Annotated in this window: 51 protein-coding genes and 2 pseudogenes (1 of these 53 running past the window's edge); 24 read left to right on the top strand and 29 right to left on the bottom strand. The window is 74.3% G+C overall.

Annotated features, from left to right (window positions below):
• The 5 genes from IEY37_RS20790 to IEY37_RS20770 all read left to right on the top strand — a co-directional run.
• Positions 1 to 283 carry the 3' portion of a low molecular weight protein-tyrosine-phosphatase gene (locus IEY37_RS20790; RefSeq protein WP_229674728.1) on the top strand. 239 nt of this gene lie to the left of the window's left edge, so 283 of the gene's 522 nt are visible here — the last part of the coding sequence; its start codon lies off the left edge, out of view; its stop codon occupies positions 281 to 283.
• Positions 280 to 1,335 (top strand): SURF1 family cytochrome oxidase biogenesis protein, encoded by a 1,056-nt coding sequence (locus tag IEY37_RS20785; RefSeq protein WP_188944847.1) that lies wholly within the window; start codon positions 280 to 282, stop codon positions 1,333 to 1,335. Before IEY37_RS20790 ends, IEY37_RS20785 begins: the two co-directional genes overlap by 4 nt.
• Before the next feature lies 1 nt (position 1,336).
• Positions 1,337 to 2,524, top strand: a complete 1,188-nt coding sequence (locus tag IEY37_RS20780) for a glycoside hydrolase family 76 protein (protein ID WP_229674727.1) — start codon at positions 1,337 to 1,339, stop codon at positions 2,522 to 2,524.
• An 80-nt stretch (positions 2,525 to 2,604) separates the two neighbouring features.
• On the top strand, positions 2,605 to 3,612 hold the full coding sequence (locus IEY37_RS20775) for a hypothetical protein (RefSeq protein WP_188944846.1): 1,008 nt from the start codon (positions 2,605 to 2,607) through the stop codon (positions 3,610 to 3,612).
• Positions 3,613 to 3,670: 58 nt separating this feature from the next.
• The gene (locus IEY37_RS20770; RefSeq protein ID WP_188944845.1) at positions 3,671 to 4,210 is read left to right on the top strand and encodes a hypothetical protein; all 540 of its coding nucleotides are present in this window, start codon (positions 3,671 to 3,673) and stop codon (positions 4,208 to 4,210) included.
• Between the two features lie 96 nt (positions 4,211 to 4,306).
• Here IEY37_RS20770 and IEY37_RS20765 read toward each other — a convergent pair whose 3' ends face one another.
• A complete protein-coding gene (locus IEY37_RS20765) occupies positions 4,307 to 4,891 on the bottom strand; it encodes a hypothetical protein (protein WP_229674726.1) in 585 nt (194 codons plus the stop codon).
• Positions 4,892 to 5,204: 313 nt separating this feature from the next.
• On the opposite strand from IEY37_RS20765, the gene IEY37_RS22390 reads away from it, so the two are divergent.
• Together IEY37_RS22390 and IEY37_RS20755 are read left to right on the top strand one after the other, a co-directional pair.
• Positions 5,205 to 5,828 carry a peptide deformylase gene (locus IEY37_RS22390; protein ID WP_229674725.1) on the top strand — a complete coding sequence of 208 codons (624 nt, stop codon included), beginning with the start codon at positions 5,205 to 5,207 and terminating at the stop codon, positions 5,826 to 5,828.
• 39 nt (positions 5,829 to 5,867) lie between these two features.
• Positions 5,868 to 6,746, top strand: a complete 879-nt coding sequence (locus IEY37_RS20755) for an LLM class flavin-dependent oxidoreductase (RefSeq protein WP_188944842.1) — start codon at positions 5,868 to 5,870, stop codon at positions 6,744 to 6,746.
• Positions 6,747 to 6,812: 66 nt separating this feature from the next.
• Here the strand turns inward: IEY37_RS20755 and IEY37_RS20750 are convergent, their stop codons facing one another.
• From IEY37_RS20750 to IEY37_RS20735, 5 genes and pseudogenes are all read right to left on the bottom strand, one after another.
• A complete protein-coding gene (locus tag IEY37_RS20750) occupies positions 6,813 to 7,712 on the bottom strand; it encodes an ABC transporter substrate-binding protein (RefSeq protein ID WP_188944858.1) in 900 nt (299 codons plus the stop codon).
• A 384-nt stretch (positions 7,713 to 8,096) separates the two neighbouring features.
• On the bottom strand, positions 8,097 to 9,083 hold the full coding sequence (locus IEY37_RS20745; protein ID WP_188944841.1) for an ABC transporter permease: 987 nt from the start codon (positions 9,081 to 9,083) through the stop codon (positions 8,097 to 8,099).
• Positions 9,083 to 9,820 (bottom strand): annotated as a pseudogene (locus tag IEY37_RS22960) (ATP-binding cassette domain-containing protein); the annotation flags it as partial. The pseudogene IEY37_RS22960 and the gene IEY37_RS20745, both read right to left, overlap by 1 nt.
• A 321-nt stretch (positions 9,821 to 10,141) precedes the next feature.
• A pseudogene (locus IEY37_RS22955) lies at positions 10,142 to 10,693 on the bottom strand (ATP-binding cassette domain-containing protein); the annotation flags it as partial.
• Complete coding sequence (locus IEY37_RS20735; protein ID WP_188944840.1) at positions 10,690 to 11,118, bottom strand: RbsD/FucU family protein; 429 nt, start codon at positions 11,116 to 11,118, stop codon at positions 10,690 to 10,692. The gene IEY37_RS20735 and the pseudogene IEY37_RS22955, both read right to left, overlap by 4 nt.
• A 230-nt stretch (positions 11,119 to 11,348) precedes the next feature.
• Here IEY37_RS20735 and IEY37_RS20730 point away from each other — a divergent pair, with 230 nt between their 5' ends.
• Both IEY37_RS20730 and IEY37_RS20725 read left to right on the top strand, forming a co-directional pair.
• Positions 11,349 to 12,335, top strand: a complete 987-nt coding sequence (locus IEY37_RS20730) for a LacI family DNA-binding transcriptional regulator (RefSeq protein ID WP_188944839.1) — start codon at positions 11,349 to 11,351, stop codon at positions 12,333 to 12,335.
• Positions 12,336 to 12,644: 309 nt separating this feature from the next.
• The gene (locus tag IEY37_RS20725; RefSeq protein ID WP_188944838.1) at positions 12,645 to 14,279 is read left to right on the top strand and encodes a fucose isomerase; all 1,635 of its coding nucleotides are present in this window, start codon (positions 12,645 to 12,647) and stop codon (positions 14,277 to 14,279) included.
• Positions 14,280 to 14,363: 84 nt separating this feature from the next.
• Here IEY37_RS20725 and IEY37_RS20720 read toward each other — a convergent pair whose 3' ends face one another.
• Positions 14,364 to 14,915: a hypothetical protein gene (locus IEY37_RS20720; protein WP_188944837.1), complete on the bottom strand. Its 552-nt coding sequence runs from the start codon at positions 14,913 to 14,915 to the stop codon at positions 14,364 to 14,366.
• A gap of 100 nt (positions 14,916 to 15,015) precedes the next feature.
• Here IEY37_RS20720 and IEY37_RS20715 point away from each other — a divergent pair, with 100 nt between their 5' ends.
• Together IEY37_RS20715 and IEY37_RS20710 are read left to right on the top strand one after the other, a co-directional pair.
• Complete coding sequence (locus IEY37_RS20715) at positions 15,016 to 15,783, top strand: HAD family hydrolase (RefSeq protein ID WP_188944836.1); 768 nt, start codon at positions 15,016 to 15,018, stop codon at positions 15,781 to 15,783.
• Positions 15,780 to 16,706: a metallophosphoesterase family protein gene (locus IEY37_RS20710; RefSeq protein WP_229674722.1), complete on the top strand. Its 927-nt coding sequence runs from the start codon at positions 15,780 to 15,782 to the stop codon at positions 16,704 to 16,706. The genes IEY37_RS20715 and IEY37_RS20710 overlap by 4 nt, the downstream gene beginning before the upstream one ends.
• Here IEY37_RS20710 and IEY37_RS20705 read toward each other — a convergent pair.
• The 6 genes from IEY37_RS20705 to IEY37_RS20680 form a co-directional block, all read right to left on the bottom strand.
• Complete coding sequence (locus tag IEY37_RS20705) at positions 16,663 to 17,310, bottom strand: prepilin peptidase (protein ID WP_188944834.1); 648 nt, start codon at positions 17,308 to 17,310, stop codon at positions 16,663 to 16,665. The genes IEY37_RS20710 and IEY37_RS20705 overlap by 44 nt on opposite strands.
• Positions 17,311 to 17,423: 113 nt before the next feature.
• On the bottom strand, positions 17,424 to 18,257 hold the full coding sequence (locus IEY37_RS20700; RefSeq protein WP_229674721.1) for a shikimate dehydrogenase: 834 nt from the start codon (positions 18,255 to 18,257) through the stop codon (positions 17,424 to 17,426).
• Positions 18,258 to 18,291: 34 nt separating this feature from the next.
• A complete protein-coding gene (gene mltG, locus IEY37_RS20695) occupies positions 18,292 to 19,761 on the bottom strand; it encodes an endolytic transglycosylase MltG (protein ID WP_188944833.1) in 1,470 nt (489 codons plus the stop codon).
• A complete protein-coding gene (ruvX, locus tag IEY37_RS20690; protein ID WP_229674720.1) occupies positions 19,758 to 20,195 on the bottom strand; it encodes a Holliday junction resolvase RuvX in 438 nt (145 codons plus the stop codon). The genes mltG and ruvX overlap by 4 nt, the downstream gene beginning before the upstream one ends.
• A 186-nt stretch (positions 20,196 to 20,381) precedes the next feature.
• Positions 20,382 to 23,063, bottom strand: a complete 2,682-nt coding sequence (gene alaS, locus IEY37_RS20685) for an alanine--tRNA ligase (protein WP_188944831.1) — start codon at positions 23,061 to 23,063, stop codon at positions 20,382 to 20,384.
• A 345-nt stretch (positions 23,064 to 23,408) separates the two neighbouring features.
• Positions 23,409 to 23,816, bottom strand: coding sequence for a hypothetical protein (locus tag IEY37_RS20680; protein WP_188944830.1), 408 nt, complete (start codon positions 23,814 to 23,816; stop codon positions 23,409 to 23,411).
• 272 nt (positions 23,817 to 24,088) lie between these two features.
• On the opposite strand from IEY37_RS20680, the gene IEY37_RS20675 reads away from it, so the two are divergent.
• Positions 24,089 to 24,736 (top strand): hypothetical protein, encoded by a 648-nt coding sequence (locus tag IEY37_RS20675; RefSeq protein ID WP_188944829.1) that lies wholly within the window; start codon positions 24,089 to 24,091, stop codon positions 24,734 to 24,736.
• 197 nt (positions 24,737 to 24,933) lie between these two features.
• Here IEY37_RS20675 and IEY37_RS20670 read toward each other — a convergent pair whose 3' ends face one another.
• From IEY37_RS20670 to IEY37_RS20660, 3 genes are all read right to left on the bottom strand, one after another.
• On the bottom strand, positions 24,934 to 25,902 hold the full coding sequence (locus tag IEY37_RS20670) for a quinone oxidoreductase family protein (protein ID WP_188944828.1): 969 nt from the start codon (positions 25,900 to 25,902) through the stop codon (positions 24,934 to 24,936).
• A gap of 61 nt (positions 25,903 to 25,963) precedes the next feature.
• Complete coding sequence (locus IEY37_RS20665; RefSeq protein WP_373298406.1) at positions 25,964 to 27,358, bottom strand: replication-associated recombination protein A; 1,395 nt, start codon at positions 27,356 to 27,358, stop codon at positions 25,964 to 25,966.
• 245 nt (positions 27,359 to 27,603) lie between these two features.
• Complete coding sequence (locus IEY37_RS20660; protein ID WP_188944827.1) at positions 27,604 to 28,941, bottom strand: dicarboxylate/amino acid:cation symporter; 1,338 nt, start codon at positions 28,939 to 28,941, stop codon at positions 27,604 to 27,606.
• A gap of 220 nt (positions 28,942 to 29,161) precedes the next feature.
• Here IEY37_RS20660 and IEY37_RS20655 point away from each other — a divergent pair, with 220 nt between their 5' ends.
• Positions 29,162 to 29,797, top strand: a complete 636-nt coding sequence (locus tag IEY37_RS20655; RefSeq protein ID WP_188944826.1) for a maleylpyruvate isomerase N-terminal domain-containing protein — start codon at positions 29,162 to 29,164, stop codon at positions 29,795 to 29,797.
• Positions 29,798 to 29,867: 70 nt separating this feature from the next.
• Positions 29,868 to 30,803, top strand: coding sequence for a cyclase family protein (locus tag IEY37_RS20650; protein WP_188944825.1), 936 nt, complete (start codon positions 29,868 to 29,870; stop codon positions 30,801 to 30,803).
• Positions 30,804 to 30,837: 34 nt separating this feature from the next.
• Here the strand turns inward: IEY37_RS20650 and IEY37_RS20645 are convergent, their stop codons facing one another.
• Positions 30,838 to 31,584, bottom strand: a complete 747-nt coding sequence (locus tag IEY37_RS20645) for a GntR family transcriptional regulator (RefSeq protein WP_229674718.1) — start codon at positions 31,582 to 31,584, stop codon at positions 30,838 to 30,840.
• A 210-nt stretch (positions 31,585 to 31,794) separates the two neighbouring features.
• Between IEY37_RS20645 and IEY37_RS20640 the strand changes: the two genes are divergently transcribed.
• From IEY37_RS20640 to solA, 6 genes are read left to right on the top strand one after another with little or no spacing between them, the layout of a single operon-like run.
• The gene (locus IEY37_RS20640; RefSeq protein ID WP_188944824.1) at positions 31,795 to 33,006 is read left to right on the top strand and encodes a sugar ABC transporter substrate-binding protein; all 1,212 of its coding nucleotides are present in this window, start codon (positions 31,795 to 31,797) and stop codon (positions 33,004 to 33,006) included.
• A complete protein-coding gene (locus IEY37_RS20635; RefSeq protein ID WP_188944823.1) occupies positions 33,003 to 34,055 on the top strand; it encodes an ABC transporter permease in 1,053 nt (350 codons plus the stop codon). The genes IEY37_RS20640 and IEY37_RS20635 overlap by 4 nt, the downstream gene beginning before the upstream one ends.
• A complete protein-coding gene (locus IEY37_RS20630; protein ID WP_188944822.1) occupies positions 34,052 to 35,629 on the top strand; it encodes a sugar ABC transporter ATP-binding protein in 1,578 nt (525 codons plus the stop codon). Before IEY37_RS20635 ends, IEY37_RS20630 begins: the two co-directional genes overlap by 4 nt.
• A complete protein-coding gene (locus tag IEY37_RS20625; RefSeq protein ID WP_188944821.1) occupies positions 35,626 to 36,765 on the top strand; it encodes an SIS domain-containing protein in 1,140 nt (379 codons plus the stop codon). The genes IEY37_RS20630 and IEY37_RS20625 overlap by 4 nt, the downstream gene beginning before the upstream one ends.
• Positions 36,758 to 37,750 (top strand): ROK family protein, encoded by a 993-nt coding sequence (locus IEY37_RS20620; protein WP_188944820.1) that lies wholly within the window; start codon positions 36,758 to 36,760, stop codon positions 37,748 to 37,750. The genes IEY37_RS20625 and IEY37_RS20620 overlap by 8 nt, the downstream gene beginning before the upstream one ends.
• Positions 37,747 to 38,904 carry an N-methyl-L-tryptophan oxidase gene (solA, locus tag IEY37_RS20615; RefSeq protein WP_188944819.1) on the top strand — a complete coding sequence of 386 codons (1,158 nt, stop codon included), beginning with the start codon at positions 37,747 to 37,749 and terminating at the stop codon, positions 38,902 to 38,904. Before IEY37_RS20620 ends, solA begins: the two co-directional genes overlap by 4 nt.
• A 108-nt stretch (positions 38,905 to 39,012) precedes the next feature.
• On the opposite strand, the gene IEY37_RS20610 is transcribed toward solA, so the two are convergent.
• Genes IEY37_RS20610 through IEY37_RS20600 form a run of 3 tightly spaced genes read right to left on the bottom strand, consistent with a single transcriptional unit; the run spans position 39,013 to position 41,680 of the window.
• A complete protein-coding gene (locus tag IEY37_RS20610) occupies positions 39,013 to 39,762 on the bottom strand; it encodes an ATP-binding cassette domain-containing protein (RefSeq protein WP_188944818.1) in 750 nt (249 codons plus the stop codon).
• On the bottom strand, positions 39,759 to 40,787 hold the full coding sequence (locus IEY37_RS20605; protein ID WP_188944817.1) for an ABC transporter permease: 1,029 nt from the start codon (positions 40,785 to 40,787) through the stop codon (positions 39,759 to 39,761). The genes IEY37_RS20610 and IEY37_RS20605 overlap by 4 nt, the downstream gene beginning before the upstream one ends.
• Positions 40,784 to 41,680, bottom strand: a complete 897-nt coding sequence (locus IEY37_RS20600) for a substrate-binding domain-containing protein (protein WP_188944816.1) — start codon at positions 41,678 to 41,680, stop codon at positions 40,784 to 40,786. Before IEY37_RS20600 ends, IEY37_RS20605 begins: the two co-directional genes overlap by 4 nt.
• 10 nt (positions 41,681 to 41,690) lie before the next feature.
• Between IEY37_RS20600 and IEY37_RS20595 the strand changes: the two genes are divergently transcribed.
• On the top strand, positions 41,691 to 41,996 hold the full coding sequence (locus tag IEY37_RS20595) for a hypothetical protein (RefSeq protein WP_229674717.1): 306 nt from the start codon (positions 41,691 to 41,693) through the stop codon (positions 41,994 to 41,996).
• A 116-nt stretch (positions 41,997 to 42,112) separates the two neighbouring features.
• Here IEY37_RS20595 and IEY37_RS20590 read toward each other — a convergent pair whose 3' ends face one another.
• Complete coding sequence (locus IEY37_RS20590) at positions 42,113 to 43,177, bottom strand: LacI family DNA-binding transcriptional regulator (protein WP_188944814.1); 1,065 nt, start codon at positions 43,175 to 43,177, stop codon at positions 42,113 to 42,115.
• A 2-nt stretch (positions 43,178 to 43,179) separates the two neighbouring features.
• Positions 43,180 to 44,562 carry an FGGY family carbohydrate kinase gene (locus IEY37_RS20585; RefSeq protein WP_188944813.1) on the bottom strand — a complete coding sequence of 461 codons (1,383 nt, stop codon included), beginning with the start codon at positions 44,560 to 44,562 and terminating at the stop codon, positions 43,180 to 43,182.
• Positions 44,563 to 44,704: 142 nt separating this feature from the next.
• Here IEY37_RS20585 and IEY37_RS20580 point away from each other — a divergent pair, with 142 nt between their 5' ends.
• Entirely contained in the window at positions 44,705 to 45,703 is a 999-nt protein-coding gene (locus IEY37_RS20580) for a ketose-bisphosphate aldolase (protein ID WP_188944812.1), read from the top strand.
• A gap of 400 nt (positions 45,704 to 46,103) precedes the next feature.
• On the opposite strand, the gene IEY37_RS20575 is transcribed toward IEY37_RS20580, so the two are convergent.
• The 3 genes from IEY37_RS20575 to IEY37_RS20565 all read right to left on the bottom strand — a co-directional run bounded on the left by IEY37_RS20575 (position 46,104) and on the right by IEY37_RS20565 (position 48,783).
• Positions 46,104 to 47,234: a hypothetical protein gene (locus tag IEY37_RS20575; protein WP_229674716.1), complete on the bottom strand. Its 1,131-nt coding sequence runs from the start codon at positions 47,232 to 47,234 to the stop codon at positions 46,104 to 46,106.
• A gap of 210 nt (positions 47,235 to 47,444) precedes the next feature.
• Complete coding sequence (locus IEY37_RS20570; RefSeq protein ID WP_188944811.1) at positions 47,445 to 47,834, bottom strand: YybH family protein; 390 nt, start codon at positions 47,832 to 47,834, stop codon at positions 47,445 to 47,447.
• Between the two features lie 133 nt (positions 47,835 to 47,967).
• Positions 47,968 to 48,783 carry a hemerythrin domain-containing protein gene (locus tag IEY37_RS20565; protein ID WP_188944810.1) on the bottom strand — a complete coding sequence of 272 codons (816 nt, stop codon included), beginning with the start codon at positions 48,781 to 48,783 and terminating at the stop codon, positions 47,968 to 47,970.
• A 115-nt stretch (positions 48,784 to 48,898) separates the two neighbouring features.
• On the opposite strand from IEY37_RS20565, the gene IEY37_RS20560 reads away from it, so the two are divergent.
• Both IEY37_RS20560 and IEY37_RS20555 read left to right on the top strand, forming a co-directional pair.
• Positions 48,899 to 49,951, top strand: coding sequence for a helix-turn-helix domain-containing protein (locus IEY37_RS20560; RefSeq protein ID WP_188944809.1), 1,053 nt, complete (start codon positions 48,899 to 48,901; stop codon positions 49,949 to 49,951).
• 245 nt (positions 49,952 to 50,196) lie between these two features.
• Positions 50,197 to 51,261 (top strand): hypothetical protein, encoded by a 1,065-nt coding sequence (locus IEY37_RS20555; RefSeq protein WP_188944808.1) that lies wholly within the window; start codon positions 50,197 to 50,199, stop codon positions 51,259 to 51,261.
• A 126-nt stretch (positions 51,262 to 51,387) separates the two neighbouring features.
• Here the strand turns inward: IEY37_RS20555 and IEY37_RS20550 are convergent, their stop codons facing one another.
• The 4 genes from IEY37_RS20550 to IEY37_RS20535 form a co-directional block, all read right to left on the bottom strand.
• On the bottom strand, positions 51,388 to 52,335 hold the full coding sequence (locus IEY37_RS20550) for an aldo/keto reductase (RefSeq protein WP_188944807.1): 948 nt from the start codon (positions 52,333 to 52,335) through the stop codon (positions 51,388 to 51,390).
• A gap of 81 nt (positions 52,336 to 52,416) precedes the next feature.
• On the bottom strand, positions 52,417 to 53,418 hold the full coding sequence (locus IEY37_RS20545) for a zinc-binding metallopeptidase family protein (RefSeq protein WP_188944806.1): 1,002 nt from the start codon (positions 53,416 to 53,418) through the stop codon (positions 52,417 to 52,419).
• Between the two features lie 140 nt (positions 53,419 to 53,558).
• Positions 53,559 to 54,563: a transglutaminase family protein gene (locus IEY37_RS20540; RefSeq protein WP_188944852.1), complete on the bottom strand. Its 1,005-nt coding sequence runs from the start codon at positions 54,561 to 54,563 to the stop codon at positions 53,559 to 53,561.
• 86 nt (positions 54,564 to 54,649) lie between these two features.
• Complete coding sequence (locus tag IEY37_RS20535; protein ID WP_188944805.1) at positions 54,650 to 57,313, bottom strand: circularly permuted type 2 ATP-grasp protein; 2,664 nt, start codon at positions 57,311 to 57,313, stop codon at positions 54,650 to 54,652.
• Between the last annotated feature and the right edge of the window lie 358 nt (positions 57,314 to 57,671).

Below are 57,671 nucleotides of genomic sequence, written 5' to 3'. Positions count from 1 at the left end.
CGCCCGGCAGGTGGACGAGGCACTGCTGGACGGCATCGACCTGGCGCTGGCGGCCGACCGGGGCCACCAACGGAAGCTGCGGCGGATGACGACCGATCCGGACAAGGTCCGTCTGCTGCGCAGCTTCGACCCGGCCGCCGACCACGACGACGTCCCGGACCCCTACTACGGCACCGACGCGGCCTTCGACGAGGTGGTCGCCATGACCGCCGCGGCCCTGCCCGGCATCCTGGCCGAGATCGAGCGCCGGCTGGCGCCGGCCGCCAGCGGGGGGCGCCGGTGACCGGCACGGCCGAGCTCGCCGGACCGGCGCGACCCGTCCGCACCGGCAGTCGCTGGGCGTTCCTGCGGCGACCGGGCTGGATCGGGGCGATCGTCGGAGCGCTGCTGTTCGCCGCCGCCTGCTGGCTGGTGCTGGCGCCGTGGCAGTTCGGCCGGCACACCGAACGCAGCGCCCAGAACAGCGACATCACGTCGGCGATGAGCGCCCCCGCGGAGCCGGTCGGCCGGTATCTGACCACCACGGCCGAGCCGGATCCGCGGATGACCTGGCACCAGGTCACCGCCACCGGCAGCTTCGACCCCGCCGGCCAGGCGCTGGTCCGCCTGCGGCAGGACCAGCAGGGCACCCCGGCGTCCGAGGTCGTCGTCCCGTTCCGGCTGACCGACGGCACGACCGTGATCGTCGACCGCGGGTACGTCGGGCAGAACGCGACCGACATCCCGCCCCCGCCGCAGGGAGAGGTCACCCTGACCGGCAGGGTGCAGCCCGACCAGCCGGACCCGCTGCACCGCCGGCCGATCACCGTCGACGGATCGCTCCAGGTCACCGGCATCGACGGCGCGGAACTGCAGCCCGCCGCGGCGGCCGCCGGCACCCTGCGGCAGGGCTTCGTCCAGCTGGTGCAGTCCTCCCCGGGCGCGCTCCGGGAGATCGGCGTGCCGCAGATCGACGACGGGCCCTACCTGTCCTACGCGCTGCAGTGGTGCGCGTTCGGCGGGATGGCCCTGCTGGCGATCGCCTACTTCGTCTGGCGGGAGGCGTTCGACCCGCGGGAGGCGGACGACCGGGACGCGGAGCCCGCCGGAGGGGCGGACGCCGGCCGGGAGGGTCCGACCGTTGCCGCCGGCGGTACGGGTGACCGGGCGGGCGCCGTCCCGGTGGGTGTGCCGGCCGACCCGGGCGATCCGGCCGGACGGGACACGGGCGGCGGGACGCGCGCGGCCGCGACCGCCACCTCGACCGCGGGACGGTCGCCGGACGGCGCGGGGGCCGGCCGGACGGGCGGACCGCGGGGGCGCCGCCGGTTCGACAAGTCCCAGCTGTACGACTGAGGTGACCGGCACCGGCCCGGCGATCGACTGGTCGGCGCGGGCCGACGACGCCGAGGCGGCCGTCGTCGGCCGGTCCGTGCGTCGGTTGTGGGCGCTGCCGGCGACCCGGCTCGGCGTCCCGCACCACCCAGCGCGGCCGGCCGACCGGCTGTTCCTGCGGTGGAACCTGTGGTGGCAGGCGCACCTGCTGGACGCCGCCGTCGAGGCCTGGCACCGCGCTCCGACGCGGCCCCGCGCCGCACGGATCCGCTGCCTGGTGCGCGGCGCCCGGCTGCGCAACGGCGGCGGGTGGGCGAACAGCTACCTCGACGACACCGCCTGGTGGGCGCTGGCACTCGAGCGGGCGTCGCGGCGGGCAGGCCCCACCGCGGGGTCGGCGACGCCCGCCGACCCCGCCCCGCTCGACCGGCAGACCGGTCGGCGCCGGTGGCGGACGGCCGGCGCCGCGGTCACCCGCGCGGCGGAGCGGTTCGACCGCGGCTGGCCGGACGACGAGCTCGGCGGGCTGCCGTGGCGGGACGGCGACGAGTTCCGCAACGCGCCGGCCAACGGACCCGCGGCGGTCCTGCTGGCCCGCACCGGACACCCGGCCGCCGCCCGACGGGTGGCCGACTGGATCCACCGCGAGCTCGTACGCCCGGACGGCCTCGTCGCGGACGGCATCCGGGCCGGCGAGCGGCGGGTCGAGACCACCGCCTACTCGTACGTGCAGGGAGTCGTGCTCGGCGCGGAGCTGGAACTGGTCCTGCGTGGGGACGCACCGGACCGGCTGCACCGGCTCGTCACCGCCGTCGACCGGCACCTCGCCCCGGACGGGGTGATCCCGGGACACGGCGGCGCGGACGCGGGACTGTTCGGCGGCATCCTGGCCCGCTACCTGGCCGACGTGACGCTCCGCCTGCCCGGCGACGCCCCGGCGGACCGCACCGCCCGCGCCACCGCCGGAGCACTGGTGCTCGGGTCGGCGGACGCCGCCTGGCGGCACCGCGGCACCGACCGCCATGGGCCGGTGTTCGGCGCGGACTGGACCCGGCCCGCCGGTACGGACCCCACGGCCGACGGTGACCTGTCCACGCAGCTGTCGGGCTGGCTGCTGACCGAGGCCGCCGCCGCCGTGACGGCCGGTGGTCCCGGGAGCCGTTGGGCCGGCGGTCCGCCGGTCGGCCCGGCGGACGTGGCCGCGCGCTGACGGCGCCGGTATCAGCCACCACCCCTCGGGCTCCTGCACGCACCGGCAGCCCGCCGGCTCGGTCCGTCCCGGAGGTGCCCGTGTCCCGATGGAACCGCCGGTGGGCCGTCGCCCTGCTCGCCGGGTGCTCGCTCGCCGTCACCGGGTGCGGCGGGAGCGGCGGCCCCGCGCTGCCCGCCGCCGCCGACGCGGGCCCCGGCGCGGACCTCGGCGCCGGCCCGGCCGGCGACGGCGACGGGTTCACCGAGTTCGGCGGCGACCCCACCGGGACGTCGTCGCTGCGGACGGTGCCGCTGGACATGCAGATCCGACTGGTCAACCTGTGGACCCCGGCCGGTGGCCACACCGGCCGGGCGGTCGACGTCTGGGTCGGCTCGCCCCGGTACGGCGGCAAGCGGCTGGCCACGGTGCCGTACGGCACTGCCGGCGCTTTCTTCGCGCCCGAGGTCCTCGATCCGCAGGGGCAGGGCGGCTCGGGTCCGCACGTGCCGTGGACCGTGGCCTTCTACGCCTCGGGCGGCACGTCGGACGACGACCTGCTGATGACCCAGGGCGAGACGTCGGCGCCAGGCCAGCGGTTGACGTTCCTGGCGCTGCCTCCCGATCCCGGTGGCCGCGGCATGAGCCTGCAGGTGTTCGCCGACCGCATCGGGTCCGACCCGAGCGGCGGCGGGTGGGACCGGCCGGACGTCCCGACCCCACCGGCGGGCGCGGCCGTTCTGGTGTTGAACGCCGCGGCGACGCAGCACTCCGGACCCGGCTCCGGCACCGGCCCGACCTACCGGCCCGGCGTCGACGGGCGGTGCCTGCCGGCCCTGGATCCCGACACCGGAGAGCCGGCCGACCTGGACGGCGGTGCGGCGCTGCTCGGCGGTACCAGCAGCCTGGCCTACGCCGTGCCGGCCGGTGCCACCGTGCGGCTGCACCGCACCGACGACCGGCCGGACACCGGGCCGGACGAGCAGTGCGGCGGCGGCGCGGTCGGCGCACCGGTCGACCCCGGCCCGGCGGCCGGCAGCCGCGCCTACGGCTTCGTCCACGGCGACGACCCGGCGGCTCCGCACGTGCTGCTCGTCCCGGCCGGCTGAGCCGCGGCGGTCGTCCGCCGGACGACGCACCGCACGGCGGTGGAGGACAGTGGTCGGCATGGGCATCTCTGCGGAGCGCAGGCGGCGGTACGACCGCGCCGGCCGAGACGAGAGCGCCGCCAGGCGCGACAGCGAGGCCGCCGAGCGCGATGGCCGCGCGCTCGCCCGGGATGCCGCCGCCACGGACCGCGACACTGCTGCGGACCGCCGGGACGAGCGGCGGCTGGACCGCATCGATCACCTGCGGGAGATGCTGACCGCCGCACTGGCCCACCGCACCGCTGACGTCGACTCGGCGGAACTCGCAGCGCCGGCCGGAGCGGCCGGCGAGGCGGACGAGGAACAGGCCGAGATCGACCGGCAGACCCGGCGCAGCGAACGCGAGCTGGCCGACGCGGTGGTCCGCGATGTCGGTGCGCTACGGGCCGAACTGGATCGACTGCACGAGGTGCAGCGACGCGACGCCGGGCGGGACCGGGCGGCCGCCGCGGCCGACCGCGCCCACAGCCAGGCCGACCGGGCCGCTGCCGGCCGGGATCGGATCGCTGCCGACGCCGACCGCCAGCAGTCCGCCGTCGACGAGGCCCGGTATCTCTAGCCGCCACGCCTCCGCAGGACGGCGCGGACTCCACGAGACGCCCCAGGACGAGCGCGACCCGGGAGGCCCGACGGCAGCCAAGCGCGCCCGGTCGGGCTACTCGCGGTCCGCGGCGCGCTGCAACACGCCGCGCTGACGCGCGTTGCGCCCGTGCTGCCGGTCCCGGTCGGCGGCCTGGCGGTCGTTCGCGGCGTCCGTGCGATCCTGGCCGGCCGCCAGCCGATCCCGCACGCCGGCGTCGAGATGTGCAGCGATGTGCCGCAGATCGCTCCGCTCGTGCCCGCGCTCGAACGCCATGGCCAGCGTGGACACGTACGCGCTGTCCATGAGCAGCTCGACGTCGCGCTGCAGCCGATCGACCGCAGGACCCGGGACACCGGGCAGCGACCGGACGTCGTCGAACAGCCGCCGCAGCTCGGCCTGCTGCTGCACGTGGGTGACCTGGGCGTCGACGCTGTCGGCGTCGTAGCCGTCGAGCCGGTCGTGCGCGGCGAGAGCGACGGCCACCGCCATGCGCTCTCGCTCCACGGCGATCACGTCACGGGTCGCCGCAGCAGCGTCACGCGCGGCAGCCAGCTCGTCCCTCCGGCGGCCGGCATCGTCACGACGCTCGGCCTGCGCGTCCTGCTGCTGGGCGTCGAGCCACCACGACGGCCGGGCGGCCGCCCGCTGTTCGAGCACGGAGTCCCCTCGACCCGGGGCCGATCCAGATTCCTCACCCATCGAATTCCTCCACCGGTTCTCGGACACGGCCACTGCCGCGCCCGGCACTCGGCCCGGTACCGAGAGACGCGGCGCTCGCGTGTCCGCCACTTCCGGCCGGCCGCGCGTGCGCTCGACCTACCGATTCCCGGGCAGCGGCACGAGCACACGTCAACGGGCACGACGGGCCGCCGGACCGGCCGCCGCGTCACCGATCCCCGGACGACCCTGCCCCGGGTCGGGCCGAGAACCGTTCGAACCGCGACCGTGCGGCACCACTACCCTCGCCCCGGTGAATGCCCTCGAAACCCGCGTGCGGGAGCTGCTGTCCGGCCCGCGACCGCTGCCCATCGTCCGCGCCGGCGACCCGGTGCTGCGGCGCCCGGCCGACCGCTACGACGGCGGCCTGCCCGACGAGGTCTGGGCAGAGCTGCTGGCGGCCATGCGAGAGAGCATGCTGGCAGCGCCCGGTGTCGGCCTGGCCGCGCCGCAGATCGGGCTCGGCATCGCGGTCGCCGTCGTCGAGGACGCCGCCGGCGTGCCGGCCGAGGTGGCGTCGGTCCGCGAGCGGGTGCCGGTGCCGTACCGGGTGATCGTCAATCCTCGCTACGAGGCGGTGGATCCTGGTGACACCGCGACCTTCTACGAGGGGTGCCTGTCGGTTCCCGGCTACCAGGCGGCGGTGACCCGGCCGCGCCGCGTCCGGCTGCGGGCCACCGACGAGCACGGCCGGGCGGTCGACGAGGAGGTCACCGGCTGGGCCGCCCGGATCGTCGCCCACGAGACCGACCACCTGGGCGGTGTGCTGTACCTGGACCGGGCCGAGACCCGCTCGCTGGCCGCCACCGAGCAGTACCTGGCCCGCTGGGCCGGCGAGCCGGCACCCGACCGGTCCCGCGCCGCCCTCGGCTGGTGACCGCTCGCGCGGTTCCGGGCGGCCGGTAGCGTCCACCCCGTGCGCGTCGGTGTCGTCATCCTCCCGCAGTTCCCCGTCGGCGAACTGCGGCGCCGCTGGGCCTCGCTCGAGGAGCGCGGCTTCGCCCACGGCTGGACCTACGACCACCTGGCCTGGCGGATGCTGGCGGACGAACCGTGGTACTCCACCACCATCACGCTGGCCGCGGCCGCGCAGGCGACGTCCCGGCTGCGGCTGGGCACCTGGGTGGCCTCGCCGAACTTCCGGCACCCGGTGACCTTCGCCAAGGACCTGCTGTCGCTGGACGACGTCTCCGGCGGGCGCATCGTCGCCGCGATCGGCGCCGGCGGGCTCGGCTGGGACTCGGCCGTGCTCGGCCGTCCCGACCTGCCGCCGCGGCAGCGGGTCGACCGGCTCGCCGAGTTCGTGGAGCTCACCGACCTGCTGCTGCGCCAGGGCGAGACAACCTGGCACGGCGAGTACTGGACCGCCGAGCGGGCCCGCATGCACCCGGCGGGGTCCCGGGAACGGATCGGGCTGGTCGTGGCCGGGAACGGCACCCGGTCGGTGCGGCTCGCCGCCCGTTACGACGGCTGGGCGACGATCGGGCCGCAGGGCCACGACGACACCGACAGCTGGTGGGCGGCCGTCGGCGAGCTCGTCGCCACGCACCGCACGGCTCGCGAGGCACAGGGTCTCGATCCGGACGGCGCGGACCGCTACGTCGACGCGGACTCGGTGCCGGGCTTCTCGATCGACCACCCCGGCGCCTTCGACGAGGTCGTCGACCAGGCACGGGGTCTGGGGTTCACCGACGTGATCGTGCACTGGCCGCGGCCGGCCGACGTCTACGTCGGCCGTGAGGAGTCGCTGGACCGCATCGCCGCCCGGCTCCACGACGGGATCTGGCAGGGCTGAGCCCGGGAACGCCGACGGGCGGCGGTCACCGTGGTGACCACCGCCCGTCGGGACCGTCCGGGTGCGCTACTTGTAGAGCACCGCCTGGATCTTCGGGTCGTTGATGTTGCTCTTGTCGTACCAGTAGAACCCGGTGTCGATGACCTTCGGCAGGGTCTGGCCCTCCAGGGCCGCCACGGCGGCGGCGACCGTCTGCTCACCGATCCCGACCGGGTTCTGGGTGATCGCGCCGAGCATCACACCGCTGTTGATGGCGTCGATCTGCGCCTGGCCGGAGTCGAAGCCGATCACCGTGATGCCCTTGACGCCGCTCTCCGTCACGCCCTTGACGACGCCGATCGCCGAGCCCTCGTTCGAGCCGTAGATGCCCTTGATGTCGGGGTTCGCCGCGATGATCGACTTGGCGATGTCGGCGGACTTGGCCTGGTCACCGCCGCCGTACTGCGGCTCCAGCAGCTGGATGCCGGGGGCGTTGGCCTTCATCCACTCGACGAAGCCGTCCCGCCGCTGGGTGCCGGACGCGCTGGTCTGGTCGTGGACGACCAGGGCCACCTTGCCCTTGCCGCCGAGGGCCTCCGACATGTGCTTGGCGGCCTCGGCCGCCGCCGCCTTGTTGTCGGTGGCCGCGGTGGTCAGCGGGATGTCGCTGTCGACGCCGGAGTCGAACGCGATGACCGGGATGTTCTGGTCCTTGGCCTGCTGCATCAGCGGGGCGGCGGCCTTGGAGTCCAGTGCCGCGAATCCGATGGCGGCCGGCTTCTTGGCGATGGCCTGGGTGAGCTCGTCGATCTGGATCTCGACGTCGGCCTCCGTGGGTGGGCCCTCGAAGGTGATGGTCACGCCGAGCTTGGCGGCCTCGGAGTCCGCACCGGCCTTGACGGCCTGCCAGAACTGGTGCTGGAAGCCCTTGGACACGATGGCGATCAACGGCTTGGTGCCGCCGGACATCGGCGTCGGGCTCGGCATGCCGGCCGCGGCGGACGAGCCGCTGCTGGACGACCCGGCGGACGCGCTGCCGGAGCCGGAGGACGCGCTGCCGGAGCCGGCCGAGGCGGTCTCGGAGCCGGCGGACGAGCCGACGCTGGACACGGCCGGCGCCGACGACGAGCTGGACGCGCTGCTGGAGGACGAGCTGCTGGCCGAGTCGCTGGCCTGGGCGCAGGCCCCGAGCAACAGGCCGGTGGCGGCCAGTGCGGCGACCGCACCGACCCTGGACGTGCGACTGCGCATGGGTGGTTCCCTTCTGGCGGTTGGTGGACTGCGTGGGGGTGGCCGTGGGCCCGGGCGCTGGTGGGCCCGGGCGGCGGTGGCCGCGGACGCGGCCGGGCGGGGTGCCGGTGACCGGCGGGGTCAGGCGGTTCGCTTGCGCGCCATGTCGGCGTACACGGCGCCGAGGATCACCAGGCCGAGGATGACGTTCTGCCACTCCTGCGGGATGGACATGATGCGCAGCCCGTTGTTGAGCACCGAGATGATCAGCGCGCCGATGATGGTGCCGACGATCGAGCCCTTGCCGCCGGTCAGCGACGTCCCGCCGATGACCACGGCGGCGATCGCCTGGAGCTCGTAGCCCTGCCCGGTGGCCGGCTGGGCACTGCCCAGCCGGGCGGAGATCATGATGCCGGCGATGCCGGTGAACAGGCCCGCGACCGTGTAGATGAGCACCTTCCACTTGCGGACGTTGATGCCGGAGAGGGCCGTGGCCTCCTCGTTGCTGCCGATCGAGAAGGTGTACCGGCCGAACAGCGTCCGGTTCAGCAGGATGGCGGCGAGCACGGCCAGCACGACGAGCACCAGCACCGCGTTCGGCACCCGCGGGATGATCTCCCCGGTGGAGATCTTCGAGAAGACCGGCAGCGCGCTGAAGTAGATGGGCGCGCTGCCCGAGATCACCAGGGCCAGGCCCTGCGCGATCAGCATCATGGCCAGGGTGGCGATGAACGGCGGCAGCTTGAGGAACGCGACGCTGCACCCGTTGACGAACCCGATCAGGCCGCCCACCAGCACGGTGAGCACCAGCCCGAGGCCCAGCGGCAGGTTCCAGTTGATCAGGAACGTGCCGGACATGACCGCGCAGAGCGTCATGCCGGTGCCGATGGACAGGTCGATGCCGCCGGTGATGATGACGAACGTGGTGCCGACGGCGAGCACGCCGATCACCACGGTGGAGAACAGGATCGCGGTGAAGTTCGAGAAGGTGCGGAAGTTCTCGTTCGCGACCGCGAAGAAGACGACGATGACGATCAGGCCCCCGAAGGCCAGCAGCTGCTGCAGCCGCCCGCGGATGTCCGTCCGCTTCTCGGCGGTGGTGGCGACCGGTGCCGTTGCTGTGCTCATCAGGCGTGGTCCTTCTCGACGGGCAGCTGGATACCCAGTTCAGCTGCGTCCTCTGGGTTCTCGTCCGGCCGCAGGGTGGCCAGATGCATGACGCTCTCCTGGTCGGCCTCGGCCGCGGACAGCTCCCCGGTCACCCGGCCCTCGCTCATCACCACGATCCGGTGCGACATGCGGAGCACCTCGGGCAGTTCCGAGGAGATCATGATGATCGACTTGCCCTCCTCGGCGAGCCGGTTGAGGAGCCGGTAGATCTCCTCCTTGGCGCCCACGTCGATGCCGCGGGTCGGCTCGTCGAAGATCAGGATGTCGCAGTCCTTGAGCAGCCACTTGGAGATGACGACCTTCTGCTGGTTGCCACCGGAGAGGTTCTTGGCCGTCTGGTTGATCGACGGCGTCCGGATCCGCAGCGACTCCACGTACTCCCGCGAGGCCGCCCGCATGGGGCGGTCCTTGACGAACCCGGCGGACGAGAACCGGTCGCCCAGCGAGCTGAGCCCGATGTTGGCGTTGACGGTCTGCGACAGCAGCAGGCCGAACTGCTTCCGGTCCTCGGACAGGTAGCCGATGCCCAGCGCGGCGGCGTCCGCCGGTGTGCGCACCGAGACCGGCTCGCCGCGCAACCGGACGGTCCCGGCGGTGACCGCGTCCGCGCCGACCAGCGCCCGGGCCACCTCCGTGCGTCCGGCGCCCATGAGGCCTGCCAGCCCGAGGATCTCGCCCTCGCGCAGCTCGAAGCTGACGTCCTTGAGCAGCGTGCGGGTGGACAGGCCCTCCACGGACAGCAGCACCGGCCGGTCCGGCCGGACGTTCTCCGGCCGCGCGTCGGTGTCGATCTCCCGGCCGACCATCCGCGAGATGACGTCGCCCATCGTGGACGTGGCCGTGTCCAGGGTGTCGACGTAGCGGCCGTCGCGGATCACGGTGATCCGGTCGCTGATCGCCTTGAGCTCGTCCATCTTGTGCGAGATGTAGATGACCCCGGTCTGCGGGGTGACGAAGCGACGGATCAGCGAGTGCAGCGTGGCGACCTCGGCGTCGTTGAGCGCCGCGGTCGGCTCGTCCATGATCAGGACGCGCGCGTCGTAGGACAGCGCCTTGGCGATCTCCACCATCTGCTGCTTGGCCACCGTCAGGGTGCCGACCAGCTGCCGCGGATCGAGCGGCAGCTCCAGCCGGCGCAACAGCTCGCCGGCCTTGCGGTTCAGGGCGCGGTCGGACAGGAAGAAGCCACCGCTGCGGGGCTCCCGGCCGATGAAGATGTTCTGCGCCACGGTCAGGTCCGGCATCAGGTTGAACTCCTGATGGATGATCGAGATGCCGGATTCCTGGGCGTGCTTGGGATCGGTCGGGGTGAACGGCCCACCCTCGAAGAAGAACTCGCCGCCGTCCGGCTGGTAGATCCCGGACAGCAGCTTCATCAGCGTCGACTTGCCGGCGCCGTTCTCGCCCACCAGGGCCAGCACCTCACCCGGCCGGAGCGTCAGGTGCATGTCCTGCAGCGCCTTGACACCCGGGAAGCCCTTCGAGACCCCGACGACCTCGAGCAGGTTCGTCGCCGTCGCCGCACCCGCCGCCGACCGTCCGGTCGGCGCGTCCAGCGGGACGCTCACCGCGAGCCACCACCCACCGGCGTGACCACTCCCTTGCGCAGCAACACGTTCCCGTACACGCGCGTCTCCCCCGTCCGCACCACCACAAAGGCCTCGGCGGCCGTCTCGTAGAACCTGAACCGGTCCAGGAACCGGGCGCCGTCGGCGTCGACCCCGGCCGCCGCCAGCAGCTCCTGCTGGACCTCGCCCACCGACCCGTCCGCCGTGGCCATCAGGTCCACCGCCGGCGCGCTGTCCAACGGCAGCACCGTGCACACCGCCTGCAGCAGCCGCGGGGTGCCGACGAGGGGGAGGTCGATCCACCGCCGACCGACCCGCGCCGCCGGGAAGTGCGCGTCGGCCAGCACGACGGCGTCGGAGTGGCCCATCGCATCGAGGTGGTGCAGCAGCTCACCACTCAACGCCGGGTCTATGCCGGTCAGCATCGTCGCCTCCGTAGAAATCGGTTTCAGCACCATAGAGCCGCGCCCGGTCGCCGTCAACAGATCCGGCGGCGACCACTTCGCACGGCGAAACGTGCAGTGCAGCAGCGGAAGCGGCCGTCCGCAGCGACGCGGACCGGCACGTGCCGCTTCCCGTGCGGCCGCCCCGGGGGTACCGGTCGGAAATCGATATCAAGCTGTCACCGGACCCCGCCGGCCCGTACGCTGGCGCGATGCCGACGATCTACGAGGTGGCGTCGCTGGCCGGCGTGTCGCCGGCGACCGTCTCCCGCGTCATCAACGGCCTCCCGGTCAGCGGCGCCTACGCCGAGCGGGTGCGGGCCGCCGCGACCAAGCTGAACTTCACCCCGAACCCGACGGCCCGCCGGTTGCGCCGCCGCTCGTCCCAGGTCCTCGCGCTGATCATCCCCACGATCGAGAACCCGTTCTTCACCTCGCTCGCCCGCGGCGTCGAGGACGTCGCGCAGGGGGCCGGGTACAGTTTGGTGCTGTGCGACTCCGACGAGCGCCACGACAAGGAGTCCACCTACCTGGACGTCGCGCTCGCCGAGCACATGGCGGGCGTCGTGCTGGTGCCGGCGACCAACCATCCGAGGCTGGCCCGGCTGCTGGAGCGCCGGACCCCGGTGGTGTCGGTGGACCGCTCGATCCGCGGCACCGAGGTCGACTCCGTGCTGCTGGACAACCGCGAGGTCGCCCGGTCGGCCACCGAGCGGCTCTACGCCCGGGGCTTCCGCCGCGTCGGCTGCATCACCGGGCCCCGCGAGACCGAGACGGCACAGCAGCGCGCCGACGGCTGGCGGGAGGTGTTCTCCCGGCACCATCCCCGCACGGATCCCGAGCGGTACCTGCGGCACGCCGACTTCCGGGTGGCCGGCGGCCGGGACGCCATGGCGTCGCTGCTGACGACGCGGCGCCGCCCGGACGCCGTGGTGGTCACCAACAACTCGATGACCGTCGGCGCGCTGGAGACCCTGCAGCGGGAGCGGATCTCGCCCGCCGAGATGGGCCTGGCATGCCTGGGCGACCTGCCCTACTCGGTGCTGCAGCGCGCCGGCGTCGAGGTGCTGCCGCTGCCGGCACGCAGCCTCGGTGCCGCGGCCGCCCGGCTGCTGCTGGACCGGATCGGCGGCGCCGAGGGTCCGGCGCAGCGCATCGTGCTGCCCATCGGAGGCGGCCCGGCGATACCGGACAGGTGAGCCCGCGCGGCTGGGAAGCGGTGCCCCGGTACCGACCTCGCCGGCGGGCGGCGAGGCGTCCAGCGCCCCGCGCGACGCGACACCGGAGGGCGCCAGCGCGGCCGGCGACTCGCGCCGCCGCCGTCTTGACCGAGAAATCGATTCCTGCGAAGCTGCGGCGACGCATCCGCAGCGGCGGCCGGCACCGGCCGGACCCGCTCCCGGCCGCGCCGCCGCGCTCCCCGGGCCCGGCGTCCCGGCGCCGTCCTGCGGTGGACGAGGGCGCCCGGCCGCGGTCGGAGCCCGCAGCCGCCCCGAAAGAGGAGAGACATGTCCGGCTACGCACTCCCCGCCGTCCTGGACCGGCCCGCGCCGGAGGACGGTGTCGTCTACACCGTGGCCAGCGGCGACCTGCGCGCGTCGGCGAACGTCACCTGCTGGCCGACCCAGGCCCAGCTCGAGGCGGACCTGACGGCCGCGCTGGCGGACCTGGGCGCGACGGTGCGGCGCGGACACGACGTCGACCCGGCCGCCGGGCACGGGTTCATCGACAGCCAGCGGGCCGGCATCGAGGTTTTCAAGAAGATCCCGCGGGACGCGCCGCTGATCGTCGTCGAGGCCGTCTGGCAGTACAGCCACCACGTCCTCGCCGGCCTGCGCAGCCACCGCGGGCCGATCCTGCTGGTCGCCAACTTCAGCGGCGAGTTCCCCGGCCTGGTGGGCCTGCTCAACCTGGCCGGCAGCCTGACCAAGGCCGGCGTCCGGTACTCGACCCTGTGGAGCCCGGACTTCACCGACGAGTGGGCGAGGGAGAAGCTGCGCACCTGGCTGGACACCGGCGAGATCGTCCACGACACGTCCCACGTCCGCGACCTGCCCGAGCTGCCGGACACCGCGGAGACCGAGCTCGGCCGGGCGCTGGCCCGTCAGCTCGTCGACGAGAAGGCGATCATCGGCGTCTTCGACGAGGGCTGCATGGGCATGTACAACGCGATCATCGACGACGAGCTGCTGAACCCGATCGGCATCTACAAGGAGCGGCTGTCGCAGAGCGCGCTGGTCGTCGAGATGCAGAAGGTCACCGACGCGGAGGCGCAGGCCGTCCGGGACTGGCTCGACGAGCGCGGGATGACCTTCCACACCGGGACCGACGAGGCCACCGAGCTGACCGACGCGCAGCTGCTGAGCCAGTTCCGGATGTACATCGCGGCGCTGCGGATCGCCGACACGTTCGGCCTGGACGCCGTCGGCATCCAGTACCAGCAGGGACTCAAGGACGTCGTGCCGGCGAGCGACCTGGCGGAGGGGCTGCTGAACAACGTCGAGCGGCCGCCGGTCACCGAGCGCGGCGGCAACCGCGAGCTGTACGCGGGTGCGCCGCTCCCGCACTTCAACGAGGTGGACGAAGGCGTCGCCGTCGACCTGATGGTCACCAACCGGATCTGGACCGCGATGGGGCTGGACCCGGCCAGCACGCTGCACGACGTGCGCTGGGGCGACACCTGGGGCTCGGACTTCGTCTGGGTGTTCGAGATCTCCGGCTCCGCCCCGGCCGCGCACCACGGCGGCTACGACAGGTCGTACAGCATGCGGCAGCCGCCGATGTTCTTCCCGCTCGGCGGCGGCACGCTCTCCGGCGTCGCGCGGCCCGGGGAGATCGTCTGGTCGCGGGTGTTCGTGATGGACGGCGCGCTGCACGTCGACCTGGGCCGGGCGACGGTCGTCGAGCTCCCGGAGGAGGAGACCCGGCGCCGGCTCGAGGCGACCAACCCGCAGTGGCCGATCATGCACGCCGTCCTGCACGGCGTCGGCCGGGACGCCTTGATGGCCCGGCACAAGGCCAATCACGCCACCGTGGTGTACGCCCCGGACGCCGAGACCGCCGACAAGGCGCTCCAGGCCAAGGCTGCCATGTTCGCCGAGCTGGGCGTCGCCGTGCACCTGTGCGGGGACGTCCGGCTCTGACACAGGTGGCCGGTCCCCGGGGCGTCGGGGACCGGCCACCGCCCCGCCGCGCGGGACGGCGCACCCCGATCGGGTCGGGCCGGGTCAGCGGCCGGGTTGGATCCCGCGGTGCCGCACCGGCGGCGGCGCGTCGACCAGGCCGAGCAGCACGGACAGCGCCACGGCGACCAGCACCAGGCCGCACGCCCCGGTGACCCACGGCCCCGGGCCCGGCGAGCCCTCCCCCGACTGCAGGATCCCGACCGGGTCCGGTGACAGCACCCGCAGCACCGCGACCCCGAGGGCGACCAGTCCGCACAGCGCCAGCAGCGCCGCCGTCACCCGGTGCGGGTGGCGGCCGCCGGGAGCCAGCGCCAGCACGATCCCGGCGACGGCGGCGACCGCTCCGGCGAGGACCGGCAGCAGTCCGGGGCGGTAGCTGGCGTACCCGGCGAGGAAGTCGTTGATGTTCTGGCCGCTCAGCTGCGCCCCGCCGGTCACCGCACCCCAGCCCGCCACCGACGTCGTCCCGCCGGCACCGTCCGGGAGCGTCAGCCACGCCAGGAACGACGCCGACACGCACGCCACCCCGGCGACCACGGCGACCGCGCCGAGCAGCCGGCGCCGGCGCAGGTGCGGCGGCGGTCGTCGGGTCATCGCCACGTCGACTCCTCCCCGCTCGCGTCCCCGGCCGGCACCGGTCGGACACCCGCCGCCACCGGCCGGCACCGACGGTACCGGCGGCTACCCTCGCGCCATGTCCGCGATCCCCGGCCGGTCCGGCGGCCGCCCGGCACCCCCGGCGGTCGCGCTGCTGCTCGACCTCGACGGGACGCTGTACGACTCCGACCTGCCCGTGCTGGCGTACGCCCGGCACGTCACCGAGCACCTGGCACCCGATGCGGCGACGGCCGTGGTGGACGGCATCCGGGGTTTCCTGGAAGGCCGGTCGCTGGGCCTGTCCACGGCCGACCTGTCCGGCGCCGAGGACGGGTACCAGGCCGTCGAGCTGCTGGCGGCGGCAGCGGGCGTGCTGCCCGAGTCGGTGTCCCGCGCCTACCACGCCTCGCGGGCCGACCTGGCGTCGTCGGCGTGGGCGGTCCAGGCCCCGGCCGGCCTGGTGGAGCTGCTGGCCGAGCTGGGCGACCGGGCCCACGTCGCGGTCGTCACGAACGCACCGGCGACGGGCGTCGACGAGGTGCTGGAGGCCGTCCGGTTGCGACCGTGGGTGGACGAGGTGGTGACCGACGCCGGGAAGCCGGTCGCCATGCCGGCCCTGGTCGCCGGCCTGCTCGAGCGGCTGGGCGGCGACGCGGCGGCGGACCGGCTGCTCGCCGCGGGCGACCGGTGGTACTCCGACCTGGAACCCACCGCCCGGGCCGGCGGCGTCACGGCCTACGTCGACCGCTTCGGCCGCGGCGACGGCCGGCCGACCTGGCGGGCCGGCGACCTCACGGCCCTGGTCCCGGACATCGCCCGCTGGTGCCGGCAGCGCGCGGCCGCGCCGGCCGGGGGCCTCCGGTGATCGGCCCGGGACCGGTCACGCCGGACGGCATGCCGGCCGAGGAGCCGGTGCTCACGCTGGCACATCTGTCGGACACCCACCTCACCCCGCGCGGCGTGCCCTTCAACGGCCTGGACCCGGAGGCGGCGCTGGACCGGGCGCTCGCCGTCCTGCGCCGCGCCGGCGACGTGGGTCGCGGCCCGGACGTCGTGGTGGTGTCCGGGGACCTGACCGACACCGGCGATCCGGACGCCTACCGGCGGCTCGACGACCGGATCCGGCCGCTGGCGCCGCGGGTGGTCTACGCGACCGGCAACCACGACCTGCGGACCGTGTTCCACCGGGAGCTGCTCGGCGGAGCGGCCGCCGAGCGCACCGGGCCGGTGCTGCAGGTGCACCGGTTGCCGTGGTCCCGGATCGTCGTGCTCGACTCGACGGTGCCCGGCGGCGGCCACGGCCGGCTGGATCCCACCCACCTGGCGGAGCTGTCCGACGAGCTCGCCGCACCCTGGCCGGGCGGGACGGTGGTGGTCCTGCACCACGCCCCGCTCCCGCCGCCGTCGCCGCTGCAGACGTTCTTCGCGCTGGAGCGGGCATCGCGGTCCGCGCTGGCCCGGGTGCTCGCCGGCACCGACACCCGGATCGTGCTGGCCGGGCACCAGCACCTGGCCGCGTCCGGCACGCTGGCCGGCATCCCGGTCGCCGTCGCCGGGTCCACCGCCGTCCGCACGGACCCGCTTGCCGCCCCGGGTCACGAACGCAGCCACGCCGCGAGCAGCGTCAACCTGGTCCGGCTCTACGCCGACACGGTGACGGTGTCGGTGCTGCCCGTGGACGACGCCCCGGAGGTCTTCGACCTCGACCCCGCGGAGTGCGCGGCGGTGATCGCCCGGTACCCCGTCACACCCGGGCCAGCTGGGCCACCACCGGGAACGTCAGGCTGAGCCAGCACCCGGCGAGCAGGAACGGGCCGAACGGGATGGTCGAGCGGAGGGTGAGCCGGCGGGTGGCCAGCCCGGCCACCGCGACCACCGCCCCCAGGACGAAGGCCAGCACGACGCCCGCCGCCGCCTCGGCGACGCCGAGGTAGCCGGTCAGCAGACCGAGCGTCGGCACCAGCTTGACGTCGCCGCGACCCATGGACCGCGGCGAGATCCAGGCGATGCCGGCGAACACCGCCCACAGCGCCGCCGCCACGGCGGCGGCCCGCGGCAGCGAGCCCGAGCCCGGCGCCAGCACGTCGGTGAGCACCACCAGGGCGGCGGCGACGCCGATCGCGGGCAGCGTGATCGCGTCGGGCAGCCGGTGGTGCACGGCGTCGACCGGCGTCAGCGCCACCGCCAGCAGCCCGGCGAAGACGACCAGGCCGATCCGCGGCTGGCCGACCGCCACGGACACGCCGACCGCGGTGACCGCCGCTCCGGCCAGCTCGACCGGTCCCGGCCGCAACGCCATCCCGCGCGGGATGCTGCCGAGGACCATGCGCACGGCGGCGCCGCCGGCCGCTCCCCCGGCGGCGACCACGATCGCCAGGAGCACGGCCAGCACGCGGCCAGCGTCTCACGGCCGCCCGCGCCGGCCCGCCGTTGCGCACAGGCGCCGGATCCCGCGGGCCGCCGCGCCTGCGTCGAGGCGGTGCCACCCGGGGTCGGACCGGGTCGTCAGGCCAGCGGCAGCGGCAGGTCGGCGCCGGTCGCCGCGAGCAGGCCGTCCCGCATCGCCGCGGCGGGCGCCGGCATCCCGGTGAACAGCTCGAACTGGCGCAGCGCCTGGTGCAGCAGCATGTCCAGGCCGGTCACGGTCACCCGGTCCGGCGGGCCGGCGGCGGCCAGCGGGGTCGGCCACGGGTGGTAGACGGCGTCGAGCAGCGCCGGCACGGCGGCCGCGGTCGACGCCAGGTGGTCGGCGACCCCGGCAGGCAGGGTGGAGACCAGCAGCCCGGCGCCGTCGACGGCGGCGGCCACCGCGGCCGGGGACAGCCCGGTCTCGGCGACCGGCAGCCCGCAGCGCCGGGCCAGGTCCGCGCACGCGGCGGTGCTCTCCGGCCGCCGGCCGGCCAGCACGACCGCACCGGTGCCGCGTTCGGCGAGGGCGGCGACGACCGCCCTGGCGGTGTGGCCGCCGCCGAGCACGACCGCCCGGTCGACCGGCGGCACACCGGCCGCCCGCAAGGCTCCCAGCACCCCGTCCACGTCGGTGTTCTCGGCGGCCCAGCCGCCGGCGGCGCGCACCAGCGTGTTGGCCACGCCGAGGCCGGTGACCCGGGCCGAGCGGTGGTCGGCGACGGCCGCGGCCGCCGCCTTGCCCGGCATGGTCACCGAGTAGCCGACCCACTCGGGACCGGCCGACCGGACCAGCCCCGGCAGGCGCTCGGCGTCGCAGTCGACCGCGGTGTAGACCCACCCGGCCAGACCGGCGGCGCGGTAGCCGGCGGTGTGCAGGGCCGGGGACAGCGAGTGGGCGACGGGCGACCCGAGCACCGCGGCCCGGTGCACGGCCGGGCCGGTACCGTCCGGACCCGGCGCCCCGCTACTCGTCGAAGACACCGTTCCTGCGGGCCTGGGCCACGCACGCCGAGTGCTCGGCGTAGGTCACGGAGAAGCAGACGTCGCCCTTGCGGTCGACCAGGACGAAGTACAGCCAGTCCCCGTCGCCGGGATCGAGCGTGCCGTCGACGGCCTGCTGGCCCGGTGACGAGATGGGCGTCGGCGGCAGGCCGCTGTGCAGGTACGTGTTGTACGGGCTCGGGTTGCGCCGCTCTGCGGCGGTGGTCGCGATGCGGGCCTTGTCCAGGGCGTAGACCACCGTCGAGTCCAGCTGCAGCGGCATCCGCACCTGGATGCGGTTGTAGAGGACCCGGGCGACGTCGGCCATCGTCGCGGCGGTGCCCTCCCGCTCCACCAGCGACGCGATCGTCACCGCCTGGTACGGCGTCACGCCGATCGACTTGGCCTTGGCCACCAGGGACGAGGTGTTCCAGTTGGCGGCCGACCCGCCGATCACCGCCTGCAGCGCCTGCTGCGGCGTGGACCCCGGAGGGACGTCGTAGTCGCCCGGGACGATCAGCCCCTCCAGCCGCCGGCTCGGGTCCGGTGCTGCCTGCACCGCCGCCACCGCCCAGTCCGGGACCCCGAGCGCCACCGGGTCGGCGGTCCGTTCGACCTGCCACAGGTCCTGGGCGGTCCAGCACCGGGACGACCCGTTCAGCGGCACGCACGCGGCCTGGGTGATCGCGCTGATGTAGCCCTCGACGGTGCCCGCGGTACCGCCGGTGCCGGCTGCACCTCCGGTGCCGCTCGGGGTCGCACCGCCCGACGGTGCGGTCCCGCCCGTCGTGCCGCCGGCCGGTGTCGAGGCGGTGGCGCCGCCCGAGGAGGTGGTGGACGCTGCGGCGGCTCCCGTGCGGATGTCGGCCAGCTGCCGTCCTGGCACGATGCGCAGCTGCCCGACCCGGTTCTGCGGGTCGACGAGGGCGTCCGCCGCGGCGGACGCGGGCAGCGCCGTGGGCAGCCGGTAGTAGCCCGGCTTGACCTTCTGCACGTCCCCGTCGTTGGTGGTCGCGTCCAGGAAGGCCTCGGTGGAGGCGACGACCCCGGCCTGCTGCAGTGCTGCGGCGACGTCCTCCCGGGTGTCACCGCTCTGCACGCGGACGAAGACCTGCGGTCCCGGCGCCCCGGAGAAGTCGGCGACCCGGCCGGCGTTGTGCCGCCAGAGGACGATGCCGGTGGTGATCGCGGCGGCCAGCACGGCCAGCACCACGACGGCCAGCAGGGTGTGCCGGCGCCGCCGCCGGCGACGGCGCAGCAACGCCTCCCGCCGGGCCCGCTGGTCCTGCCGCGCCGAGCCGCCCGGCCGCTGCTCGGGGACGGACGCCCGGGCGGCGCGGCGTCCGTCGGGCGGCGCGTCCCCGGTGCTGCGGGCGAGCGCGGCCCGCAGTTCGTCCAGGTCGACGTTGCCGGTGTCGTCCGCGCGGTCGAACAGTCCCAGGTGGTCGTTCACCCGCGGCCCCCGGACTCGGGTCCGGATCCGGCGCGCCGCAACTCCTCCAGCCGGGTCTGCAGGATGGTGACCGCGGCGTGCTGGTCGACGACCGTCCGGCGGGCCCGCGACCGGACCCCGCGCTCGGCGAGCGCCCGGTGCGCGATCGCGGTGGTCATGCGCTCGTCGACGAACACCACGGGCACCGGGTGGATGCGCTCGGCGAGCAGCCGGGCGTAGGCGCGGGCAGCCTGGGCGGCAGGGCCCTCGGTGCCCTGCAGCGTCCGCGGCAGGCCCACGATCACCTCCACCACTTCGTTGTCCGCGACCAGGTCCGCCAGCTGCTGCAGGTCGGTGCCGGCGCGCTGGTCCCGAGCCAGGACCCCGGCCGGCGTCGCGAGGATCCCGTGCGGGTCGGACAGCGCGGCGCCAACCCGCACCGTACCGACGTCCACCCCGAGACGCACCCCACCACGCGGCACCGGCGCGCCGGGCGGGTGACCGCCGACCGGGGGGTTCACGGCCGACCGGGCAGGGCCGGCCACCGCCCCGTGCCACGGTCGGCGCAGCCGCCGGCCACCCCCGCGGCGCAGCGCAGCCGCGGACGCCCCGGGGGCAGCAGGCACACCGTCATCCCGCGGTCACCTAGCGGACGTGGCGGACAACGCCGAACGCAGTGCCTGCACCGCCCGTTCCACGCCGGCCGGGTCGGTCCCGCCGCCCTGCGCCAGCTCCGGCCGGCCGCCGCCGCGGCCGCCGATCTCCGGTGCGAACGCCTTCACCAGGTCGCCGGCCCGGACGCCGGCGGAGACGGCCTCCGGCGACACCGCCACCGCGAAGGACACGGCACCGTCCGTGGCCGCGAACAGCGCGACCACCGCCGGCCGGCCGGCCAACCGGCCGCGGATGTCGGTGGCCAGCGTCCGGACGTCGCCACCGGCCGACCCGTCCGGCAGCGCCGCCGCCACCAGGCTCACGCCGCCGACCTGGGTGGCGCCGTCGGCGAGGGCGGCGACGGACGCGGCCGCCTGCTGGGCGCGGTAGCGCTCCAGTTCCTTCTCCGCCGCGCGCAGCCGTTCCGCCATGGCGTCGATCCGGGCCGGCAGGTCGGTCGGCCGGGCCTTGAGCGAGCCGGCGATCTGGTGCAGCAGCGCCCGCTCCGCCGCCAGGCTGCGGAAGGCGTCGATGCCGACGGCCGCCTCCAGCCGCCGCACGCCGGAGCCGATCGAGGACTCGCCGAGCAGCGCGATCGGCCCGATCTGGCTCGAGTGCTCGACGTGCGTCCCGCCGCACAGCTCGACCGACCACGGGCCACCGATCTCGACGATGCGGACCGTCTCGTCGTAGGTCTCGCCGAACAGGGCGATGGCCCCCAGGGCGTCGGCCTCGGCCTTGGTCCCGTAGAGCACCCGCACCGGCAGGTCGCGGCGGATGGCGAGGTTCGACACCTCCTCGATCTCGTTCCGCGTCTCGGCCGACAGGCCCTGCGACCACGAGAAGTCCAGCCGGAGGTACCCGGGCTTGTTGTAGGAGCCGGCCTGCAGCGCGTCCGGCCCGAGCACCTGGCGGAGCGCGGCGTGCACGACGTGGGTGCCCGAGTGCGCCTGCCGGGCGCCGAGCCGCCACTCCGGGTCGACGGACGCCACCACGGCGTCGCCCTCGGACAGCTCGCCGTCGAGCACCCGGATCTTGTGGACCCACAGCTTGCGGTCCACCTTCTGCACGTCCAGCACCTCGGCCGAGGCCCGCCGCCCGGTGATCAGACCGGCGTCCGCCTCCTGGCCGCCGGCCTCGGCGTACAGCGGCGTGCGGTCCAGCACCAGGTCGACCGTCTCGCCGGACCCCACCCGCGGCAGCCGGACCCCGTCGCGGAGCAGGCCGCGGACGGTGCCCTCGGTCTCCAGCTCCTGGTAGCCGGTGAACTCGGTGGGCCCCTGCGCGAGCAGCCGCCGGTACTCGGTCATGTCGGTCAGGTGGCCCTTGCGGGCCTTGGAGTCCGCCCGGGCCCGGTCCTTCTGTTCCTGCATCAGCCGGGAGAAGCCCTCGACGTCGACCGTCAACCCGGCCTCGGCCGCCATCTCCAGGGTCAGGTCCAGCGGGAAGCCCTGGGTGTCGTGCAGCTGGAAGGCGGTGCTGCCGCTGATCGCGGTGCTGCCGGCCGACCGCGCCTCCGCCGCGGCGACGTCGAACAGCCGCGACCCGGAGCTGATGGTGCGCAGGAACGCCGCCTCCTCGGTCACCGCGACGCGCTCGATGCGGGGGTAGTCGGTGGCGACCTCCGGGTACGACGGGCTCATCAGGTCGCGGACCACCGCGGTGAGCTCCGCCAGCACCGGCCGTTCGACGCCGAGCAGGTGCATGGCCCGGACGGTGCGGCGCAGCAGCCGCCGCAGCACGTAGCCGCGGCCCTCGTTGCCGGGAGTGACGCCGTCGGCGACGAGCAGCGTGCCGGACCGGATGTGGTCGGCGACGACGCGGAAGCGTACGTCGTCGGCGTGGCCGCCGGGAGCGCCGTACGTGCGGCCAGAGAGCCGCTCCGCCGTGGCGATGATCGGCCGCAGCAGGTCGGTCTCGTAGACGTTGTCCACGCCTTGCAGCAGCAGCGCCACCCGCTCGACACCCATCCCGGTGTCGATGTTCTTCCGCGGCAGCGAACCGACCACCGGGAAGTCGGACTTGCCCGACCCGGCCGACTCGCCGCGGATGTCCTGCATGAAGACCAGGTTCCAGATCTCCAGGTAGCGGTCCTCGTCCGCCACCGGGCCGCCCTCGCGGCCGTACTCGGGACCGCGGTCGTAGTAGATCTCCGAGCACGGCCCGGACGGCCCCGGGACCCCCATCGACCAGTAGTTGTCGTCGGCGTCCCGGCGCTGGATCCGCTCCGGCGGCAGCCCGGCGACCTCTTCCCAGAGCCGGGCCGCCTCGTCGTCGGACTCGAAGACCGTCACCCAGATCCGGTCCGGGTCGAAGCCGTAGCCGCCCTCGTCGCGGTTGGAGGTGACCAGCTCCCAGGCGTGCCGGATGGCGCCTTCCTTGAAGTAGTCGCCGAAGCTGAAGTTGCCGGCCATCTGGAAGAACGTGTTGTGCCGGGTGGTGACGCCGACGTTGTCGATGTCCAGCGTGCGCACGCACTTCTGGACGCTGGTGACGCGCTGCGACGGCGGGGTGGCCTGGCCCAGGAAGAACGGCTTCATCGGGGCCATGCCGGCGATGGTGAACAGCACGGTGGGGTCCTCGGAGACCAGCGACGCCGACGGCACGACCTGGTGTCCGGCCCGCTCGAAGTGGTCGAGGAAGCGGCGGCGGATCTCGTGGGTCTCCATGGTGCGTCCCGTCCTGTGTGTCCCTGTGGGTGTGGTGCTCGTGCCCGGCACGACCGGCCGGCGGCGTGCGGGGACCGGGCCGGCCCATTGTGGCGGCCCGGCGACCTGCGGCGCCGCGTCATTGTCACCGCGGGCAGGGCCGTGCGTGGCCACCGCCGCACACCGGGTCATTGTCGCCCGGCCGGCGACGGTCCCGATCCGTGCCGGGTGGCCGACCGGGGCGCCGTCGCCGGGTCGACCTCGGCGTCGGGTCGGGGCCGGACGATCCGCGGCTCCCGGCCGGCGCGCTCCCGGTCCGGGCGGAGGCCGCCCGGGGTGACGGCCGGCGCGGTGACCGGCGGCGGCTCAGGCGGTGCGGCGGGCTGCGGCCGGGCCGGCGGTGGCCGCGGGAACGGCGTCCGGCGCGGCGGTCACCACGGAGGCCGCGATGCCGGGCACCGGCTGCGGGCCGAGCTGGTCCGGCGCGAGCAGCGCCACGGCGCCGGTGGCGTTGTCGATCATCGGGCGGTACTGGGCGCGCCGGTTGGCGGCCCCCTGGCGGACGTCGGCGGCGAACGACCCGACGGCGTTGCCCAGCTCGGCGATGGCGTCGGCGACATCGGCGGCGACCGCGGAGGGCGTCAGCTTGGCGGCGAGCGCGGCGCGGGCGGCTTCCTTGGCACGCCGGGTGCGGCGGGTGGCCAGCGCACCGACGGCCACGCCGGCGCCGAAGTAGTAGATCCGCTTCACCGTCCGGATTCCCCTCTCGTGCACCGCGCCGACGTCCCCGGGCACCCGGCGGCGGACCCGGCCCGTCGAGGGCGGCCCGCGCGGACGTCGGGTCAGCGTACCCGGCGGTTCGGGCAGCACGGGCAGCACGGGCAGCACCGCTTCCGTCCCGTCGGCCGGTCGGGTGGGGCCGGTCCCGGTTCTGTTGAACCTTTCAGCTCCCACCGGCGTTGACACTGGCGCCGGCGTCCCACCCCGACGCCGTGGTGCGGACCGGCGGCCGCCGACCCGCCGGGACACGAGAGAGGGAGGCGTCCGTGGACCAAGTCAACGGCCTGCCCGCGCACATCCTGATCGTCCACTTCGTGGTGGTGGGCGTCCCGCTCGCCGCGCTGCTCACCGTGCTGTCGGCGGTCTGGCCGGCCGCCCGACGGCGGCTCGGCGTCGTCACCCCGGTCGTCGCGCTGCTGGCGCTGGCCTCGGTGCCGCTGGCCACGAACGCGGGCGAGTGGCTGATGCGCCACGTGTCGGTCAACGACCTGGTCCGCCGGCACACGCAGCTGGGCGACGAGCTGCTCCCCTGGGTGATCGGCCTCTTCGTCGTCGCGGTCGCGGCCTGGGCCGTGCCGTGGTGGACCGGGCGGGCAGCCCGGGCCGGCGCCCCCACGACCGGCTCGACGGACGGCTCGACGGACGGCTCGGCGGAGACCACCGGCGCTGCCGGATCGGCGCCGGTCGCCGTGCGGACCCGCACCACTCCCGCGCCCGCCCGGCCCTCCGTGCTGACGTCCCTCGCGGTCCGGGTGGTCCTGGGCGTGCTGGCGGTCGGGTTCGCGGCGGTGAGCGTGGTGCAGGTGGTGCGGATCGGGGAGAGCGGATCCACCGCCGCCTGGAAGGACGGCTCGGTGTGCAAGGTCGAGGTCGTCGACAACGCCTGCCCGGACGGCCAGGTGGTGCAGGGCTGACCCCGGCCGCCGACCGGCGCCGGGCCGCCCGGTGCGGGCGCCGCGGTACCGTGCGGCGGTGACCGAGACCCCGCACGACGAGCCGCCGCTGGAGGTCCTCGAGGAGGACGAGACCGTGCCGCCGCGTCCCGAGGAGGAACTCGCGGACGTCGAGCGGAGCCGTCCCGACCCGCACTGAGGGTCCGCTCGGACGAGGGTCAGGGCAGCAGCAGGAGCTTCCCGGTGGTCCGCCGGCCGGCGAGGTCCTCGTGCGCGCGGCCGGCGTCGGCGAGCGGGTAGGTGCCACCGATCCGGACGTCGAGCCGGCCCGCTCCCAGCCAGTCGAACAGCTCCGTCGAGCGCCGGACCAGCTCGTCACGACCGTGCACGAAGTGCCCGAGCGTCGGCCTGGTCAGGGACAGCGATCCCCCGCTGCTGAGCCGCTGCGGGTCGAACGGCGGCACCTGGCCGGAGGCGCCGCCGAACAGCACCAGGAAGCCGCGGACGGCCAGCGCGTCCAGGGAGCCGTCGAAGGTGTCGCGCCCGACGCCGTCGTAGACCGCCTGCACCCCGCGCCCGCCGGTCAGCTCGCGGACCCACCGCGGGAAGTCCTGGTAGCCGACCAGGACGTGCGCCGCACCGGCGGCCCTGGACAGCTCTGCCTTGTCCTCGGTCGAGACGGTGGTCAGGACGGTGGCGCCGCGGAGCACGGCGATCTGGGTGAGCAGCAACCCGACACCGCCGGCGCCGGCGTGCACCAGCACGGTGTCGCCCGGGCGGATCCGGTAGGAGTCCGACGCCAGGTAGTGCGCCGTCAGTCCCTGCAGGGGCAGGGCCGCGGCGTGCTCCATGTCCACCCCGGCCGGGACCGGCACCAGCCGGTCCGCCGGGGCGTCGACCTCGGCGGCGTACGACCCGGGCACGTCGCACCAGGCGACCCGATAGCCCACCCGGACCGTGTCGACCCCGTCCCCCACGGCCGTCACCACCCCGGAACCCTCGGCGCCCAGCACGGTGGGCAGCTCGGCCGGGTACACGCCGGTGCGCCGGTAGATGTCGACGAAGTTGACGCCCGCGGCCGCGACCGCGACCCGCGCGCGGCCGGGACCGGTGTCCCCGAGCTCGATCTCGGCCGGGCGCAGCACCTCCGGGCCGCCCACCTCGGACACCTGCATGGCGAAGGTCATGGGTCCGCTCCTCCCCCGGCGTGGTGCCGGCACGATCACCGGGCCCGTCCGGGGCCCGCGGTCACTGCTGCTCGACCGGCGGGGTCGAGGATCCGCCGCGGACGGCGCGCCGCAGCCGCGGCAACCGCTCGGCGAGCTCGCGTTCCCCGCCGCGGCCGGCGGGACGGAAGTAGTCCCGGCCGACGAGTTCGTCCGGCGGGTACTGCTGGGCGGGAACCCCGTCCGCGGTGTCCGGCGGGTACACGTACCTCCGCGCGTTGCCCAGCGCCGCCGCCCCCGGGTAGTGGCCGTCCCGCAGGTGGCGCGGGACGCCGCCGGCGCGGCCGGCCCGCACGTCGGCCACCGCCTCGTCGATCGCCACCACGACCGCGTTCGACTTCGGGGCGGTGGCCAGGTGGATCGTGGCCTGCGCCAACCCGATCCGCGCCTCCGGGAGCCCGACCAGCTGCACCACCTGCGCCGCGGCCACCGCCGCCTGCAGCGCCGTCGGGTCCGCCATGCCGATGTCCTCGGAGGCGTGCACCATCAGCCGCCGGGCGATGAACCGCGGGTCCTCGCCCGCCTCGATCATGCGGGCCAGGTAGTGCAGCGCGGCGTCGACGTCCGACCCGCGGATCGACTTGATGAACGCGCTGATCACGTCGTAGTGCTGGTCGCCGTCGCGGTCGTAGCGCACGGCCGCGCGGTCCACCGCCCGTTCGACGTCGGCCACCTCGACGGTGACCGGGCCGGCGTCCGGCACCCGCCCACCGGCCCGGGACCGCGCGCCGTCGGCGGCCGCCTCGAGCGCGGTCAACGCCCGCCGGCCGTCGCCGTCGGCCAGCGCCACCACCTGCGCGCGGGCCGGCACGGCGAGCTGCACCGTGCCGTCCAGTCCGCGCGGGTCGGTGACGGCGCGGTCCACCAGCTGCCCGACCTCGTCGGGCGTCAGCGGGTGCAGCTGCAGGACCAGCGACCGGGACAGCAGCGGTGAGACGACCGAGAAGAACGGGTTCTCGGTGGTGGCGCCGACCAGGATGACGGTCCGGTTCTCGACGGCGGCCAGCAGCGAGTCCTGCTGGGTCTTGGAGAACCGATGCACCTCGTCGATGAACAGCACGGTCTGCTCGCCGGTCCGGCGGAGCGCGGCCGCAGCCTCGGCGATCACCGCCCGCACCTCCTTGACGCCCGCGGACAGCGCCGACAGCTGGGCGAACCGGCGGCCGGTGGCACCGGCGACCAGGGTGGCCAGCGTGGTCTTGCCGGTACCCGGCGGGCCGTACAGCAGCATCGAGGCCGGCGGGCCGCCCTCCACCAGGCGCCGCAGCGGGGCGCCGGGACCGAGCAGGTGGCCCTGCCCGACCACCTCGTCGAGGGTGCGCGGCCGCATCCGGACGGCCAGCGGCGCGGCCGGGTCCACCGCGTCGCCGGGACGCGGCGACGGCAGGTCGGTCGACGCGGCGGGCTCGTCGAACACGCCGAAGAGTCCGGGTTCGGTGCCGGTCACGGGGTCACCGCGACGGTGGCACACCGCTGCTCCCGACCTGGTACCCGCACGCGGCCGAGCGTAGTGACCGGCGCCGACACCGGACGACGGGCGGGCGTGCCGCGCGGCCGGCGGACGGGGGCGGGCCGGACGCGCGGACGCCGGCCACCCCAGCGGGGCGACCGGCGTCCGGGTCGTGCGGTGGTCGAGGCGCTCGCGCGCGCCGACCTGGCGGGTCAGGCCGCCGCGGCGACCGGCGCCTTGACCGGCTCGGCGTCGCTGACGCCGTCGCCGTTCGGGCCGTCGTACCGGGCCAGGTCGAGGATGCCCTCGCGCTTGGCCACCAGCACCGGGACCAGAGCCTGGCCGGCCACGTTGGTCGCGGTCCGCATCATGTCCAGGATCGGGTCGATCGCCAGCAGCAGGCCGACGCCGGCCAGCGGCAGGCCCAGGGTGGACAGCGTCAGGGTCAGCATGACCACGGCGCCGGTCAGGCCGGCGGTGGCCGCGGAGCCGATCACCGACACGAACGCGATCAGCAGGTAGTCCGTCAACGACAGGTGGATGCCGAAGACCTGCGCCACGAAGATCGCCGCGATGGCCGGGTAGATGGCGGCGCAGCCGTCCATCTTGGTGGTGGCGCCCAGAGGCACGGCGAAGCTGGCGTACTCCTGCGGGACGCCGAGGTTGCGGGTGGTCACCGCCTGGGTCACCGGCATGGTGCCGACGGAGGACCGGGACACGAAGCCCAGCGTGATGGCGGGCCAGGCGCCGGCCAGGAACTTGCCCGGGCGCAGCCGGTGCATCCGCAGCAGTGCCGGGTACAGGCCGAACAGCACGATCAGGCAGCCGACGTAGACGTCGACGACGAACAGGCCGAGCGGGCCGATCAGGTCCCAGCCGTAGTCCGCGACGGCGTGGCCGATGAGGCCGGCCGAGCCGATCGGGGCCAGCCGGATGATCCACCACAGCACCTTCTGCACCACGGTCAGCGCCGAGTCGGCGAACGCGACCAGCGGCTGTGCCTTGGCTCCGGTGCGCAGGACCGCTGCGCCCAGGACGATCCCGATGACGACGAGCTGGAGCACGTTGAACGACACCGAGGTCGTCGCCGCGCCGTCCGAGACCGACGTGTTGGCCTGCAGACCCAGGAAGTTGCTGGGCACGAGGCCGGTCAGGAAGTCGGTCCAGCCGCCGCTGCGCCCGGTGAACTGGGCGTCCGCGGTGGACAGGCCGGTGCCACGACCGGGGTTGGTCACCAGCCCGATCACCATGCCGATGACCACCGAGATGAGCGCGGTGGCGGCGAACCAGAGCACCGTCCGGACGGCCAGCCGGGCGGCGTTGGTGACCTGGCCGAGCCGGGAGATCGACACCAGCAGGGCCAGCAGGATGAGCGGCGCGACGACCGCCCGGAGCAGGGACACGAAGATCGACCCGACCTGGGTGAGGGTCGAGTCCAGCCAGGCGATGTCGCCGACCCTGGCCAGGAAACCGAGCAGGATCCCGATGGCCAGACCGATCAGGGTCTGGGCCCAGAACGGGACCCGGCGTACCGCACGCAACAGCACCACGAAAGGACCTCCACGGACGTGACGGGCGCCTCGCCGCAGGGGCGGGCGGGAGCCGGTCGGGGCCCGACCATCGGGCCACCCTGGGCAACCGGTCGCGACGCCGTGCGATTCCGAGCCGTCCTGCGACCCCGCTCACAGACCTTTCCCAGCAACCGTGACCCGCTCGCACCGCACCGGCTGCCGGGTCGTGCGCCGGGTCCGGCGCCCCTACAGTCGGTCCATGTCGACACCTCCGGACCGCTGGGCGTCGGTGCGCGCCGGCTTCGCCGCTGCGGCGACGTGGTTCGTCACCACCGCCGGGGACGCGGCCGGGCAGCCGGACCGGCCGGCGCTGGGGGTGTGGACCGTGCGAGACCTCGTCGGGCACACCGGCCGCGCGTTGCTCACGGTCGAGAACTACCTGCAGGACTCGACCGCCGGTGCCGTGGACATGGCATCGCCCGCCGCGTACTACCGGCGGGCACAGGCGGCACTCGCCGACCCGGTGGCGGTCGCCGAGCGGGGCCGGGCGGCCGGGGCGGCGCTCGGCGAGGACCTGGCCGGCTCCGTCGCCGCGATCGCGAGCCGGGTGCTGGCCCGGGTCGCGGCCGCCGGACCGGACGACGCCGTCGACAGCCCGGTCGGGCGCCTGCGGCTGGTCGACTACCTGCCGACCCGCACCTTCGAGCTCACGGTGCACACCTGTGACCTCGCCGTCGCGATCGGCGTCGCACCGGCGGTGCCGGACGCCGCCGCCGCCGCGTCGCTCGCCCTGGCCGCGGATCTGGCCGTCGACCGGCAGGTCTCCGGACCGCTGCTGCTGGCGTTGACCGGCCGCACGGCGCTGCCGGAGGGATTCAGCCTGCTCGAGGGCTGAACCGGATCCGGCGCGCCGGCAGCCGTGCCGGGCGCAGCGGACCCGCACCGCAGCTTGCACACTGTTCCGCGTGACGGACAGGGATGCCAGCGCGGAACCGGATCGGTCCGCGACCGACGGTGCGTCGGCGATCGAGCTGGCCCGGCGGTGCGACAACTCGGGCAGGTGGGGTGCCGACGACCAGCGCGGCACGTTGAACCACATCACCCCGGACGTCGTCGTGGCGGCCGCCGGACTCGTGCGCCTGGGCGTCACCGTGTCGTTGGCCAAGCCCGTCGCCACCCGCCCGGGACCGACCAACCCGCGTCCCGCCTGGCACGTCATGCATCTGGAGACGGAACGGCCGTACGCGACGGCCGACAGCATCCACCTCCAGATCCACGGTCTGGCCAACACCCACCTGGATGCCCTGGGGCACATGTTCCTGGACGGGGTGGGCTACAACGGTCGCCGCGCGGCCGATGTCGTCGACATGGCGGGTCTCCGCGCACTGGACGTCGCGGCGCTGCGGGCCGGCATCGTCACCCGCGGTGTGCTGTTGGACGTGGCCGCCGCGACGGGCCGGCCGTGGCTGGAGCCGACGGCGCCCGTGACGCAGGCCGACCTGGAAGCCGCGGAGGACCTGGCCGGGACGCGGGTCCGCGCCGGCGATGCCGTCTTCGTGCACGTCGGGCTGGAGGCCAGGGAGCGGGTGCAGGGGGACGAGGATCCGTCCGTCCGCGCCGGACTCACCCTCGACGCGGTCGCGTGGCTGCATGCGCGCTCGGTCGCGGTCTACTCCGGCGACTGCATCGAACAGTTCCCCGACTCCCCGGGGGCGGTACCCATGCCGTTGCACCAGCTCGGTATCGCCCGCATGGGTCTGGTGCTGCTGGACTGCCCGTCGATGACCGAGCTCGTCGCGACCTGCCACCGCCTGCAGCGGTGGGAGTTCCTGCTCACCGTGGCGCCGCTGGTCATCGAGGGCGGGACCGGCTCACCGGTCAATCCGCTCGCGGTGTTCTAGACGCCTTCGGTCACTGCGGATCCCGGCCCACGGCTCACGGTGTGGCGGCCGATCCGATCGTCGCCCGGAACCGGTACCGGTCGCCACGGTAGGACGTCCGCCCCAGTTCGACGGTGCGTCCGGTCCGGTCGAACGTGCGCTGACTGGCGACCAGGAGCGGGATACCGGTGGGCAGCTCCAGCAGGGCGGCGTCCTCGGCCCCCGGCGCGATCGCCTCGACCGAGTACTCCGCCCGCACCGGGAGGACCGGCGGGGACGAGCCACGCAGCACCGCGTACAACGACTCCACCGTGAAGTCGTGGGCGCCGATGTCCGGACACAACTCGACCGGGACCCTGCTGTGGTCCACCGCGATCACCAGTCCACCGAGGAAGCGGACCCTGCGCAGCTCGAAGATCGGTGCGCCGGCGACGATGCCGAAGTCCTCGGCCTCGTCCAAGGTCGCCGGACGGGTGTCCGCAGCCAGCACCCGGGCGGAGGTCAGCTGACCCTGTGCGGCCGCCGTCTCGGAGAACCCCTGCAGCACGGCCCCTCCGACGGTCCCGCCCGACCTGCCCGGTACGAACCATCCCCGCGCCGGAGCGGCCCGCAACTGCCCCCGGTCGGCGAGCACCGCCAATGCCGACCGCATCGTGACCCGGCTGACCCGGTACTTGTCGCACAGCGTCCGCTCGGACGGCAGCCGGCCACCCGGGAGCAGGGAATCCTCCAGGTCGGCTGCGATGCGCCCGGCGATCTCCTGGTAGAGCGGCGCGCGCCGGGCGTCGGATGGTGCGGTCACCCGCCGAGCGTACCGGGCGTCGACAGCCCGTGGGACAACTGGTCCTGACCAGAGCGCGGCGATCGACGATCGAGTAGCCGTTATCCCCGCAGGTCTTGACAGGTGACGGCGCGACCGTACGATCCGTGGTCTGTACCAGTAAGGCCAGTCGACGGACCACTGCTTGGCACCGGGTGGCCGGCGTTCCAGCTCGAGCGAGAGGTGGCCAGGATGTCCGGTCGATGGGTCCTGGGAGGCGGCCGCCGCGCGATCGTGCTGGCCGGCTTGCTGGCCGGCGCGGTGGCGCTGGGCGGATGCAGTACCGACGCGCCCGGTGGCGCCGCGACCTCGTCCTCGGCGGCCACGACGACGTCGAGCTCGGCGTCGGGTCCGGCGTCGAGCTCGGCAGCGAGCCCGACGACGGCGTCCGGAACCGCCGGCGCCACCTCCGCAGCGCCGCCCACCGGGACTGCCGGCAGTTCGTCGCAGTCGACGTCCGGCGGCGCGTCGAGCGCCGGTACCGGGGGCTCCGGTCAGCTCAGCGGCAAGACCGGCTCGGTGGACGACCTCACGCTGACCGCGGACCAGGTCGCTGCGGTCAAGGCCAAGGGCGGCGACGTCACCGTCGGCATCCTGGCGCCGCTGTCCTCCGAGTACCTGGCGAACGTCGTGGACGGGGCGAAGCAGGAGGCGGCCGCGCTGGGCCTGAAGACGTCGGTCGTCGACTACCAGTTCGACGCCGCCAAGGGCGTGGCCGGTATCGAGAACCTGGTGTCGCAGGGCGTCAAGTACATGGTCGTCGTGCTCACCGATCCGCCGGCCATGATCGGGGCGGTCAAGGCGGCGGAGGCACAGGGTGTGACCGTCGTGCAGTTCGCCGGCGACCAGGTCGCCAAGGAGGCCGGGGGCTACTCCGTCGCCATCAACGACAAGGACCTCGGTACGTCCGCCGGGGAGGCAGCGGCCGCCATCGCCAAGGGCCGCGGCGCGGTGCAGATCGCCATCCTGGACTACCCCAGCCAGCCCAACGTCGTCATCCGCGCAGACGCCATGGTGGCCGCCATCAAGGCCGGTGCTCCGGAGGCCAAGATCGTCGCCCGGGTGACCGGCGGCACGCAGGACGCCGGACTCACCGCGAGCGAGTCGCTCCTGCAGAAGTACCCGGACCTGGGTGGAGTCGTGTCCGTGAACGACGCCGGGGGCTACGGGGCGGTGCAGGCTTTCGAGGGAGCCCAGAAGACCGGGGCGAACGCCTTCGTGGTCGGATGCGACGCGGAGTCCAAGGCGCGCAGCCTGATCGCGCAGGGCGGCATCTTCAAGGCCAGCGTGGACACCCAACCCGGGCTGACCGGCAAGGCGGCGGTCGAGGCCATCGGCAAGCTGATCGCCGGCGGCAGCGTCGCCCAGTACACCACCGTGCCGGTCAAGACCGTGACGTCGTGAGCGCCGGCGGCAGCGCCGCGGAGACCCGTCCGGCCGGCGATGCGACGCCGTCACCGGAGACCACCGCCGAGCCGGTCGTCGGCGCCGACCCGGATCTCGGGACGCGACGCGGACGCGGTCCGGCGCGCCGATTGCTGACCCAGAACGGACTGCTGGTCATCCTGCTGGTCTGGGTCGTGTTCCTGGCGGTGGCGACGGACGGGTTCCTCACCCGCACCAATGTCCTGCTGGTGCTGCGCCAGTCCTCGACGATCGGCGTGGTCGCCATCGGCGCCACCTTGATCATTCTCCTGGGCGAGATCGACCTCTCCGCAGGAGCCATGGTTTCCGTCGCGGGGGTGCTGAGCGCCCGGGCGCTGCTGTCGGCCGGTGTGGACGTCGGGGTGGCCGCTGTCGTCGGGCTCCTCGTCGGTGCCCTCGCCGGGCTGGTCAACGGACTCCTGGTCACCGCACTGCGGATCAACTCCTTCATGGCGACCCTCGGCATGATGAGCGTGCTGGGCGGCGTGGCGTTCCTGCTCACCGGCGGTCAGACGCTGTTCGGCGACGAGCTGCGCCCGCTGGCGTTCCTGTCGAACGGCTACATCGCGGGCATCCCGTTCCCGGTCATCCTGATGTTCCTGTGCTACATCGCCGCCTGGGTGCTGCTGAACCGGACGGGGTACGGAGCCCGGGTCTACGCGGTCGGCAACAATCCGCGCGCCAGCTTCCTGGCCGGCATCCGGGTCGACGTCGTCAAGGCCGGCACCTTCACCCTGGCCGGCCTGCTCGCCGGTCTCGGCGGACTGATGCAGGTGTCCCGACTGAACGCCGCCTCCGGCGGCCTGGGGACCGACCTGCTGTTCCCGGTGATCACCGCGGTGGTGCTGGGCGGGGTCAGCCTGACCGGCGGGCGCGGCCGCATCCAGGACGTGCTGGTCGCGTCGATCTTCTTGGCGACCATTACGAACGGGCTCATCCTGCTCGGTGTGGACGGGTACACCCAGCAGGTCGTCTCGGGTGCCATCCTCATCGCGGCGCTCGCGCTGGACCGGTGGCGGCGGGCGTGAGCGCGGGCGACCCTGCCGCGCCGGCCCTGGTGGTGTCCGGCGTGAGCAAGAGCTACCCGGGGGTCCGGGCCCTGCGCGACGTCTCGTTCCAGATCGCCCGGGGCCAGGTGCACGCACTGGTCGGCGAGAACGGAGCCGGCAAGTCCACCCTCATCCGGATCCTGTCCGGGGTCGAAGCGCCGGACGCCGGCACCATCACCTCCTGGAGCGGTGCCGACCGGCCCACGACACCCGTCGAGGCGCTGCGCCAGGGCATCTCGACGCTGTACCAGGAGCAGAACCTGCTGCCCGACCGGACCGTGGTCGAGAACCTGCTGCTCGGTGCGACCCCGCGGCGGCTGGGCGTGTTCCTCGACGTCGCCGCTGCCCGGGACGTCACCCGCACGGCGTTGCACCGGGTCGGCGCAGGGCACATCGATCCCGGCGCCGTCGTCGGCGGGCTGTCGCTGGCCGACCGGCAGATGGTCGACATCGCGCGTGCCGTCCACCGGAACTGCCGACTGCTGATCATGGACGAACCGACCGCGGCGCTGAGCTCGCGCGAGGTCGACGCGTTGTTCGCGATCGTGGCCGGGCTCGCCGACGACGGCGTGTCGGTCCTGTTCGTGTCCCACCGGCTGGACGAGATCTTCCGCATCGCGCGCGCGGTCACGGTGCTGCGGGACGGGCGCCACGTGCTGACGGCACCCATCGGCGAGCTGACACCCGACGACCTCGTCGACGCCATGGTCGGCGAGGCGGCCAGGGCCGCCCTGCCGCCCCGCGCGCCGCGCCCCAGGACCGGGGAGACGCCGGCGGTACGGCTCCGCGGCGCGTCGGGCCCCGGGTTCCACGACGTCGACCTGTCGGTCCACAGCGGCGAGATCGTCGCCCTCGCCGGCGTGACCGGGTCGGGCAAGGAGGACGTCGGGATGGCGCTGCTCGGCGCAGCCCCGGTCCTGCGGGGCGCGATCGAGATCCGCGGCCGGGCGATCCGCCTGACGCCTCGCCGGGCCATCGCCGCCGGAGTGGTGGGCGTGCCCGCGGACCGCGCTCGCGAGGGCGTGATCGGACCGCTGTCCGTGCGGAGGAACCTGTCACTGCCGTCGCTGCGGACCGTGAGCCGACTCGGCTTCCTGGACCGGTCCCGGGAGCGGGCCCTGGCCGGCCACCAGATCCGGGAGCTGGCGGTCAAGGCTGCCGACCCTTCGGTCGCCGTCGGCACGCTCTCGGGTGGCAACCAGCAGAAGGTCGCGATCGGCAAGTGGCTCGAGCTCCGGCCGCAGGTGCTGGTGCTCATCGAACCGACGCAGGGCATCGACATCCGCGTCCGCTTCGAGATCTACCGGCTGCTCTTCCGGCTGGCCGACGCCGGTACGGCCGTCGTGCTCGTGTCCTCCGACGTGCCCGAGGTGCTCACGCTGGCCGACCGGGTGGTGGTCCTCCGCGCCGGCACCGTCACCGGGGAACTGCCGGCGGCCTCCGCCACCGCCGAATCGCTGCTGCGGATGTCGCTCGGTCGCCGGCCCAGGGACACCGCGCCGCTCCGCACCACCGACCGTGCAGTCAACCGAACAGGCGGCCCACAGCCATGATCGACGCAACGGACACCGGTACCGCCGCCACGGCGACCCGGTTCGACACCGACACGCGCACCCACCGGGACCTCGACCGCCAGGGGTCCACGCTGCGCCGGACCCTCGAACAGCTGCAGGCCACGGAGCTGCCGGACGCCGTGCTGTCCGCACCCCGGTTCGTCTTCACCGGGTGCGGATCGTCCTACTACGCGGGCCTCTCGGCGGCGACCCTGCTGTCGACCCTCTCCGACCGGACGGCCATCGGCGTCCCCAGCTCCGAGCTGTGGCTGCTGCCCGATACCTATCTGTCCCCGGGCAGTGTGGTCGTCGGGGTGTCCCGGACCGGCACCACCACCGAGGTCGTGCGTGCCCTGGAGATCGCCCGCGAGCGTTCCCTGCCCACGGTCGCCCTCAGCCTGGCGGACACCGCACCGCTGCTGGACCTGGCCACCGCACCGATCGCCCTGCGGCACGTCGGCGAGGAGGGACGGGTGATGACCCAGTCCTTCTCCAACCTGCTGCTCGCCGGCCAGTGGCTGGCCGCCGCCGTCTCGCGGGCGGACGGCGACCCGCGTGGCGGCCCCTACCCGGCCGGCTTCACGGCGCTCGTCGACGCCGTCGACAGGCTGCTCCCGGACCTCGAGGCGGTCGCCGCCCGCATCGCCGCGCGCCAGCACGGGCACTACGTCCTGCTCGGGTCGGGACCGACGTCCGCCGTGTGCGCCGAGGGCGTGCTGAAGCTGCAGGAGATGACCCAGCTGCCGAGCGAGTCGGTGGCGGCCCTGGAGTACCGCCACGGGCCGATCGCCGGCCTGTCGGCCCGCACGGCGCTCATCCTGGCGTCCACGCCCGCCACCGCACCGTACGACCGGATCCTGGCCGCCGACGCGGTGACGCTGGGCCACCGACCGATCGTCCTCGCGCCGAGCGGCAGCGGCGGCTTCCCCGCCGAGGCCGAACTCGTCGAGCTGCCGGCGGAGCTGCCCGACTGGCTGTGGCCCAACCTGTACCTGCCGTTCTTCCAGTACCTGTCGTGGCACCGGACGATGCTGCTGGGCAAGGACCCCGAGCGGGTCAACAACCTGGACAAGACGACGTCGCCGGTGGTCGACCCGCATGTCGTCGACCTGCCGCCCGGACCCATCCGTGGCTGAGGCGCCCGTCCGCACGGCCGACGGGACCCTGCCCGAGTGCGACCGCGGCGGCCGGTGGGCACTCGCGATCGACGTCGGCGGCTCGTCCGCGAAGGTCGCACTGGTGCGGGAGGACGGAACGACCTACCCGCAGGCCCCCGTGCCCACCGCCCACCTGCGCGGCTCCGCCCAGCTCCCGGGGCAGGTCGTCGCGATCGCCGCCGACACGGTCCGGGTGGCCCGCGACGCCGGGTTCGACGTCCGCGCCGTCGGGATGGTCGTCCCCGGGATCGTCGACGCGTCGACCGGTCGTGGCGTGTCGTCCATGCTGCTCGGCTGGCGTGACGTCCCGTTCGCCGACCTGGTCCGGGAAGCCACCGGACTCCCGACCGCCGTCGACCACGACGTCCGGACCGCGGCCCGGGCGGAGCTGGCCACCCATCCCGGTGTGCGTGACGCGCTCTTCGTCACCGTCGGCACAGGCGTGGGTGCGGCCGCGCTCGTCGACGGCGAGCTCCGCACCGGGGCACACGGCTACGGCGGTGAGATCGCGCACGTGATCGTCGATCCCGACGGTCCTCCGTGTCCGTGCGGCAAGCGCGGCTGCGTCGAGACGATCGCGTCCGCGCCGGCGATCGGGGCCGCGTACGCACTGGGCGGGGGCGCCTCCTCCATCCCACCGGACCGGGTCCCGACGGTCCTCGACGTCCTTGCCGGCGTCCGGCGCGGGGATCGCGCAGCCGCATCGGTGTGGGACCGGGCCGCCCGGGCGCTGGGCCGGGCCGTGGCGGTCTACAGCGAGATCCTCGATCCTGCACTCGTCCTGATCGGCGGTGGGGTGTCCGCGGCCGGCGACCTGCTCCTCGACCCGGTGCGGGACGAGGTCCACCGCGGGGTCGGGCTGCCCGTCCGGCCCGAGGTCCGCATCGCGGCCCTCGGCAACACCGCCGGCGTCCGAGGCGCAGCGGTGCTGGCCTTCCGGGCCGCCGGGCGACGGTCCCCGTGACCGCCGGCTGGGACGTCATCGTCGTCGGCCTCGGCGGGATGGGCAGCGCCGGCGCCGCGCACCTGGCATCGCGCGGGCTCCGCGTCCTGGGACTGGAGCAGTTCCAGGGCGCCCACGACCGCGGATCCAGCCACGGCAACAGCAGGATCATCCGGCAGGCCTACTTCGAGAACCCGGCCTATGTCCCGTTGCTGCGCCGCTCCTACGAGCTGTACGGCGACCTCAACGCCGACGATCCGGGCATCTTCGTCCAGACCGGAGGGCTGATGATGGGCTCCGCCGGTTCCGCGGCCGTCGCCGGGTCGCTGGCCAGCGCCCGGGAGTGGGATCTTCCGCACCGGATGCTCGATGCCGGTGACATCCGGCGACACTTCCCGACCTTCACCCCGACGGAGGACACCGTCGCTCTCTACGAGGAACGGGGCGGGTTCGTCCGTCCCGAGCGGACGGTGCTGGCACACCTGCGCCGGGCGACCCGGGAGGGCGCCGATCTGCGGTCCCACCAGCGGGTGTCGGGCTGGTCCGCCGACCGGCACGGCGTCACCGTCACCACGGCCGACGAGACGTTCCGGGCGGACCGGCTGGTCCTGACGCCCGGTGCATGGGCGCCGGACCTGCTTGCCGACCTGCATCCCCCACTGCGGGTCGAGCGGCAGCTGCTGTTCTGGTTCCAACCCGTGTCCGGCGTGGGCCCCTTCGCGCTCGGCCGGGCACCGATCTTCATCTGGGAGTCACCGTCCGGGCAGCAGCTGTACGGCTTCCCGGCCATCGACGGACCCGGCGGCGGCGTCAAGGTGGCCTTCTACCGCAATGGTCGTCCCGCCGACCCCGACCGACTCGACCGCGACATCCACTCCGACGAGGTCGAGCAGATGCGGCGGCATCTCGCCGGCACGGTCCCGGCGCTGGCCGGCGGCACCTTCCTGCGTGGGCGGGCCTGCATGTACACCTGCACGCCGGACCTGGACTTCGTGATCGGCACGCACCCGCGCCACGAGAACGTCGTCGTCTCGGCCGGTTTCTCCGGCCACGGGTTCAAGTTCGTGCCGGTCGTCGGGGAGATCATCGCGGACCTCGCCTGCCGGGGATCGACGGAGCACCCGATCGACCTGTTCGCGGTCGACCGGTTCGGCGGCGACGGGTCGGCATCCTGACCCGGTCGGCCCTCGAGCTCGACCCGGCAGCCGGTCGCCCGTCGATCGCCACCGGCGCCCGGGCCGCGCACCGACCTGCGCGGCCCGGCCGCCGTTGCGGGACCGAGGTCAGACGGCGGTGATCGCCCCGGTGACCAGGCCGACGAGTTCCTCGCCGGTGACGTCGGCGGTGCGGACGCCGGTCACGACGGCGCCCGCCCGCATGACCCACACCTGCGAGGACAGGCGCTTGACCTGCTCGAAGTTGTGGGACACCACGAGCACGGTCTGCCCGGCGTCGACCACCCGCCGGATCAGCCCCTCGACCTGCGCGGTCTCCCGGAGACCCAGTGCAGCGGTGGGCTCGTCGAGGACGATCATGCCCCGGGCCCACATGACACCCCGGGCGATCGCCACCGCCTGCCGCTGGCCGCCGGAGAGCCGTCGCACCGGCCGGCCCACGTGCGGCACGTTGACCGCGAGGTCGGACACCAGGCGGTGGGCCTCCGACCGCATCTGCCGGCGGCGCAGGAACTGCACGGGGCCGAAGCCACGCGTCAGCTCCCGGTCCAGGTACAGGTTCTGCCACACGCTGAGCTGGTCGCACAGCGCCAGGTCCTGGTACACGGTCTCGATGCCGTGGTCCCGGGCGTCCTTGGGCGAGCTGAAGTGCACCGGGGATCCGTCGACGAGGATGTCCCCGGTGTCCGGCGGGATGAGACCGGTGATGCACTTGACCAGCGTCGACTTGCCGGCGCCGTTGTCGCCGACGATCGCGGTGATCTCGCCCTGGGCGATCGACAGCGAGGCGCCGCGCAGCGCCTCGACGCTGCCGAACGTCTTGCGGACGTCCCGGACCTCGACCTTCGCGGCGCTCACTTGCGTCCCCTCATCAGCAGGGCCGCGGCGATGACCACGATGCCGATCAGCAGCGGCGAGTAGAAGGCGCTCACGCCCAGCAGGGTGAGCCCGGACTGCAGGAAGGTCAGCAGGATCGCGCCGATGATCGGGCCGACCATGGTCGCCCGGCCGCCGAACAGGCTGACCCCGCCCAGGACCACCGCCGCGATCGCCCGCAGCAGGTAATCCGTGTTGGTCGCCGGCTGGCTGGAACCGATGTAGGACGTCAACAGGATGGCGCCCACACCGCCCATGCCGCCGCAGATCACGTACCCGGCCAGCTTCACCCGGGACACCCGCAGCGCCATGGCCTTCGAGGCGTCGGTGTTGTCGCCGACCGCGAGCAGGTGCATGCCGAACCGGGTGTGGAACAGCACCACGTGCAGCAGGACGCCGAGCGCGATCGCGATCAGGAAGTTGTACCGGATGCCGCCGATGCCGTGCACGCTGACGAACGACAGTGACGCGTCCGGCATCTGCACCGGCTTGCCCTGCGAGGTGATCAGTCCGACGCCCATCACCAGGCTCATCGTCCCGAGGGTGACGATGAAGTCCGGGATGCGTCCCCAGCCGATGATGGCGCCGTTGAACGCACCGACGACCAGTCCGGTGAACAGGGCCACGAAGGCGCACACCCACATCGGCAGGCCCGCGTCGTACGCCAGGCCCATCGTCACGCTGCCCAGCGCGACCGTCGACGCCAGCGACAGGTCGATGCCGGCCAGCGTCACCGCGAACGTCGCGCCCAGCGCCAGCACGATCGGGATGGTCGAGTCCGCCAGCATGCTCGTCAGGCTCGCCCAGGACAGGAACCGCGGGTTCAGGATCGAGAAGACGATCACCAGGACCACCAGGGCGACCGGTGCGGTCGCCCTGGTCCACAGGTCCTCGTTGCCCAGGTGACGCCGGAGCGCCTGCCCGCGGGACGCCGGCCGCGCCTGCGCCGCCGACGGACCGGACGGCGTCGCCGCCGTCTCGGCCGGCCGGGTCAACGTGCCGCTCACTGGAACGGGTTGGGGACGGTGAAGCCGGCCGGCGGGGCCGGGAACGCGGTCAGCGCGGCCTGTGCGTTCTCCTTGGTGACCACCAGCACCGGCGTCTCGACCTTGGCCGGCACGGTCTTGCCGGACCTGGCGGCGGCGCACGCCTGCACGGACTGCGCCCCCATCAGGTACGGGAATTGTTCCACCGCAGCCGGTTCGCCGCCGGCGACGATGTCCTTGAGCTGGTCCTCGGTGCCGTCCACGCCGACGACCGCGACCTTGCCCTTGGAGCCGGCCTCGTCGACGGCCTGCTGGATGCCCAGGGCCATGTCGCCGGACGGCGTGAAGAAGCCCTTGATGTCCGGGTTGGCCAGCAGGATCGTCTTGGCCGCGCTCTTGGCCTTGGCCTTGTCGAAGTCGGCGGCCACCGTCTGGGTCACCTTCAGCTTGCCCTGCACGCTGTCGCTGAATCCCTTGAGCCGGGCGTTGCTGCCGGGATCGCCGACGAGACCGCCGATGAGCGCGACCTGGTCGCCGTCGGAGAGCAGGTCGAGCATGGCCTTGCCGCCGGCGGCGCCCGCCGTCTCGTTGTTCGTCCCGACGTACGTGGTCAGCTTCACCCCGGCCTTCTCGGCCGCGGCGGTGTCGATCGGCAGGTCGAGGTTGACGATCGGGGTGCCGGCCTGCGACACGGGCACCAGGCCGGTCAGCAGGTTGGTCTGGCTGGTCGGGTTGACGATGTAGCAGTCGTACCCGGCCGTCACCAGGGCGTTCAGCTTGGCCGCCTGCCCCGAGTCGTCGTTGACGTTGTCGGCGGCGACGACGGTCAGCGAGACGCCGTCCTTGGTGGCCTGGTCCTGCGCGCCCTTGGCCATCGCGCCGAAGTAGGTGTTGTCCAGGGGCTTGATCACCATGGCGACCTTCATGCCGGCTGCGGACGCGCCGCCGCCCGAGGAGGCGGTGCCGGATCCGCCGGCCGCGCTGCTGCCGGCCGCGCCGGACGCGGCCGTCCCGGTGTTGGTGCCGGACGCTGCCGAGGAGGACCCGGTCGACCCGGCCTCGCTGGACGCGCTGCTGCTGGCTGCACTGCTGCTGGACGAGCTCGAGGAGCCCGCCCCCGGCGACGAGGAGCCGCAGCCGGTCAGCGCGGCGCCGAGCAGCAGCGACGCCGCGGCGAGACCGATGCCCGCCGAGCGCCTGTGGGACAGGTGCATGTGTTCTCTCCTTTGAGTGGGCCGAAGGGTTGCTCACCGTTCGGTTGCAGCGAGTGCCGTCGGTCGTGCGACGGCTCGGACGGGACTGGTGCACCGGCGCAGGACGGCCGGTGCGGACTGTCGGGACGGCGACTACCGCGACGCGGAGCCGAGGACGAGGGGTGAGGAGGTGAGAGGGACGCAGCCGCAGGTGGTTCCGAACTCGATGTCGATGTCCACGGTCACCGTCGTGGGCGGTGACGCGGGCTCGGCCATCCGTCGCTCGAGCAGCTGCATCGACCGTGCGGCGACGTCGGACGCGGGAACCACGCCCTGGGTCGGCCGCAGGCCCGTGACGGTCGCCTCGCCGATGGAGTCGATCGTCGTCAGCAGGACGTCGGTGGGGATCCGCAGCCCCAACCGCGCGATGGCGCCCATGGCGCCCCAGAACATCCGGTTGTTGGTGGTGAACACGCCGAACGGCCGGGTGAAGCTGCGGAACAGCTGCAGCGCACCCGCTGTCGCGTCGTCGGGGGTGCGGTGCCCGGTGCTCACGAAGGCCGGTCGGCCGGCCTTGGCGACGGCGTCCTGGTAGCCGCGTTCCTGTTCCGCGACGACCGAGATCGCCGTGTCGCCGCCGAGAAACGCCACCTCGGTGAGCCGGTGGTGGCGCACCAGGTGTTCGACCAGCCGTCCGGCGGCGCGGCGGTGGTCGGCGAGCACGTGGTCGGCCAGCCCGGCCAGCGACGGCACGGTGCGGTCCACGATGACGCTGGGGATCTCGCGGACGGCGTCCGGCAGGCTGGGCGCCCCGGCCGGCAGGACGATCAGGCCGTCCACCCGGTGCTGGCGGAAGGTGCGCAGGTACCGCTCCTCCTGGCCCCGCTCCTCGTCGGAATCGCCCAGCAGCAGCGTGGGACTCTGCTCGCTGAGCCGCTCCTCGATCGCCCGGGCCAGCAGGCTGTAGTAGCCGTTGCGGACGTCCGGGATGATCAGCCCGATGGTGCCCGACTTGCGGGTGCGCAGGCCCGCCGCACCGGCGTCGCCGACGTAGCTCAGCTCCGCCACCGAGCGCAGCACGCGCTCGCGGGTCTCGGGCGTCACGTTGTTCTGGTCCTTGAGCACCCGGGTCACGGTCTTGAGGGACACCCCCGCGTGCGCGGCGATGTCCACCAGCCGGGCAGGCGGGCGGAGACCCGCGTGGACGGGGTCGGTCACCGTCAGGACCTCCGCTCGGCGCCCGCGGTGACGGGATCGACCGTGGTGAGGGCGGTGATGTCCGCCGGGGGGTACTGCTCCGGTGCCCACCAGCCGGCGGCCACCCCGGCCATCAGTGCCGCGCCCCGGGAGACCGCCTCGCGCTCGGTCGCCATGGCCAGCGGCCACGACGCCCTGTGCATCTTGGCCTCCACCCAGCGCCGGGACCGCAGTCCGCCGCCGATGAGCAAGGTGGTGCCCCGCGTCCCGGTGAAGTCGCGCAGCACCGTCTCGGTGGCGGCGGCCGCCGCCGCGAACCCCTCGAGCGCGGACGCCCACGCCACCTCCGGCGGCAGCCGCAGCAGGTGTGCCGGCACCCGGCCGTCCTGCATGTCGAACAGGTCCGGCAGGGGCAGCGGCTCGGCGTCGACGCGGATGGCCGCGAACTCGATGTCGCTGCGGGTGGTGTCCAGGTGGGCCAGCAGCGACCCCATCGCCAGACCCGGCCGGAGCGTCTCCCACAGCAGCATGTGGCGCGGGGTCCCGGGCCAGTGGGTCACCGTCAGGTCGCCCGGCAGGCCCGGCACGGCAGGATGCCCGGCGCTGAGCCGCGGATCCCACGAGACCACCAGCGGTTCCCCGGTGCCCATGGAGTCGATGACCTCGCCGTGCTGACCGCCCGAGCCGACGACCCCCACCGGATGGTCGTGCCCGGCGATGGTGACCGGGACGCCGGCGGGCAGGTCGGCCCACATCGACCCCGGGGCGCTCACCCTGCCGAGCATGGTGCCGGCGGGCCGGGCCGGCGCCCACAGGACGCCGTCCATGCCGGCCGCCTGCAGGATGGCCTTGTCGTACCGCCCGGTGACGGGGTCGTAGGCACCGCTGGTCGCCGCCAACGACTGTTCCTGGCCCAGCGCGCCGGTCAGCTGCCAGAGCACGAGACCGGCGACACCGGTCCAGGTCCCGGCCAGCTCGGCGCCGTGCCGGGCCAGCCAGCCCAGTTTTGCCACGCTCGAGACGTCCCGGGGCCGGCGGCCGGTGCGGGCGACGAGCTCCTGCACCCCGAACTCCTCGACCAGCCGGTCGACGACCTCGTGACCCCGGTGGTCGTGCCAGGCGATCAGCGGCAGCCCGCTGGGCCCGTCGGGGTAGATGGTCGTCCCGGTCTCCCCCATGCTCGAGATGCCGACGCCCGCGATGCGGTGCCGCAGCTCCCCCAGCTGGTTCAGTGCGGCACCGACGCTGGCGAGCAGGGCCTGCGGCGTCATCTCGACCCCGTCCGGCGTCGTCCGGAAGGGCGTCGGCGCGGTGCCGATCCCCACCGACCGGCCGTGCCGGTCGATGGCGTTGGCCTTGATCGAGGACGTGCCGAGATCGATGCCCAGGAGCAGCTCGTCGCGCATGGTCTGCCGTGTCTCCCTTGACCGTTCGCCGTGACCAACGATGGACAAGCTAACAGGCTCCGCCTACTCTGTCCATCGTTGGTCAGGACGAGCCGGACCACTCATCGCGGGGCCTGCGGGGTCCCGGTCCCTAGGAGAAGACGTGCCCCTCATCACCCTGCGGCAGGCGTTGGACGCGGCTGCCGCCGGCGCGTACGGCGTCGGAGCGTTCAACGTGACGGACCTGGTCCAGGCCGAAGCGGTCCTGGACGCCGCCCGGACCACCGACTCGCCGGTGATCGTGCAGACCATCGCTGGCGCCTCCGCGCACGGCAGCGACGAGGCGTACTGGGAAGCCCTGGTCCATCTGGCGCGGCGGTACGACGACATCCCCGTGGTGCTGCACCTGGACCACGGGGCGACCTTCGACGACTGCGCCCGCGCGATCGCCGCCGGGTTCACCAGCGTGATGATCGACGGGAGCCTGCTCGAGGACCGCGTGACGCACGCGTCCTTCGACGAGAACGTCGCAGTGACCCGGCGTGTCGTCGAGTACGCGCATGCGCGCGGTGTCTCGGTGGAGGGCGAGCTCGGCACCATCGGCGGGTCCGAGGACGGCGGGGCCACCGTCAAGGAGATCGTGCTGGCCGACCCGGACGACGCCGAGCGTTTCGTGGCCGCCACCGGCGTCGACGCGCTGGCCGTGGCGATCGGGACCTCCCACGGCGCCTACAAGTTCACCAGCCCGCCGGACGGTTCGGTCCTGCGCATGGACCTCATCGCCGAGATCGCCGCCCGGGTGCCGGGCACCCATCTGGTGATGCACGGCTCCTCGTCGTTGCCGGCCGACCTGCGCGAGGAGATCAACGCGCACGGCGGGGCGCTGCCCGAGTCCTGGGGCGTCCCCGAGGACGAGAAGGCCCGGTCCACCAAGCTCGGCATCCGCAAGATCAACCAGGGCATGGACTCGCACATGGCCTACATCGCCGCGGCACGCAGGTTCCTGGCCGAGAACGGGATGGCCGCCGATCCGGCTCCCTTCGAGCGGGCCGGTCGGCAGGCCATGGAGCAGATGGTCGCCGACCGCATGCACGTGTTCGGCCAGGCCGGGCAGGCCTACCGTCACCGCGGCGTCCGCGAGCCCGTCGCCGCCGGAGCCTGAGACCGCCGCCCTGCCGCCCGGTTCGCGTCGGCGGGCCGGGGCGGCGGGCAGCGTCGCCCCTCGGTGACGCCCGTCCGGGGCGGGACGGGACGCTGCCGCTCACCGGTCCGACGCGCGCTCCCGCCACCCGACGTCCTGCTCGGAGGTCCTGAGCCCGGGGTGCGGCAGGGTGCGGCAGAGCGTCCGTCGTGACCAGGACCGAGGTCCGGGATCTGGTCGACCCGGGAGGGCCCTGCAGACCAGGACGGTCCGGCGGTGTGCCGGAACGGGCAGACCGCGCGGACCGCGGATGCCTCCCGGCGCTGACGCCGCCGGCGGCTCTGCCGCCGTTCACATCCCGGCGGAGACAGGTGTGGCCGGGCCGGTCCGCAGACCGCACCCGGGCGCACCACCTCGCCGGTCAGGCGTTCGTGAACGGAATCCGCTGCCAGTCGAGGACCCGGGTCCCCCGCGGCTGGATGGTGACCCTCAGGTAGTCGTGGGCGTTGTCCGAGCCGTCCACGGTGATCCGCTGCAGGTTGTCGGCGGACGCCGTGATCCCGTAGAACTTCAGCCACGCCGACCCGGCCGCCAGCGGGCGGTCGGCGTTGTAGAGGTGGCTGTCGCCGTTGAACAGGTACACCGGCCCGTGGAAGGCGCGGCTCTCCTGCACGATGGCCTGCACGATCGGCTGGAAGGCGAAGTAGTCGGCGAACGCGGGATCCGTCCCCGTGGGGTCGAACATGTCCGCCTGGGTCATCAGCACCACGGCGCGGTCGTGCCGGTGCCGGGCGTCCGAGAAGGTCTGCCGGATCAACTGGATGCCGGCCGCCGTCCGACCCAGCACCTCGGCCGTCTGCTCCGGCGTGGGTCCGGTGTTGCCCGTCCACGGCGCGAGACTGTTGTTGCTGCCGACGATGTGCACGGCCGCGAAGTCCACCCCGGCACGGTTGTACTTGACGTTCTCCGGGTATCCCTGCGCGCCCTGCGAGCAGACCGCGACCGCGTGCCTGCCCAGCGTGCGTCCGGGCCGCGGGAAGAACACCGAGCGCACGGCGGCGAGCCGTTCCAACGGGTTGTAGCCGCCGTTGTTGGGCCGGTGGCAGTCGGTCCACTCGTTGTCGCCGATGGTGTAGACGAAGGGGTCGTCGAAGCGGTCGAAGTCCTGCTTGATCGCCCGGAAGTAGTCGTCGCTGCAGACGGAGGACCCGTTCTTGATGTCGCCGAGGTGCGTCACCATCCGGACCTCGGGATCCGCGTTGATCTGCGCGACGGCCTGCGGGAAGCTGGCGATCTCCGCAGCGCCGTAGGGGATGTCGCCGATGACGGCGAAGGTCCACGGGCCGGCGCCCTTGGTGCCGGCGGCGGGCGGGGCCGCCGCGTCGGCGACCGGGCCGCGGGGTGCGGCGGCGACGGCCTGGGGCAACGCCGGTCCGGTGACGAGGGCGGTGAGGACCACCGCGGCGAGGGCTGCCGGCCGCCAGGAACGGCGACGCCGCGGTGCGACACGGTCTTCGGTGGCCAGTGGTTCGACGACGAGCTGTGCAGGCAAGACTCTCTCCCCGAGTTGACGGCGGCATCCGGATGGATGCGGAGAACCTTCGAGCCGGCGCCTGTCCGCCGGGTGAACGCGCGGCGGCCACCGGCTGAAGGGCGGCTGAGCCTTTCTCCTCACCCGCTGTAGGAGTCGCCTCGGCGGTCCGGCCGACCCGCCGGACCGGCCGCGGCGGCCGTCGGGACCGGCCGGCGGGTCCGGCGACCTCTACGCCGCGCCGCCGAAGGGGTGGTCGATGACGTACTTCCAGCTGCCGTCGGCCTGCCGGCGGGCCACCTCGTCGGTCACCCCGCGGAGCTCGACGGGGTTGCCGGCCTCGTCGCGGCCGCCGTCCATCTCGAACGCCACGCTGCTCAGCACCAGGTCGCCCTGCACAAGCCAGTGCCTGGGGGTGTACTGGAGCCGGCCGCCGAGGGCCAGGAACCAGCGCATCGCCGACTCGATGGCAGGGAGTCCGTGGACGGGTGCGGCGCCGGGACCGGGCACCAGCACGGCGTCCGGTTCGTACATGGTCATCAGCCGCGGCAGGTCGCCGGCGTTGAAGGCGTCGGCCCACTCCTGGTTGAGCTGGTGCGGCAGGTCTCGGGTGGTGTCCATGGTCGGTGTCTCCTCGTGGATTGCTGGTGGATGCGCTGACATCTCGGGGTGCCGGTCGTCGTGCCGGGCACGCCGCGCCCGACCGGGCTGCGCGGCGGCGGTGGGGTATGTCGTCGGGATACTCACCCGGCCGTCAGGGTCGCCGGGTGCCGTGCACCTGCAGCGCCCGACGGGCGTAGATGCGCGGCGCGATGCGCGGCAGGATCAACCGCGGGAGTGCCGGCGCGGTCTTGAGCATGTCCCGCAGCACCGCGGGATCGCCCTCGTAGGCGAACGTGCCGAAGGCCAGCGGCAACACGGATTTCGGCATGGCCGCCACCCCGGCATCGCCGAGCGCGTGCCACTCGGCGGGGGTCACGTGGCAGGCCGCCAGTGGCAGGACGTACCGCTCCTCCGCGGCGAGGTGCTCGTCGAGCACCTCGTGGAGTCGCTGCAGAGCGGCCATCAGCTCGCCGCGGGGGTCGGCGCTCGCGTCGCGGACCCACCGGGCCCGCGCGGCCGTCACCTCGGACAGCACCGCGTCGATCCGTTCGTGCTGCGCCTCGACGGTGTCCAGCAGCTCCAGTGCCGCGGGCGGGACCCGGTCCCGCAGCTTGGGCCAGAGCAGCTCGTCCTCGCCGGCGTGGTGGTGGTGCAGCATGTCGCACAGGAACCCCAGGTGCCGGTCGACGGCCGCGGCGCGCCGGGCGGCTCCCGGCGCCACCCGGGCGACCGCGTCCGGGGCGAGGCGGAACTCACGGAGCAGTGCGGTGTGCACGACGAGCATGTCGCGGACGTCGACCAGCGGTGCTTCGGTGTCGGGGGTGGCATCGCGATCGAGAACCACTGCGGTGTCGGCCTGGGCGTCGTCCTGGCCGGCAGCGGATCCTTGGGACTGGTGGCAGATCCACCGTCCGGTCTCGTGGTTCCACCAGCAGCGGCGGGTGTGTCGGTGTGTGTCGGTGACCATGGGACAAGCCTCTGCGGCGCCGGGCGCCGTGCCCATCCCAGAAAACTGGGGACTTCGGCCGCCGCACCGGGACGGTGGGGTTCCGCTGCGGGCCGCCGTGGGCGACGATGTCCGGATGATCCCCGCGCGGCCCCGCCCGCTGGCCGAGGTGCTCGCGTCGACGACCCGGAACTGCCGCGACATGGCGTCCCTGGCCGACGCGGTGTTCCGGGCCGTGCGGCTGGCGGTGCCCTACGACTTCGCGTGCCTGGCCACGGCCGATCCGTCCACCGGCCTGATCAGTTCCGCGTTCAAGTCACGCGCGCTCGAGGTGGGTGACGAGGAATTCGCGGCGGCCGAGTACGCCTACGCCGACATCAACCAGTTCGCCGACATCGTCCGTCGGGCCGACCCTGTCGCCGTGCTGTCCGTCGACACCGGCGGCCGGCCGGACGACTGCCGGCGGTTCCGGGAGTTCCTCCGACCACGGTTCGGCTTCACCGACGAGCTGCGGGTGGTGCTCCGGGCCGCCGGGCTGACCTGGGGCATGCTGGCGCTGTACCGCGGTCCGGGCGACCCGCCGTTCACCCCTGCGGACGGACGCATCCTGTCGGCCGCCCACGGTGCCGTCGCGGACCTGATCCGGCGCACGGTCTTCGGCGCACCGCCCACCGCAGCGAACCCCGCCGACGGTCCCTCGGTCATCGTGGTCGACGACGCCGACCAGGTCACCGACATCACGGCCGCCGCCCGGGTGCACGTCGACGACCTGGGCGGCTGGGACCACGGCTCGCTGCCCGCCTGCGTGCTGGCCACCGTCGAGGCCGCCCGGCGGACGCCCGAGCTGGCGATGACCCGCGTGGCGGCCCGCTCCGGGGGTTGGCTGGTCGTCCGGGCCAGCACCTTCGGCCCGGCAGCCGCGTCCGGCGAGCGGACCCCGCACACGGCCGTGGTCACCATCACCGCGGCCACCGCCGCCGACACCAGCGCCATGGCACTGGCGGCCCGCGGACTCAGCCCGCGTGAGCAGGACGTCGCGGGATACGTCCTGCAGGGTGCGGCCACCTCCGCCATCGCCGGTGCCCTGCACCTGTCCCCGCACACCGTGCAGGACCACCTGAAATCGATCTTCGTCAAGCTCGGCGTGAACAGCCGCCGGGAGATGGTCCGCCAGCTCGTGCTGAGCTGACCGGACCGCGCCGGCGACCCGGCGGTTCGGACCGTCCGGGCGCACCGCGGCCCGTCACGTCCCCACGAGAACGGCCGTCGGCGAACGGGTGTCCACCCGTCGGTGGACCGTCGACCCATCAGGACAGCAGCGGATGAGGGGACGGCACCGAGATACGCGCCGGGGCAGGCTCTTTCTTGCCGGGCCGGACAGCCCGACGGACACCCGAAAGGCTCGGATGCCCAATCTCCCGAGGAGAATCCGACATGAGGTTCGCATCACGGGTCGCCGGAGTCACGCTCGCCAGTGCCGCACTGTGCGGCATCGGCGCGGGCGCGGCGTTCGCCGGCACCCCGACCCACCCCGGCCCCGACACCACCGTGGGGCAGCTGCGACCGGTGGTCCCGGCGGCGCACCAGTCGTCCGGCCACCTCGGCAAGGCCCTGTACTCGCGCGGTTTCGACGTGGTGAACCTGTCCCAGCACCCGATGGAACTGATGCAGTACGGAACCCCCGAGGGCGCGGACGGAACCCTGGACAGCGCCCCGCCGATGGGGTCCATCGTCCAGCCCGGCCAGTCGCAGCACTTCGAGGAGACCTACTGGTTCACCAAGAACACCGACATCCGGGCCATCTACCTCGACGTCAAGCCGGACGGGACACCCGACTACGCCAAGGGCGCCGTCTACTTCGACTTCCTCGTCGACGGTGGCGGTGGCACCTCGTCGACCTCCGGTGCGCTCATCGACAGCGACGTGCAGGTCGACGCCGACAACACCACCGACACGATGACCGACCCCGCCGGGACCACCGTCACCTTCACCCCGGACCAGCAGGAGGCCGCCGCCAAGAGCCTGGTGCAGCTCTGCCAGGACTCCCACCGCGCCACCTGCTCCTTCACCCCGACCAGCGACGACGCCAGCGGCAAGGTGTTCTCGCCCGAGGTCCGGCTGATCAGCAGCAACAACACCTCGCCGACCGAGGACGGGCTGCTCGAGGTCGACCGGGGCCAGGACTTCAGCACCACCGACACGTGGGGCATCAGCGCCACCGTCGACACCAACATCGCCGACATCGTCAACGCCTCGGTCTCGGCGAACTACCAGCACAGCTGGACCACCACCAGCAGCTTCCTGGCCAAGTACTCCCACCCCGTCGCACCGCAGACCTACGGCGAGATCGTCGAGCAGGTGCCCGTCGAGCGGGTGACCGGCAACTTCCAGGCCACCCTGGGCAACACGACGTTCCAGTTCGACGGTGTCACGTTCGACAACCCCATCCCGGGCGGCAAGGGCCAGTACAACTACAACTGGCATCCGCTCGCCGGCTGACCTCCACCGGCCGGTGCACACCGGCGCCCGAACGGCCCGCTCCCCGAGCGGGCCGTTCGGCGTCCCCGAAAGCATCGATCTCCGAGGGACTTTCGGTGTAGCGCGGGCGGGTGGGGCGACCGGGCCTCAGGTCCAGGCCAGCGCCGAGCGCTCGGTCCAGTACCTCTGCGGCGACACGGCGATCGCCCGCAGCCGCTCGCCCGTCACGTCCGGCACCCGCGCCCGGGCGTTCGACGCCAGCTGCTGCGGCGTCACCGCACCGGACAGCACGACGTCGGCCCACGGTCGGGCCAGGGCCGCGCCGATCGCGAAGGCGTCCATGGTCTGGCCGTCGGCGGCGGCCAGGCGGGCCACCGACGGCAGGGCGGCGCTGTCGGTGAGCCGGCCGTTGGCCAGCACCTCCTTGACCACGACCAGCCAGCCCGCGGCGTGCGCCCGGCCGAGGTCCTCGCCCGCGGACTGCTCCAGCAGGTTCCAGGTGCACTGCACGACCGTGAACGGCCCGTCCGGCAGCGCCAGGGCCTGCGCGAGGACGTGGCGCTGCGCCGGGCCGCTGGTCGACAGACCCACCCGGACACCGCGGTCGGCCAGCCGGCGCAGGCGCCCGAGCAGCGCCGGGTCCCCCAGGGCGGGACTCTCCGGGGTCACCGAGTGGACGAGGTAGACGTCCGGCTCGCCGCCCAGCGCCGACACGGTCAGCGGCCACTGCCGGTCGAACATCGCCGGGCTGTGGTCCTTGCGCTCGTGGACCGCCGCGTCGGTCCGCCACCCGCCGACGTACTCGTACCCCCACTTGGACCCGACGGTGACCGCCGGACGGCGGTCCGGGTGCTCGGCCAGCCAGGACCCGAGGAACTGTTCGGCGGCGCCGTACGACCGGGCGGCGTCGAAGTACCGGATGCCGGCGGCCCAGGCGTCGTCGAGCAGGTCCTGCGCCCGGTCCCGCAGCGCCTCCACCGATCGCGTGGCCGGGTCACCGAGGTCGGCCGCGCGGCCGCGGGTGATGTAGGCGGGCCGGCCGATCGCCGCCAGCCCGAGTCCCAGCCGGGGCGCGGCCGGCAGGTCCGTGGTCACCGCCGGACCGTAGCAACCGGCGCACCGGCCGGCCCGAGGCGGCAGGACGGTCGGGGCGGTGACCGCGCCGCGCGTGGCCCGCTACTCCCCCGCGATCAGCCGGTGCACCAGCTGCATCTTGCGGACCACCGCCGGCGGCAGCACGAACGGGTACAGGTCGGCGTGCCCCATCGACCGGTTGATCATGTTCAACGACCAGGTCAGCGGCGTCCACAGCTCGAGCAGGTGAGCCAGCCCGGCGTCGCCCGGGACCCGGGCGGTCAGCGTCGCCGCCGCTGGCGCCATCGCGAAAGCTGCTGCGGTGTCCAGGGTGTCACGGATGTGCAGGTAGTGCGCGAAGGTCTCGGCCCAGTCCTCGGCGGGGTGCATGGTGGCGTACGAGGACACGTACCGCTCGCTCCAGCCGTCCGGCGCACCCTGGCTGTAGTGCCGGTCGAGGGCGGCCTGGTAGTCCGCGTCCGGATCGCCGAACAGCTCCTCGAACTCCGCCCGCGCCGGGCCGTCGCCCACCAGCACCATCCAGTAGTAGTGGCCGATCTCGTGCCGGAAGTGGCCGAGCAGCGTGCGGTACGGCTCGTCCATGGCCTTGCGCAGCTGCTCGCGGTGCGCGTCGTCGCTCTCGGCCAGGTCCAGGGTGATCACCCCGTCGGCGTGCCCGGTCATCACCCGCTCCTGCTCGCTGGAGAGCAGGTCGAAGGCCAGCCCGGTGTCCGGGTCGGCGTCCCGGCCGACGATCGGCAGGCCCAGCTCGGTGAGCTCGACGACCAGTCGGCGCTTGGCGGCCTCGGCGGCAGCGAAGGCGGGCAGGCCGACGGCGTCGCCGTCGGCCGGGCGGGTGCGGGTCAGCGAGCAGGACAGGCACAGACCGGCCTCGGCCGACTCCGCGGCCAGCCAGTTGCACCGGGCGACGGGCGCGTTGGCGCAGACCCGCCGGGCGCTGCCGTCGGTGGTGGCACCCCGGTCGTCGACCGCGCGGAACTCGACCAGGTCGACGTCGAACCCCAGGTGGCTGCCGCAGTTGAGGCACTGCGAGTTCTCGAAGGCCAACTGCTGCCCGCACGCCGGGCATCGGAAGTCACGCACCGGTCACCGTCCTGTCCGTCTCGCCGCGGCCGCCGGTCGGCGGCCGCGGTCGGTGCCCGGCGTCCCGCCCCGAGGCGGGGACCGCGCCAGCCCGACTGTTCCGGGTTACCGCATCCCCGCCGGTGACGCCATGAGCTGCGTCACGGGACCGGCTCGTCAGGGGTGCCGCCGCCGGCCGACGGACCGGTTCCGGCGTCGTCGAGCGGCCGGGTGTCCACGGACACCGTCATCCGGCTCTCCCGGGCGTCGGTGAACAGGACGCCGCGCAGCGGCGGGACGTCCCGGTAGTCCCGGCCGACGGCGACCGTGACGTGCCGCTCGTCCGCGCGGGTGTCGTTGGTCGGGTCGCTGGCGAGCCAGCTGCCGTCCGCGAGGCGCACCGCGACCCACGCGTGGCTGGCGTCCGCGCCGACCAGCCGGGGACGGCCCGGTGCCGGCCGGGTGGCCAGGTACCCGGAGACGTAGCGCGCCGCGAGACCCTGCGACCGCAGGCAGGCGACCGCCAGGTGCGCGAAGTCCTGGCAGACGCCCTCGCGCCGCCGCAGCACCTGGGACACCGGCGTGCCGACCACCGTGCTGCCGGGGCGGTACCGGAAGTCGGCGTGGATCCGCCCGGTCAGCTCGTCGACGCCCTCGCCGATCGGGCGGCCGGGGCGGAACGAGTCGGCGGCGTAGCGGCGCACCTCGTCGGTCACCTCCACCAGGGGCGACGGGAGCACCAGGTCGGACGCCACCGGGTCGACGCCCGGGCCACCGGGGCCGGCCGGCCGGTCCGCCCACGACCCCGGCCGCGCCGCCTCGAACGGCAACCCGGCGACCGCCGGGTCGGGGTCGGACCGCCGCACCCGCACCGTGGACACACCGGTCACCACGAGCCGGCGGTGCGCGGTGGTCACCTGGAAGTAGCTGTGGGTGTTGCCGAACACGTCCGCGGCGTCCGCCGCGTCCGACGGCGCCGGGTCCACCGTCCACCGGTGGTCCAGGCAGTCCTGCCACGGCAGGTCGCGCGGCCGCAGGTAGCCCCGTCCGTACGACGCGGACACCGCGTCGGAGTACCGGTAGGTGGTGCGGTGCTCCACCCGGTAGAGCTGCTGCGACGGTCCGTGCGCCGGCCCGTCGGCCGCCGGGTCGGGCGTCGCGCCCAGCGTCGCCGACGGGTGTCGCGGACCGTCCGCGACAGGACGGTCCAGGGCGGGACCGTCCAGGGCGCGACCGTCCGAGGAAGGGCCGGTCACCGCGCGGCCACCTGGTAGGGATCCAGCTGCCGCATCGGCCGGGAGTGCCGGAAGTGGGCGGCGGCGACCGCGTCGCCGAGTTCCCGCAGGGCGCCGTGCACCTGGTCGAGGAAGCCGGTCAGCGCCACCCGCCGGCCGTCCCGCTCCACCTCCAACCCGGTGGCGTCGGCCCGGCGCAGCAGCGCCGCCAGATCCTCGGTGAGCCGCTCCGGCCGGGACGCGCCGCCGGCGTCCGGCAGCGCCCGCAGGTCCTCGGCGACCGCGTCGACCTGGTAGGCCAGCGAGCGCGGATTCGCGGCGTCCAGGGCGAGCAGGTCCAGCACCGACGCGACCCGGAACCGGCCGCGGTACCGCCGCCGGTAGGTGACCCCGGACTCGGCCGCCGCGAGGACCGCCTCGAGCACCACCTCGTCGACCGCCGGGCCGTGGACCTCCCGCACGGCGGCGCGCAGCACCGCCGACAGCTGCTGGGCCCGTTCGAGGCGCCGGCCGATGTCCATCAGCCGCCAGCCGGGGTCGCGGACCATGTTCTCGGCCGACAGCCCGGACAGCGCCAGCATCCCGGACAGCACCGCCGCCTTCGTCGCCTGCAGCTGCGCACCGGTGTCCTCCTTGGCCGCGTCCAGCTGCGCCATGGCGCGGTCGACGGCCGCCAGCACCATCCAGGTGTCGGACGAGAGCTGGTCCCGGACGGAGCGGGCGGTCTCCTGCAGGCCGGCGAGGGACTGGGCGACGGTGCCCGGCACCCGGCCGTCGAGCACCACCGCCCGCAGCGCTGCCAGCGGGTCCGAGGCCGAGACGTCCACCGCCGCACCGGAGACCTCGGTCACCGCTCCGAGGAGCACGGCCACCGCGCCGGCCTCGGGATCGTCGGGGCGGAACCGGTAGCTGTCCACCAGCTCCCGGGTGGCGAGGAGCAGCCGTGTCAGGTCCTCGGTGCGTTCGGCGTACCGGCCCAGCCAGAACAGGTCCTCGAGCACCCGCGGCGACGCCACGGCCGCAGCGTCCCGCGGCGCACCGACCGGGACGGTGTCCAGCCGCACCACGGCCGCGGACGCCGGCGCGACCGCCGGCGGCCGGACCCACACGTCCTTGGCGGCGACAGCGGCGGCGACGGTGGCAGCAGCGGCGGCGTGCGGGCGGCTGTCGCCGGTGCCGTCGGACGGCTCCCGGAGCACCCGGCCGAGCCCGCCCGGCAGCACCAGGTACCCGGTGGGTTGGGCGACGACGAACGCCCGCAGCCCGACCCGGCGCGCGACGAGCCGGTCGCCGACCACGACCGGGGCCTCCGCGAAAGGCGCGCGCTCCTGGCCCACCCAGCGCGCCGGTTCCGCGGCGATCCTGGCCCGCAGCCGCTCGCGCCCGGCCGGGGAGAGGGTGGCCGGGTCCACCGTCGGGCCGCGCCCGGTGGGCCGCAGCACCAGCTCGTCGAACCGCGCCAGCACCTGCCGGAGACCGTCCGGATCCCCGCACCAGACGGTCGGCACCGACGGCAGCAGCAGGTCCTCGGCGAGCAGGGCACGGGCCAGCCGGGGCAGCAACGGCAGCAGGCCGGGGTTCTCGACCGCGCCGCTGCCCAGGGTGTTGACCACCGTGACCGTGCCCCGCCGGCACGCCTCGGTCAGCCCGGCGACGCCCAGCTGGGAGCCCGGCCGCAGGTCCAACGGGTCGGACCAGGCGGCGTCCACCCGGCGCAGCACCACGTCCACCGGCTCGTACCGACCCAGGGCGCGCATCCACAGCCGGCCGTCGCGCACCGTCAGATCGGCGCCCTCCACCAGCGGGACACCGAGCAGCGACGCGACGGCCGCCTGGTCGAAGGCGGTCTCGGACAGGCTGCCCGGGCTCAGCAGCACCGTCCGCGGGTCGTCGGCGTGGTGCGGCGCGACCGCCTGCAGGGCCAGGTTGACGGCTCGGAAGAACGGGGCGAGGCCGCGCGGGGCGCTCTGCCGGAACAGGCCGGGCAGCACCCGCGACACCACCCGCCGGCCGGCCACGGCGTAGCCCGAGCCGGACGGGGCCTGCGCCCGGTCGCTCACGGCCAGGAAATGGCCGTCCGGGCCGCGGCACAGGTCCACCGCGTGGAAGAACAGCTGGTGCGCGCCGGGGATCCGGATGCCGTGCGCCGCCCGCAGGTAGTGGTCGTGGGCGTACACCAGCTCGGCCGGTACCAGGCCCCGGCGGACCAGGTCGCGGTCGCCGTAGAGGTCCTGCAGCACCAGGTCCAGCAGCGTCGACCGTTGGGCCAGTGCGGTCTCCAGGCGCTGCCAGTCCGCGGCGTCCACCACCAGCGGCACCGGGTCGAGCGGCCAGGGTTGCGGCGCCACCGGCGTCGGGTCGGCAGCGTCGGTGCTTCCGGCGCCGTCGGCGGTGTCGGCTCCGTCGCCGCTGCCGACCGGGACGTAGGTGACGCCGCCGTCCGCCAGCAGCCGGTCGACCTGCTCGGTGAGCGCCGGCAACCCGCCCGGGCCGATGTCCTCCAGCGCACGGGCGACCTCGGCCCAGCCGGGCAGCAGGGCGCTGCCGGTCCCGGTCAGCTCGTCCCAGGCGGGCCCCGTCGGAGGTCCACCGGCGGCCGGGAACGGCCCGGTGCGGTTCCGGTAGCCGTCCACCAGCGGGCCACCGGTCCAGGACCCGGCGGGGGCGTCGACCGCGGTCACCAGACCCCCCGGGTCGCCGACGCTCCGCCGCGGCGCCCGGTGCCCCGTGCTGCGCCGAGCGGCCGTGCACGGCAGGACGGCTTCACGTGTGCCCCTCCCCCGCCGTGGCGACCCGTCGTGCCGGCTCGGTCGCCGCGGGATGGACCTGCGGGCGCCCGGCAGGCACGGCCGCGCAGCGGCGCGCGAACCGGGAGCAACCCGGACCGTCCTGCTGGCCGGCGCGCTGCGCGGCCGTCCCGATCGTAGAGCCGGCCCGGAGTCCGGCTGCCCCGTCGCGACGTGCCGCGGCTAGGTGTACCCGGCCAGGACGTTGGTGACGGCGGGGCGGCTTGAACGTGGGAGAACCTCCGGGTGGGGT

The sequence above is a fragment of the Nakamurella endophytica genome, from assembly GCF_014646215.1.
Classification (GTDB): Bacteria; Actinomycetota; Actinomycetes; order Mycobacteriales; family Nakamurellaceae; genus Nakamurella; species Nakamurella endophytica.
Note: the sequence above shows the minus strand (reverse complement) of the source record. Positions and strands in the feature narration are given on the sequence as shown.

Excerpts from the sequence above, each read along its gene's own strand:
- IEY37_RS20770 (WP_188944845.1), top strand. The coding sequence starts at position 3,671 with ATGGGCATCTCTGCGGAGCGCAGGCGGCGGTACGACCGCGCCGGCCGA.
- IEY37_RS20750 (WP_188944858.1), bottom strand. The coding sequence starts at position 7,712 with ATGCCGAGCCCGACGCCGATGTCCGGCGGCACCAAGCCGTTGATCGCC.
- IEY37_RS20745 (WP_188944841.1), bottom strand. The coding sequence starts at position 9,083 with ATGAGCACAGCAACGGCACCGGTCGCCACCACCGCCGAGAAGCGGACG.
- IEY37_RS20735 (WP_188944840.1), bottom strand. The coding sequence starts at position 11,118 with ATGCTGACCGGCATAGACCCGGCGTTGAGTGGTGAGCTGCTGCACCAC.
- IEY37_RS20730 (WP_188944839.1), top strand. The coding sequence starts at position 11,349 with ATGCCGACGATCTACGAGGTGGCGTCGCTGGCCGGCGTGTCGCCGGCG.
- IEY37_RS20725 (WP_188944838.1), top strand. The coding sequence starts at position 12,645 with ATGTCCGGCTACGCACTCCCCGCCGTCCTGGACCGGCCCGCGCCGGAG.
- IEY37_RS20720 (WP_188944837.1), bottom strand. The coding sequence starts at position 14,915 with ATGACCCGACGACCGCCGCCGCACCTGCGCCGGCGCCGGCTGCTCGGC.
- IEY37_RS20715 (WP_188944836.1), top strand. The coding sequence starts at position 15,016 with ATGTCCGCGATCCCCGGCCGGTCCGGCGGCCGCCCGGCACCCCCGGCG.
- alaS (WP_188944831.1), bottom strand. The coding sequence starts at position 23,063 with ATGGAGACCCACGAGATCCGCCGCCGCTTCCTCGACCACTTCGAGCGG.
- IEY37_RS20670 (WP_188944828.1), bottom strand. The coding sequence starts at position 25,902 with ATGACCTTCGCCATGCAGGTGTCCGAGGTGGGCGGCCCGGAGGTGCTG.
- IEY37_RS20655 (WP_188944826.1), top strand. The coding sequence starts at position 29,162 with ATGTCGACACCTCCGGACCGCTGGGCGTCGGTGCGCGCCGGCTTCGCC.
- IEY37_RS20640 (WP_188944824.1), top strand. The coding sequence starts at position 31,795 with ATGTCCGGTCGATGGGTCCTGGGAGGCGGCCGCCGCGCGATCGTGCTG.
- IEY37_RS20625 (WP_188944821.1), top strand. The coding sequence starts at position 35,626 with ATGATCGACGCAACGGACACCGGTACCGCCGCCACGGCGACCCGGTTC.
- IEY37_RS20600 (WP_188944816.1), bottom strand. The coding sequence starts at position 41,680 with ATGGTGATCAAGCCCCTGGACAACACCTACTTCGGCGCGATGGCCAAG.
- IEY37_RS20595 (WP_229674717.1), top strand. The coding sequence starts at position 41,691 with ATGCCGGCTGCGGACGCGCCGCCGCCCGAGGAGGCGGTGCCGGATCCG.
- IEY37_RS20585 (WP_188944813.1), bottom strand. The coding sequence starts at position 44,562 with ATGCGCGACGAGCTGCTCCTGGGCATCGATCTCGGCACGTCCTCGATC.
- IEY37_RS20570 (WP_188944811.1), bottom strand. The coding sequence starts at position 47,834 with ATGGACACCACCCGAGACCTGCCGCACCAGCTCAACCAGGAGTGGGCC.
- IEY37_RS20565 (WP_188944810.1), bottom strand. The coding sequence starts at position 48,783 with ATGGTCACCGACACACACCGACACACCCGCCGCTGCTGGTGGAACCAC.
- IEY37_RS20560 (WP_188944809.1), top strand. The coding sequence starts at position 48,899 with ATGATCCCCGCGCGGCCCCGCCCGCTGGCCGAGGTGCTCGCGTCGACG.
- IEY37_RS20555 (WP_188944808.1), top strand. The coding sequence starts at position 50,197 with ATGAGGTTCGCATCACGGGTCGCCGGAGTCACGCTCGCCAGTGCCGCA.